The 56,653-nt window shown below is 64.4% G+C and carries 52 protein-coding genes and 1 tRNA gene (2 of these 53 running past the window's edge); 36 read left to right on the forward strand and 17 right to left on the reverse strand.

The genetic code is table 11. The annotated features are described in order from the left end of the window. The 3 genes in view from iscX to ACY34H_RS14505 are tightly spaced (each overlapping or abutting the next) and all read left to right on the forward strand, a layout consistent with a single transcriptional unit that may run on beyond the window. Positions 1-166: the 3' portion of a Fe-S cluster assembly protein IscX gene (iscX, locus tag ACY34H_RS14495; RefSeq protein ID WP_137313976.1), read on the forward strand. It extends 29 nt beyond the left edge of the window; the window shows 166 of its 195 coding nt (coding positions 30-195); the start codon falls outside the window, past its left edge; the stop codon is at positions 164-166. After that, positions 153-1,040, forward strand: a complete 888-nt coding sequence (locus tag ACY34H_RS14500) for a class I SAM-dependent methyltransferase (RefSeq protein WP_464978182.1) — start codon at positions 153-155, stop codon at positions 1,038-1,040. The genes iscX and ACY34H_RS14500 overlap by 14 nt, the downstream gene beginning before the upstream one ends. Continuing rightward, complete coding sequence (locus ACY34H_RS14505) at positions 1,033-1,710, forward strand: RNA pseudouridine synthase (protein ID WP_464978183.1); 678 nt, start codon at positions 1,033-1,035, stop codon at positions 1,708-1,710. Before ACY34H_RS14500 ends, ACY34H_RS14505 begins: the two co-directional genes overlap by 8 nt. Positions 1,711-1,788: 78 nt before the next feature. On the opposite strand, the gene ACY34H_RS14510 is transcribed toward ACY34H_RS14505, so the two are convergent. Genes ACY34H_RS14510 through ACY34H_RS14530 form a run of 5 tightly spaced genes read right to left on the reverse strand, consistent with a single transcriptional unit; the run spans position 1,789 to position 4,493 of the window. Continuing rightward, on the reverse strand, positions 1,789-2,100 hold the full coding sequence (locus ACY34H_RS14510; protein ID WP_464978184.1) for a hypothetical protein: 312 nt from the start codon (positions 2,098-2,100) through the stop codon (positions 1,789-1,791). A gap of 36 nt (positions 2,101-2,136) precedes the next feature. Further along, positions 2,137-2,664, reverse strand: a complete 528-nt coding sequence (locus tag ACY34H_RS14515) for an RDD family protein (RefSeq protein WP_464978185.1) — start codon at positions 2,662-2,664, stop codon at positions 2,137-2,139. Beyond that, the gene (locus ACY34H_RS14520; protein WP_464978186.1) at positions 2,651-3,505 is read right to left on the reverse strand and encodes a DUF3106 domain-containing protein; all 855 of its coding nucleotides are present in this window, start codon (positions 3,503-3,505) and stop codon (positions 2,651-2,653) included. The genes ACY34H_RS14515 and ACY34H_RS14520 overlap by 14 nt, the downstream gene beginning before the upstream one ends. Before the next feature lie 14 nt (positions 3,506-3,519). Continuing rightward, positions 3,520-3,927 carry a DUF3619 family protein gene (locus ACY34H_RS14525; protein WP_464978187.1) on the reverse strand — a complete coding sequence of 136 codons (408 nt, stop codon included), beginning with the start codon at positions 3,925-3,927 and terminating at the stop codon, positions 3,520-3,522. Further along, on the reverse strand, positions 3,924-4,493 hold the full coding sequence (locus ACY34H_RS14530) for an RNA polymerase sigma factor (protein ID WP_464978188.1): 570 nt from the start codon (positions 4,491-4,493) through the stop codon (positions 3,924-3,926). Before ACY34H_RS14530 ends, ACY34H_RS14525 begins: the two co-directional genes overlap by 4 nt. 492 nt (positions 4,494-4,985) lie before the next feature. Between ACY34H_RS14530 and ACY34H_RS14535 the strand changes: the two genes are divergently transcribed. The 3 genes from ACY34H_RS14535 (at position 4,986) to ilvC (ending at position 8,290) form a co-directional block, all read left to right on the forward strand. Then, complete coding sequence (locus ACY34H_RS14535; RefSeq protein WP_464978189.1) at positions 4,986-6,707, forward strand: acetolactate synthase 3 catalytic subunit; 1,722 nt, start codon at positions 4,986-4,988, stop codon at positions 6,705-6,707. A gap of 1 nt (position 6,708) precedes the next feature. After that, entirely contained in the window at positions 6,709-7,200 is a 492-nt protein-coding gene (gene ilvN, locus ACY34H_RS14540) for an acetolactate synthase small subunit (RefSeq protein WP_131144674.1), read from the forward strand. 73 nt (positions 7,201-7,273) lie between these two features. Next, the gene (gene ilvC, locus ACY34H_RS14545) at positions 7,274-8,290 is read left to right on the forward strand and encodes a ketol-acid reductoisomerase (protein ID WP_131144675.1); all 1,017 of its coding nucleotides are present in this window, start codon (positions 7,274-7,276) and stop codon (positions 8,288-8,290) included. Between the two features lie 52 nt (positions 8,291-8,342). On the opposite strand, the gene ACY34H_RS14550 is transcribed toward ilvC, so the two are convergent. The 3 genes from ACY34H_RS14550 to ACY34H_RS14560 are packed head-to-tail and all read right to left on the reverse strand — an operon-like array spanning position 8,343 to position 10,714. Beyond that, positions 8,343-9,089: a LytR/AlgR family response regulator transcription factor gene (locus ACY34H_RS14550; protein ID WP_464978190.1), complete on the reverse strand. Its 747-nt coding sequence runs from the start codon at positions 9,087-9,089 to the stop codon at positions 8,343-8,345. Continuing rightward, complete coding sequence (locus tag ACY34H_RS14555) at positions 9,086-10,198, reverse strand: sensor histidine kinase (protein ID WP_464978191.1); 1,113 nt, start codon at positions 10,196-10,198, stop codon at positions 9,086-9,088. Before ACY34H_RS14555 ends, ACY34H_RS14550 begins: the two co-directional genes overlap by 4 nt. Before the next feature lie 30 nt (positions 10,199-10,228). After that, positions 10,229-10,714, reverse strand: coding sequence for a nuclear transport factor 2 family protein (locus ACY34H_RS14560; protein WP_464978192.1), 486 nt, complete (start codon positions 10,712-10,714; stop codon positions 10,229-10,231). Between the two features lie 182 nt (positions 10,715-10,896). Between ACY34H_RS14560 and ACY34H_RS14565 the strand changes: the two genes are divergently transcribed. Continuing rightward, a complete protein-coding gene (locus ACY34H_RS14565) occupies positions 10,897-13,113 on the forward strand; it encodes a hybrid sensor histidine kinase/response regulator (protein WP_464978193.1) in 2,217 nt (738 codons plus the stop codon). A gap of 6 nt (positions 13,114-13,119) precedes the next feature. Here the strand turns inward: ACY34H_RS14565 and ACY34H_RS14570 are convergent, their stop codons facing one another. Next, on the reverse strand, positions 13,120-14,754 hold the full coding sequence (locus ACY34H_RS14570) for an alkaline phosphatase family protein (protein ID WP_464978194.1): 1,635 nt from the start codon (positions 14,752-14,754) through the stop codon (positions 13,120-13,122). A 149-nt stretch (positions 14,755-14,903) separates the two neighbouring features. Here ACY34H_RS14570 and ACY34H_RS14575 point away from each other — a divergent pair, with 149 nt between their 5' ends. The 3 genes from ACY34H_RS14575 (at position 14,904) to ACY34H_RS14585 (ending at position 18,327) form a co-directional block, all read left to right on the forward strand. Next, on the forward strand, positions 14,904-15,683 hold the full coding sequence (locus ACY34H_RS14575) for an SIMPL domain-containing protein (protein WP_464978195.1): 780 nt from the start codon (positions 14,904-14,906) through the stop codon (positions 15,681-15,683). Positions 15,684-15,870: 187 nt separating this feature from the next. After that, positions 15,871-16,740 carry a CDP-diacylglycerol--serine O-phosphatidyltransferase gene (pssA, locus tag ACY34H_RS14580; RefSeq protein ID WP_464978196.1) on the forward strand — a complete coding sequence of 290 codons (870 nt, stop codon included), beginning with the start codon at positions 15,871-15,873 and terminating at the stop codon, positions 16,738-16,740. A 33-nt stretch (positions 16,741-16,773) separates the two neighbouring features. Then, positions 16,774-18,327, forward strand: coding sequence for a 2-isopropylmalate synthase (locus ACY34H_RS14585; RefSeq protein WP_464978197.1), 1,554 nt, complete (start codon positions 16,774-16,776; stop codon positions 18,325-18,327). A 63-nt stretch (positions 18,328-18,390) separates the two neighbouring features. Here ACY34H_RS14585 and ACY34H_RS14590 read toward each other — a convergent pair whose 3' ends face one another. Further along, positions 18,391-18,885 (reverse strand): hypothetical protein, encoded by a 495-nt coding sequence (locus ACY34H_RS14590; protein WP_464978198.1) that lies wholly within the window; start codon positions 18,883-18,885, stop codon positions 18,391-18,393. 164 nt (positions 18,886-19,049) lie between these two features. On the opposite strand from ACY34H_RS14590, the gene rpsO reads away from it, so the two are divergent. The 3 genes from rpsO to ACY34H_RS14605 all read left to right on the forward strand — a co-directional run bounded on the left by rpsO (position 19,050) and on the right by ACY34H_RS14605 (position 22,866). Next, on the forward strand, positions 19,050-19,319 hold the full coding sequence (gene rpsO, locus ACY34H_RS14595) for a 30S ribosomal protein S15 (protein WP_464978199.1): 270 nt from the start codon (positions 19,050-19,052) through the stop codon (positions 19,317-19,319). Between the two features lie 231 nt (positions 19,320-19,550). Continuing rightward, positions 19,551-21,668 (forward strand): polyribonucleotide nucleotidyltransferase, encoded by a 2,118-nt coding sequence (gene pnp / locus ACY34H_RS14600; protein WP_464978200.1) that lies wholly within the window; start codon positions 19,551-19,553, stop codon positions 21,666-21,668. Between the two features lie 151 nt (positions 21,669-21,819). Then, positions 21,820-22,866 (forward strand): serine endopeptidase, encoded by a 1,047-nt coding sequence (locus ACY34H_RS14605; RefSeq protein WP_464978201.1) that lies wholly within the window; start codon positions 21,820-21,822, stop codon positions 22,864-22,866. A 104-nt stretch (positions 22,867-22,970) separates the two neighbouring features. Here ACY34H_RS14605 and ACY34H_RS14610 read toward each other — a convergent pair whose 3' ends face one another. From ACY34H_RS14610 to ACY34H_RS14630, 5 genes are all read right to left on the reverse strand, one after another. Further along, the gene (locus ACY34H_RS14610) at positions 22,971-24,590 is read right to left on the reverse strand and encodes a methyl-accepting chemotaxis protein (RefSeq protein ID WP_464978202.1); all 1,620 of its coding nucleotides are present in this window, start codon (positions 24,588-24,590) and stop codon (positions 22,971-22,973) included. Positions 24,591-24,876: 286 nt separating this feature from the next. Next, the gene (locus tag ACY34H_RS14615; RefSeq protein ID WP_464978203.1) at positions 24,877-26,292 is read right to left on the reverse strand and encodes a PQQ-dependent sugar dehydrogenase; all 1,416 of its coding nucleotides are present in this window, start codon (positions 26,290-26,292) and stop codon (positions 24,877-24,879) included. Between the two features lie 40 nt (positions 26,293-26,332). Further along, the gene (locus ACY34H_RS14620; protein ID WP_464978204.1) at positions 26,333-27,253 is read right to left on the reverse strand and encodes a carbohydrate kinase family protein; all 921 of its coding nucleotides are present in this window, start codon (positions 27,251-27,253) and stop codon (positions 26,333-26,335) included. Then, positions 27,250-28,452: an AGE family epimerase/isomerase gene (locus tag ACY34H_RS14625; RefSeq protein WP_464978205.1), complete on the reverse strand. Its 1,203-nt coding sequence runs from the start codon at positions 28,450-28,452 to the stop codon at positions 27,250-27,252. Before ACY34H_RS14625 ends, ACY34H_RS14620 begins: the two co-directional genes overlap by 4 nt. 336 nt (positions 28,453-28,788) lie before the next feature. After that, positions 28,789-29,793 (reverse strand): LacI family DNA-binding transcriptional regulator, encoded by a 1,005-nt coding sequence (locus ACY34H_RS14630; RefSeq protein ID WP_464978206.1) that lies wholly within the window; start codon positions 29,791-29,793, stop codon positions 28,789-28,791. 357 nt (positions 29,794-30,150) lie between these two features. Between ACY34H_RS14630 and ACY34H_RS14635 the strand changes: the two genes are divergently transcribed. From ACY34H_RS14635 to axe2C, 5 genes are all read left to right on the forward strand, one after another. Continuing rightward, positions 30,151-31,431, forward strand: a complete 1,281-nt coding sequence (locus tag ACY34H_RS14635) for a sugar MFS transporter (protein WP_464978348.1) — start codon at positions 30,151-30,153, stop codon at positions 31,429-31,431. A 16-nt stretch (positions 31,432-31,447) separates the two neighbouring features. After that, a complete protein-coding gene (locus ACY34H_RS14640) occupies positions 31,448-33,682 on the forward strand; it encodes a beta-glucosidase (protein ID WP_464978207.1) in 2,235 nt (744 codons plus the stop codon). Between the two features lie 2 nt (positions 33,683-33,684). Beyond that, positions 33,685-34,989 carry a glycoside hydrolase 5 family protein gene (locus ACY34H_RS14645; protein ID WP_464978208.1) on the forward strand — a complete coding sequence of 435 codons (1,305 nt, stop codon included), beginning with the start codon at positions 33,685-33,687 and terminating at the stop codon, positions 34,987-34,989. Positions 34,990-35,318: 329 nt separating this feature from the next. Then, positions 35,319-36,062: a GDSL-type esterase/lipase family protein gene (locus tag ACY34H_RS14650; RefSeq protein ID WP_464978209.1), complete on the forward strand. Its 744-nt coding sequence runs from the start codon at positions 35,319-35,321 to the stop codon at positions 36,060-36,062. Continuing rightward, a complete protein-coding gene (gene axe2C, locus ACY34H_RS14655) occupies positions 36,062-37,123 on the forward strand; it encodes a bifunctional acetylxylan esterase/glucomannan deacetylase AxeC2 (RefSeq protein WP_464978210.1) in 1,062 nt (353 codons plus the stop codon). The genes ACY34H_RS14650 and axe2C overlap by 1 nt, the downstream gene beginning before the upstream one ends. An 80-nt stretch (positions 37,124-37,203) precedes the next feature. Here axe2C and ACY34H_RS14660 read toward each other — a convergent pair whose 3' ends face one another. Next, positions 37,204-37,857 (reverse strand): transposase, encoded by a 654-nt coding sequence (locus ACY34H_RS14660; protein WP_464978211.1) that lies wholly within the window; start codon positions 37,855-37,857, stop codon positions 37,204-37,206. A gap of 210 nt (positions 37,858-38,067) precedes the next feature. Next, complete coding sequence (locus ACY34H_RS14665) at positions 38,068-40,776, reverse strand: TonB-dependent receptor (protein WP_464978212.1); 2,709 nt, start codon at positions 40,774-40,776, stop codon at positions 38,068-38,070. A gap of 419 nt (positions 40,777-41,195) precedes the next feature. On the opposite strand from ACY34H_RS14665, the gene ACY34H_RS14670 reads away from it, so the two are divergent. The 18 genes from ACY34H_RS14670 to nuoL form a co-directional block, all read left to right on the forward strand. Next, the gene (locus tag ACY34H_RS14670) at positions 41,196-41,957 is read left to right on the forward strand and encodes a GIN domain-containing protein (RefSeq protein ID WP_464978213.1); all 762 of its coding nucleotides are present in this window, start codon (positions 41,196-41,198) and stop codon (positions 41,955-41,957) included. 108 nt (positions 41,958-42,065) lie between these two features. After that, positions 42,066-42,674 (forward strand): tetratricopeptide repeat protein, encoded by a 609-nt coding sequence (locus ACY34H_RS14675; protein ID WP_464978214.1) that lies wholly within the window; start codon positions 42,066-42,068, stop codon positions 42,672-42,674. 138 nt (positions 42,675-42,812) lie between these two features. Beyond that, positions 42,813-43,793: an NAD(P)H-quinone oxidoreductase gene (locus ACY34H_RS14680; RefSeq protein WP_464978215.1), complete on the forward strand. Its 981-nt coding sequence runs from the start codon at positions 42,813-42,815 to the stop codon at positions 43,791-43,793. 177 nt (positions 43,794-43,970) lie between these two features. Beyond that, complete coding sequence (gene tpiA / locus ACY34H_RS14685) at positions 43,971-44,720, forward strand: triose-phosphate isomerase (RefSeq protein WP_464978216.1); 750 nt, start codon at positions 43,971-43,973, stop codon at positions 44,718-44,720. Between the two features lie 289 nt (positions 44,721-45,009). Beyond that, positions 45,010-45,444, forward strand: coding sequence for a preprotein translocase subunit SecG (secG, locus tag ACY34H_RS14690; protein ID WP_464978217.1), 435 nt, complete (start codon positions 45,010-45,012; stop codon positions 45,442-45,444). A gap of 96 nt (positions 45,445-45,540) precedes the next feature. After that, a tRNA-Leu gene (locus tag ACY34H_RS14695) sits at positions 45,541-45,625 on the forward strand. Between the two features lie 182 nt (positions 45,626-45,807). Beyond that, complete coding sequence (locus tag ACY34H_RS14700; RefSeq protein ID WP_130188313.1) at positions 45,808-46,167, forward strand: NADH-quinone oxidoreductase subunit A; 360 nt, start codon at positions 45,808-45,810, stop codon at positions 46,165-46,167. A gap of 3 nt (positions 46,168-46,170) precedes the next feature. Beyond that, positions 46,171-46,647, forward strand: coding sequence for a NuoB/complex I 20 kDa subunit family protein (locus ACY34H_RS14705; RefSeq protein WP_130188314.1), 477 nt, complete (start codon positions 46,171-46,173; stop codon positions 46,645-46,647). Between the two features lie 18 nt (positions 46,648-46,665). Continuing rightward, positions 46,666-47,259: an NADH-quinone oxidoreductase subunit C gene (locus ACY34H_RS14710; RefSeq protein ID WP_464978218.1), complete on the forward strand. Its 594-nt coding sequence runs from the start codon at positions 46,666-46,668 to the stop codon at positions 47,257-47,259. Continuing rightward, positions 47,259-48,512 (forward strand): NADH-quinone oxidoreductase subunit D, encoded by a 1,254-nt coding sequence (locus ACY34H_RS14715; RefSeq protein ID WP_464978219.1) that lies wholly within the window; start codon positions 47,259-47,261, stop codon positions 48,510-48,512. Before ACY34H_RS14710 ends, ACY34H_RS14715 begins: the two co-directional genes overlap by 1 nt. A 17-nt stretch (positions 48,513-48,529) precedes the next feature. Further along, positions 48,530-49,006: an NADH-quinone oxidoreductase subunit NuoE gene (gene nuoE / locus ACY34H_RS14720; RefSeq protein WP_464978220.1), complete on the forward strand. Its 477-nt coding sequence runs from the start codon at positions 48,530-48,532 to the stop codon at positions 49,004-49,006. Next, positions 49,003-50,301, forward strand: coding sequence for an NADH-quinone oxidoreductase subunit NuoF (gene nuoF, locus ACY34H_RS14725; RefSeq protein ID WP_130188318.1), 1,299 nt, complete (start codon positions 49,003-49,005; stop codon positions 50,299-50,301). The genes nuoE and nuoF overlap by 4 nt, the downstream gene beginning before the upstream one ends. Positions 50,302-50,311: 10 nt before the next feature. Continuing rightward, positions 50,312-52,651: an NADH-quinone oxidoreductase subunit NuoG gene (gene nuoG / locus ACY34H_RS14730; RefSeq protein ID WP_464978221.1), complete on the forward strand. Its 2,340-nt coding sequence runs from the start codon at positions 50,312-50,314 to the stop codon at positions 52,649-52,651. Next, positions 52,651-53,730 (forward strand): NADH-quinone oxidoreductase subunit NuoH, encoded by a 1,080-nt coding sequence (gene nuoH / locus ACY34H_RS14735; protein ID WP_137313938.1) that lies wholly within the window; start codon positions 52,651-52,653, stop codon positions 53,728-53,730. The genes nuoG and nuoH overlap by 1 nt, the downstream gene beginning before the upstream one ends. A 13-nt stretch (positions 53,731-53,743) precedes the next feature. Continuing rightward, positions 53,744-54,232, forward strand: coding sequence for an NADH-quinone oxidoreductase subunit NuoI (gene nuoI, locus ACY34H_RS14740; protein WP_130188321.1), 489 nt, complete (start codon positions 53,744-53,746; stop codon positions 54,230-54,232). 18 nt (positions 54,233-54,250) lie between these two features. Further along, positions 54,251-54,880 (forward strand): NADH-quinone oxidoreductase subunit J, encoded by a 630-nt coding sequence (locus tag ACY34H_RS14745; protein WP_464978222.1) that lies wholly within the window; start codon positions 54,251-54,253, stop codon positions 54,878-54,880. Beyond that, on the forward strand, positions 54,877-55,185 hold the full coding sequence (gene nuoK, locus ACY34H_RS14750) for an NADH-quinone oxidoreductase subunit NuoK (protein ID WP_131144713.1): 309 nt from the start codon (positions 54,877-54,879) through the stop codon (positions 55,183-55,185). Before ACY34H_RS14745 ends, nuoK begins: the two co-directional genes overlap by 4 nt. Positions 55,186-55,221: 36 nt before the next feature. Continuing rightward, positions 55,222-56,653, forward strand: partial view of an NADH-quinone oxidoreductase subunit L gene (nuoL, locus tag ACY34H_RS14755; protein WP_464978223.1) — the 5' portion only. 677 nt of this gene lie beyond the right edge of the window; the window shows 1,432 of its 2,109 coding nt (coding positions 1-1,432); it begins with the start codon at positions 55,222-55,224; its stop codon lies off the right edge, out of view.

A 56,653-nucleotide genomic window follows, 5' to 3' on the forward strand; every position in this document is an offset into this window, starting at 1 on the left:
GGAAGCGCTGTATGACAAATATCCGCACCTGGACCCGACGCAGATCCGCTTCACGGACCTGCACCACTGGGTGGTGACGCTGGAAGGATTCGACGACGATCACAAGCGTGGCGGCGAGAAGATCCTGGAAGCGATCCAGCAGGCGTGGATCGATGAAGCGCAATAAGGCGGACAAGGCGCCCCTGCCAACCACGGTGACGGACATCCCGGAGGTGAAGCCGGGGCAGTCCGTCGCGCTGCTGCAGGAACTGCACATCCTCACGCGTGACGGCAAGCTGAACCAGGATAGCCGGCGCAAGCTCAAGCAGGTGTATCACCTGTACCAGTTCATCGAGCCGCTGCTGAACGACGTGGTGCAGGACAAGGGCGCCGTGTCGCTGGTCGACCATGGCGCCGGCAAGTCCTACCTCGGCTTCATCCTCTACGACCTGTTCTTCAAGGCGCTGCAAGGCGATTCGCATATCTACGGCATCGAAACGCGCGACGAGCTGGTGCAGCGCTCGCGCGAACTGGCCGCGAAGTTCGGATTTGCGGGCATGTCGTTCCTGCCGTTGTCGGTGGCCGAATCGACCACCTCGTCCGACCTGCCGGAGACCATCGACATCGTCACCGCGCTCCACGCGTGCAACACGGCAACGGACGACGCGATCGATTTCGCGTTGAAGAAACATGCAAGGCATATCGTGCTGGTGCCGTGCTGCCAGGCCGAAGTGGCCTCGGTGCTGAAGAAGAACAAGGGCCAGTCGCTCGGCAAGAGCGCGCTCACGGAAATCTGGCGCCACCCGATCCACACCCGGGAGTTCGGCAGCCAGATCACCAACGTGCTGCGCTGCCTGCAACTGGAAGCGCACGGCTACCAGGTCAACGTGACGGAACTGGTGGGCTGGGAGCATTCGATGAAGAACGAGCTGATCATCGCTACCTACAAGAACCTGCCGCGCAAGCGTCCCGCCGAGCGCTTGAAGGAAGTGCTCGATACCGTCGGGCTGCAGGAAATGGGCCATCGTTTCTATACCGGGGCGGAGGCTGCGCATGAGTGACGAGTCGATCCGCCTGTCCAAGCGGGTAATGGACGAGAAGGGCTGTTCGCGGCGCGAGGCGGAACTGTACATCGAGGGCGGCTTCGTGCTCGTCGATGGTGCCGTCGTCGAAGAGCCGGGCGCCCGCGTCGCCCCGGCACAGGCGGTATCGCTGGCGCCGGACGCCACGCTGCTCGAGATCGTGCCGGTCACGATCCTGCTGAACAAGCCGGCCGGCGCCGATGCGCTGCGCTGCCTGCTGCCGGAAGCACGCAGCGAGCACGCGGCAAAGGAGCGCTTCCTGAAACGGCACCTGCACAATCTCACGCCGGTGCTGCCGCTCGACCCGTCGGCCAGCGGCCTGTTCGTGTTTACACAGGATTACCGCGTCATCCGCAAGCTGGTGGACGAGCCGGGTTCGGTGGAGCAGGAACTGATCGTCGACGTCGACGGCACGATCGCCGACAATGGCCTCGCCCAACTGAACCAGGGCGCCACGAAAGTCAGCTGGCAGAACGAACGGCGGCTGCGCTTCGCCGTCAAGGGACCGAAACCGAGCCAGGTCGAGCGGATGTGCGGCGCCGTCGGACTCACCCCCACCGCCATCCGGCGGCTGCGGATCGGCCGACTCTCGATGGGCAGCCTGCAGGTCGGGCAATGGCGCTACCTGCTCGGCTACGAACGCTTCTAACCCGCAAAACTGGGGACGGACCCTGGTTTCAAGGCAATTTTCCTGAAAACAGGGGTCCGTCCCCAGTTTTTCGGGGTATCACTTTCGCTTCTTGCTGTTCGCCGTCGCAGTGCTCGTGTAGAACTCCGGCGGCTTGCGTGCCACCCAGTCGATGAACGTACGGATGTCCTCGTTCTCGCGCAGTTTCTCCCAGGTGTGATACGTCCGGAACAGTTCCTTCTCGGTGAAGACCGAATGGATTTTCCGGTGGCAGATCTTATGGATGGGGAACTGCGCCCGGCCCTTGAACGTCTTCGGCACGAGGTGGTGCCGGTCGATGTTGGCCGTGCCGAGCGGGCGGCCGCATAGTGGGCACAGCGGTTCGGTGAGGGAGTCGTCGTCCGGGATCATCCGGCACAGGTGAGGGCGGCAGCCGTCCCTGCAAGGTCAGGCCGTCTGCGCGGCGGCCTTCTTCGCCGGCTTCGGCAGTTGCACGAGGCGCGTGCCGGCGATGCGGTCGTGCAGGAACTGGCGCTCGCGGTCGAGCAGGGCGGTCAGCGACCACGCAGCGATGCCGATGGCGATGGCACCCAGCGCATGCCAGTGCGCGAGCCCGAACGCCCAGCTGGCGACCAGGGCCGGCAGCACCCACATCCAGGCCAGCAAGTACCGCAACGCAGCCCGCTTCGGCGGTACCGGCGCGCCATCGGGCAAGGTCAGGCGCAGGCGCCAGGTCTGCATCGCCAGCGTCTGGCCGTTGCGGCTCCATTGATGAATGAAATACGCCCCCAGCACGAGGAAAGCAAGTGCCTGGCGGCCATGCTCGACCGCGGCTGCATGGCTGGCATCGACAACGAATTCAAATACCAGGAAAGGCAGGAACAGGGCGGCGAATGCCAGCAGCAGCTCATACACCATCGACACGAGGCGGCGCCTGATCGAAGGTGTCGATACAGCCGCGTTATTTGGCTGCATGGGGTGCGGCGGATGACGCGGCGGGAGCTGGCGCGGCTGCCGGAGCGGCGGCGGCCGGGGTTGCCGGCAATGCTGGAGCGGGCACCGGCACCGGCACTGGCACTGGCACTGGCACTGGCGCCGGCGCTGGTGCCGGTGGATTCTGCTGCAACATGACGGCCGGCGTGGCGGCGCCCTCGAGCGGATACACGAGTTCCTGCACCGGCTGGGGCGGCGGTGGGGGCGGCGGCGCCACGGGCACAGGGGGCGGTGTCGCGGCAATCACGGGCGGGGGAGCGGCCGGCCCATGCGGCTTGGCCGGCTGCGGGGTTTTTGCCAGGCTCTGTGCCGGCGTGGGCGGCTTCGCCACCTGCTGTTTCTTCGTGGTGCCGGCCTTGGCCAGCTTGCGTTTTTCTTCGTCCGACAGCTGCTGGTATTCTTCCCACTGGGCCGCTTTCTTGCCGCCGACGGCGCGCTGCGCACGCGCATAATTCTCGCGTACGGCCTTGCGTTCTTCGGGGGACATTTCGGTCCAGGCGCGCATGCGTTCAAGCATGCGTTTTTTCTCCGCGGGTTTCATCGTCGCGTAGCGGCTGGCGATATCCAGCCACTTTTGCTTGCGCACGGGGCCCAGGTCGTCCCAGCCCGCCTTGAGCGGGCCAAGCGCTTCTTTCTGCGCGGGCGTGAGATCCTGCCAGCGCAATTCATTGACGGAAGGGGACAGCAGTGCCGATGCGGAGGCCGCGGGTGATGGCGCAGCGTCCGGACGGCCATGGCGCAAGACGGCAACACCGGCGGCGATCGCGACGATCAGCGCTGCGGCACCACCGAACATCCATGCGCGGCCGTTCTTTTGCGCCATCCTACGCGCCATCCCTAACGCCCGCGGGTTTCAAGATAGGCGTTGAAACCGTTATCCAGGTAGGCCTGCAGCGGCAATTCGTCCGTCAGCAAAGCCGCATCCAGTTCGGCCAGTTCGGCGATCGACTGCTGCTGCTCGTACTGGTAGACACCGACCATGCCGCCCATGACGAGCAGAAGCGGCAAGACCACGGAGACGCGGCCGATCCAGCCGAACGGTGCCGAGAAGAAGCCATTGCCGCCGGCGGTGGCGGCCACCGTCGCGGTACGGGTCACGCGCACTTCCACGTGTGGCTTCTTGCGGGCCAGGGCGGCCTGGCGGGCGGCGGCAAGGCGGTCGGTAGTCGAGGCCGGCAAATCGTCCAGCTTCTCGTTGAGCGCATGGCGCACGCGGTAAGCGAAATTGATTTCTTCGGTATTCATAGTTTGATTCCCTTGGCTTTGAGTGCTTCGGCGAGAGTGTGATTTGCTCTTGAGCAATGTGTTTTCACGCTCCCTTCGGAACATCCCATCGCTGCGGCCGTCTCTGCTACATCCATATCCTGCCAGTAACGCATAAGGAACGCTTCGCGTTGACGCGTCGGGAGCTTTTGCACTTCATCTTCAATGAGTTGCAGAACCTGCATGCGTTCGACCTGGTCAGCGCTCGATTCGGCGGCCTGGGTGCCCTGTTCGGCCTCGTAGGATTCGAGTATATCAAAATCCTCATGTTCCTCCTGGGAATTCCCCAGTCCGGAAAACAGGCTGACCCAGGTATTTCGCACCTTTTCGCGGCGAAAGTAATCGAGGATGGTGGTTTGCAGGATCCGCTGGAACAGCAGCGGCAGTTCGGCGGCCGGCTTGTCGCCGTATTTTTCCGCCAGCTTGATCATTGCATCCTGGACGATATCCAGTGCCGCCTCATCCTTGCGCACTGCATAGACCGCCTGCTTGAAGGCACGTCGTTCGACGTTTTCCAGAAAGTCTGAAAGTTCTTTATCTGTTGCCATCAGGAGGGGAGTGCGTGCCGTTGAGGTCTTCTGAGTTGTGCATCCTAGCAAATATCACGTTATTCCGCATTTTTTTGGCGCTTTTCGCCACGCTTATCCATTTTGCATGCACCGAACAGGAGCATAAGGTCGAAAAATCATAATATTCCTTGACCAGCGATGGTGCAACGCAGTAACGTATGGAACGCTTCGCACACCACGAGGCTCCCAGATCGCGCGCCGCTGCACACAAGGCCGCCGTGCCCGATCCGCTTTCATATGTCAGCAGTTTGCTCCAGCCCGTGCCAAAAGCGCGAGAGGTCGGCCGAACAGCTGCAGAAACTCCAGCGGAAATAATTGCGTTACAGCGTCCGTCTCGCACCCCACTACGGTTGGGGGAACAGCCGGCGTGACCGCAAATGCAAGTACGCTCGAGGGAGCTGTGGCGATAGGCTAACTTCGACAGGCAAGAGCATCCGTTCAATCTCCTATGGACCTTGAAAGGAATGTTTCATGAACACCGAAGCAGCCATCACTGGCGCCGAGATACTCGTGCGCTGCCTGGCCGAAGAGGGCGTCGAACACGTCTTCGGCTATCCGGGAGGAGCAGTCCTCTACATCTACGACGCCATCTTCAAGCAGGACAAATTCCAGCATATCCTGGTTCGCCATGAGCAGGCTGCCATCCATGCGGCGGACGCGTATTCGCGCAGCTCGCAGAAGGTCGGCGTTGCCCTCGTCACGTCCGGTCCGGGCGTCACCAATGCGGTGACCGGCCTGTCGACCGCGTACATGGATTCCGTGCCGATGGTCGTCATTTCCGGCCAGGTGCCGAGCCATGCGATCGGCCAGGATGCATTCCAGGAATGCGACACGGTCGGCATTACGCGTCCCGTCGTCAAGCACAATTTCCTCGTCAAGGATGTGAAGGACCTGGCCGAAACGGTCAAGAAAGCCTTCTATATCGCCCGCACCGGCCGTCCCGGCCCTGTGCTGGTCGACATCCCGAAGGACATCTCGATGCACAAGCACGTGTTCTCCTATCCGAAGGAGATCGAGATGCGCTCGTACCGGCCGGTCGACAAGGGCCACTCCGGCCAGATCCGCAAGGCGGTGCAACTGCTGCTGGCGGCCGAACGCCCGATGATCTACACGGGCGGCGGCGTGATCCTGGCCAATGCGGCGAACGAATTGAACAAGCTCGTCGAACGCCTCGGCTTCCCCGTCACGAACACGCTGATGGGCCTGGGCGGCTCGCGTTCGTCGAGTGACCAGTGGGTGGGCATGCCCGGCATGCACGGCACCTACGAAGCGAACATGGCGATGCAGAATTGCGATGTGCTGATCGCCATCGGCGCACGCTTCGACGACCGCGTGATCGGCAACCCGAAGCACTTCGCCTCGAACCCGCGCAAGATCATCCACGTGGACATCGATCCGTCGTCGATCTCCAAGCGCGTGAAGGTGGACATTCCCATCGTCGGCAACGTCAAGGACGTGCTGATCGAATTCCTGGCGCAGCTCGACGCAGCCGACCACAAGCCGAATCCGGCCCAGCTGTCGAAGTGGTGGAACCAGATCACTGAATGGCGCAACCGCCAGTGCCTGCGGTACCCGACGTCGGACACGATCATCAAGCCGCAATCGGTCGTCGAGAAAGTCTACGAGATCACCCGTGGCGACGCGTTCATCACGTCGGACGTCGGCCAGCACCAGATGTGGGCCGCGCAGTACTACAAGTTCGACAAGCCGCGCCGCTGGATCAATTCCGGCGGCCTGGGCACGATGGGTGTCGGCCTGCCGTACGCCATGGGCGTGCAGATGGCGAACCCGGATGCCACGGTCGCCTGCATCACCGGCGAAGGCTCGATCCAGATGAACATCCAGGAACTGGCCACGTGCAAGCAGTATCACCTGACGCCGAAGATCATCCTGCTGAACAACCGCTTCCTTGGCATGGTGCGCCAGTGGCAGGAACTCGACTACGGTTCGCGCTATTCCGAGTCGTACATGGACTCGCTGCCGGACTTTGAAAAGCTGGCCGAGGCCTATGGCCACGTCGGCATGCGTATCGAGAAGCCGGGCGACGTCGACGGCGCGCTGCGCGAAGCGTTCGGCATGAAGGACCGCCTGGTGTTCATGAACTTCATCACCGACCAGAGCGAAAACGTGTGGCCGATGGTCCAGGCGGGCAAGGGCCTGTCCGAAATGCTGCTCGGTTCGGAGGACCTCTGATATGCGACACATCATTTCTGTTTTGCTGGAAAACGAGGCGGGCGCGCTGTCCCGCGTCGTCGGCCTGTTCTCGGCGCGCGGCTACAACATCGAGACGCTGACCGTGGCGCCGACCGAAGATTCCACGCTGTCGCGGATGACGATCGTCACCAGCGGCTCGGATGACATCATCGAGCAGATCACCAAGCACCTGAACCGGCTGATCGAGGTGGTCAAGGTGGTCGACCTGACCGAAGGCCAGCACATCGAGCGCGAGCTCATGCTGATCAAGGTGAGGGCGGTGGGCAAGGAGCGCGAGGAAATGAAGCGCACCGCCGACATCTTCCGCGGCCGCATCATCGACGTGACCGAGAAGACCTACACGATCGAACTGACCGGCGCGAAGAGCAAGCTCGACGCCTTCATCGACGCGATCGACCGCACCTCGATCCTGGAAACCGTCCGCACGGGCGGCTCCGGCATCGGCCGCGGCGAACGCATCCTGAAGCTCTGAGTCGAACCCCGCTCCGATCTTCGCCCAGCTGTAAATTATCTATACGATTCACACAAAATACTTAGGAATGACCATGAAAGTTTTCTACGACAAAGACGCTGACCTCTCCCTGATCAAGGGCAAAAACGTTGCCATCATCGGCTACGGCTCGCAGGGTCACGCGCACGCACAGAACCTGACCGAATCCGGCGTGAACGTCACCGTCGGCCTGCGCAAGGGTGGCGCGTCGTGGCAGAAGGTCGAAGCGGCCGGCATCAAGGTTGCCGAAGTCAACGACGCAGTGAAGGCGGCCGATGTCGTCATGATCCTGCTGCCGGACGAGAACATCGCCCAGGTCTACAACGAAAACGTGGCACCGAACATCAAGCAGGGCGCCGTGCTGGCCTTTGCCCACGGCTTCAACGTGCACTACGGCCAGGTCGTGCCGCGTGAAGACCTCGACGTGATCATGGTCGCACCGAAGGCCCCGGGCCACACCGTGCGCAACACGTACAAGCAGGGTGGCGGCGTGCCGCACCTGATCGCCGTGTACCAGGACAAGTCCGGCACCGCCCGCGACATCGCCCTGTCGTACGCATCCGCCAACGGCGGCGGCAAGGCCGGCATCATCGAAACCAACTTCCGCGAAGAGACCGAGACCGACCTGTTCGGTGAACAGGCCGTGCTGTGCGGCGGTACCGTGGAACTGATCAAGGCCGGCTTCGAAACGCTGGTGGAAGCGGGCTACGCGCCGGAAATGGCGTACTTCGAGTGCCTGCACGAACTGAAACTGATCGTCGACCTGATCTACGAAGGCGGCATCGCCAACATGAACTACTCGATCTCGAACAACGCCGAATACGGCGAGTACGTGACCGGCCCGCGCGTCGTCACCGCCGAGACCAAGGAAGCCATGCGCCAGTGCCTGAAGGACATCCAGACCGGCGAATACGCCAAGTCCTTCATCCTGGAAAATAAGGCCGGCGCACCGACGCTGATCTCGCGCCGCCGCCTGACGGCCGAGCACCAGATCGAAGAAGTGGGTGCGAAACTGCGCGCGATGATGCCGTGGATCGCCGCCAACAAGATGGTCGACAAGTCCAAGAACTAAGCGGCTTTCGCCTCACGAAAAACGGCCCTGACGGGCCGTTTTTTTTTGCCCGTCAGGCTGCTCTCCGCTGCCGTTCCAGCGCCGCCAGCAGTGCATCGATATAGGTGCGGCTGGCGCGCAGCGGCGTGCCGTCGCGCAGCCGCAACAGGGCGTCGCGGTTGCCCAGCGTGCGCAGTTCGGCCACGCGGTCCAGGCGCACGATGGCCGAGCGGTGCACCCGGACGAACGCCGCCGGGTCGAGCGATTCGGTCAGCCTGTGCAGCGGCGTGCGCACCAGGTATTCGCGGCCAGCCGCGTGCAGCGTGGCGTAATCGCCCGCCGCGTCGATCCAGTCCACGTCGCCGGCATCGACGAACACCAGGCGGCTGCCGTAGCGCACGGTGAAACGCGACAGGTAGCCGGCATGCCGCTCGGTGCTGACCGGCGCGTGTTGCCGGAAGCGCCAGGCCTGCCGGGCCCGGATTACCGCTTCCGCAAAGCGCTCATCTTCCACGGGCTTCAACAGGTAATCGACGACGTCCAGTGCGAACGCCTGCACGGCGAACTGCTCGTATGCCGTCAGCAGAACGGCCAGCGGCCGCTCCGCCGGCGGCAGCGCGGCCAGCACGTCCAGCCCGTTCAGGCCGGGCATGTCCACGTCGAGGAACACCAGGTCGGGCCGCGCGTCGCGGATGCCGGCCAGCGCGGCGGGCCCGTCGCCGTATTCCGCCACGACGCCGATATCCGGGCATTGCCGCAGCCGGGCCAGTACGCCGGCACGTGCCAGCGGTTCGTCATCGATGACAAGCGCGCGCATCATGCCGCGCGGACCCAGGATGCGCCGGCGCCGGCCTCGCGCCGCAGCGGCAGTTCGATCGCCACTTCGAACCGGCTGCCGGCAAGGTGACGGGCCGTGAAACGGTACGTGCCGCCGTACAGCTTGCGCAGCCGCTCGGCCACGTTGCGCATGCCCACGCCCAGCGAATCGCCCTCGGCACCCGCGACGCGCGCATCGTTGACGACCACGATGTGCAGCATGCCGTCGCCCGCGGCGATCGTCAGCGCCAGTGCGCCGCCGGCGGGATCGGGCGCGATGCCGTGCCGCACGGCGTTCTCGACCAGCGGCTGCAGCAGCAGGCACGGCACCTGCGCATCGAGCAGTCCGGGGCCGATGTCGATGCCGATGCGCAGCCGGTCGCCCAGCCGGGCCTTCTCGATCTCCAGGTAGTTTTCGGTCAGCGCGAGCTCGTCGGCCAGCGAGTGCTCATGCGCGTGCTCATGCGCGTGCTCATGTGCGTGATTCGTGGCCAGCGTGGCCCGCAGCAGGTCCGCCAGCTGGGCGATCATGCGGTTGGCATCGCGGTCGCGGCCCGTGGCCACCAGCGCGGAAACGGCATTGAGCGTATTGAACAGGAAGTGCGGCTGCAACTGGTAGCGCAGCGCGCGCAATTCGGCATCGCGCGCCAGCAGCAGGGCCTCGGCCGCGCGCGAGCGCTCGGCGCCCAGCGCGCTGTTGTAGGCCACCACTGCATGGGTGGTGCAGAATGCGATCAGAGGCAGCCAGCAACCGTCCAGGCCCGCGAAGAGCATGTCCCAGCGGTAGCTCTCGCGCAAGCCGAGGCGGATGCCCACCGTCTGTCCCAGGGCGCTGTTCGCGACCGACATCGCGTAGGTGGCCGCCAGCAGTGCCAGCGCCACGACCCACCAGTGCAGGCCGCGCCGCCACAGCTGGCGCTGCAGCCACGCGGTGGGCGCGATCCACGCCAGGTAGGTGCACAGGTACAGCGTGCGGAAGATCAGAGGGCGTTCGTGGCCGAAGTCCGGCACGGCCATGATCGCGATGCACGCGGAGATCGGCAGCGCCGCCAGCAAGGCGTGATGAAAGGGGGGATCGGCCAGGCGGGCCGTGTCGAACGAGCGCGGGGACATCGAGCGATTGTAGCCGCAATTCCGGCAATATCAGCCGAGTGAAAATACCATCGAACTGATCTTCCAGCCGCCTTCCGTTTTCACCATATGCCAGGATTCGGCGCCCTTGTTCGTGACCTTGCCGTTTTCGACGAAATCGAAATCGAAGTACACCGTGCCGATGCTGCCGTTGCTGTGGATGCGCACATTGTGGAAGCGTTCTTCGACGGGTACCTTGCTGTTGCCGATCGATTCGGCGAACTGCCGGTAGGAGGATGGCCGCACGCGCGGCTGGCCCGGTTTCAGCCTGGCCGGATCGCTGGCCACCATCAGCCAGCTGTTATCGGCCGGCAGGAACATCGCTTCCAGCGCCGCGCGGTCTTTCGCGATGATCGCGGCCTGGAAGGCCTTGACGATGATATCGATCTCCGCCACGGCGACTGCATCGTCGCCGGCCGGTTCCGCGTGGGCGGCCGGGACGAACACGGGCAGCAGCATGGAAGACAGCAGCAGGGTGGTTGCCAGCAGCTTTTTCATCGGGGTTCTCCGGTCATGGCGATCCACGCAATGTAAGACGGCGGCCAGGCCGAGGGAAACCTTTTGCGGCGAACCGTTCGTTGCGCGCGACGAAGCGTGCACGACGTTGTGTTGCTTGCTCGGATAGAATCGATGTTGCTGTTTCGTTATTGCTGCTTCATGATCGCCATTCGCCCTCACCCATGCCTATCAGAACCCGCCTGCTGCTGCTGATCCTGTCGATCCTGTTCCCCGCCGTGGTGGTGGCATCGGTGGCGGTATGGTACGTGTACCAGGAACAGCGCAAGGCCGAGGTGGCCGGTACGCGCGAGGCGGTGCGCGCACTGTCGCTGCTGGCCGACCGCGAACTGCTGGCGATGGAAGCCGTCCTGCGCACGCTGGCCGCGTCGCCGGTACTGCGGCATGGGGACCTGCGGACATTCCGCGAGCAGGCTCGCCTCGTGGCACCGCCCAGCCATTCAACGGTCGTATTGATGGACCTGGAGGGGCGCCAGCTGCTCAACACGCGCCACCCTTTCGGCGGGCCGCCGGCGCAAGGCAGATCGAATCTGATGGCGCTGCGGCGCGCGCAAGGGCCGCAAGGTACCGTGGTTTCCGACCTGTTCATCGCGCCGGTCGGCAAGCGTCCGGATATCGCGGTGCAGATCCCTGTGCGGGTCGACGGCCAGTTGCGTCATTACCTGGCGATGGGCATGGCGGCGGAACGGCTGGTGCCGCTGCTGGTCCAGCAAGGGCTGCCGCCGCAGTGGACCGCGTCGCTGGCGGACCGCCAGGGCCGCGTGATCGCGCGCAGCCGCGATGCCCACAAGTACATCGGCATGCACGTGCGCCCTGCGCTGCGCGCGCGCATCCTGGCCGGCGAACGGGCCGGCGTGCACCAGGGTGTCACGCTGTCCGGCACCGATACCATGGCGTTCTTCAGCCGCGCCCCGCTGTCCGGCTGGACCGTGATCCTCAGCGTGCCGCTCGACGAGATACGCCGGCCGGCGATCTACGCGGCCACCGGCTTTGCCGCGATGATCGTGCTGATGCTGGCACTGTCGATCGCCGGCGCGCACTGGTATGCCCGGCGCACCGCGGCGCCCATCGAGCGTTTGCGGCGCAGTGCCGAGGCGCTGGGTGCCGGCGAACCCGTGGCGGCACTGGTCTCCGGAATGGCCGAGGCGGACGCCGTCAGCCGGGCGCTGGCCGATGCCGGCGCCCGGATCCGCGACAACGAAGCGGAGCTGGAGCGCAAGGTGGCCGAGGCGGTGGCCGCGGCCGAGCGCGCCCAGCGCGCGCTGCTGCAGGGCCAGAAACTGGAGGCGCTGGGCCGGCTCACGGCCGGCATCGCCCACGATTTCAACAACGTGCTGCAAACCCTGTCCGGCGCCCTGCAGCTGATTCCGCTGACGCAGGACCGCGCGCGGGTCCAGGCGCTGGCCGATACCTGCCAGCGCGCCATCGCGCGCGCCACCACGCTGACCGGCCAGATGCGCTCGTTCGGCACCGTGCAGGACGCGCGGCTGGCCACCGTCGACCCGGCATCGGCCGTGCGCAATGTATTGCCGATGTTGAAGAATGCGCTGCCGGACAACGTGGAACTGGTGCTCGACCTGCAGGAGTCGCCGGAACGCCCGTGGCCCGTCACCATCGATCCGCTGCAGATGGAGCTGGCCTTGCTGAACCTCGTCATCAACGCGCGCGATGCGATGCCGGGGGGCGGCAAGGTAGGCGTCGCGCTGCGCAACGAGGCATTGGCGGATGCGGTACAGGGGCAGGCAGCGGGCCTGGCGCCGGGCGACTACCTGCGCCTGTCGGTGACCGATACCGGCACCGGCATGAGCCAGGATACGCTGGCGCACGCGCTGGAACCGTTCTACACGACGAAGGGAGTGGACAAGGGCACCGGTCTCGGCCTGCCGCAGGCGTATGGTTTCGCCATCCAGTCGAACGGCAAGCTGGTGTTGGACAGCTCCCCCGGCGCCGGAACCACGGTGACGATCTGGCTGCCGCGCGCCGCCGGCGCGGCAGACTCCGCCGGCGATGACGCCAGGCCTGCGCCGCCCGCGCTGCAAGCGGCCGACGGGCTGGTGCTGTTCGTCGAGGACGACCCGCTGGTACGCGAAACGATGCTGGCCGCCCTGGTCACGGCCGGCTTCGAGGTGCACGCCGCGGCCAGCGGCGACGAAGCGCTTGCCGTGCTGGAGTCCGGTGCGCCGGTGCGCCAGGTATTTTCAGATATCGTGATGCCCGGCGCGATCGGCGGCGTCGAACTGGCGCGCATCGTGCTGACGCGCTATCCGCATGTGCGGATCGTGCTGGCCACCGGCTATACGGACAGCCGGGTCAACCTGCCCGGCGTGCGGCTGCTGGCCAAGCCTTACGATATCGCGGAGCTTTACCAGGCGTTGGGCTGACCGGTATTACCGCTTGCGCAGGATCTCCGTCAGCACGCGCCCCTCGGCGCCCGCCGGGGCCCGCACCTGCAGCAGCGCGGCCAGCGTCGGCGCGATGTCGACCACCTCGGCATACTGCGTGTAATTGCCCGGCGCGATCCAGCGCTTGCCCATCATGACCAGGGGCACGCTGGTGTCGTAGCGGTACGGCGTGCCATGCGTGGCACCGCTGGTGCCCGAACCGAATGCCCAGTAGGCGCGCGGTACCACGACCAGGTCGCCGGACTCATGGCGGTGCCAGCCGCGGCGCATCAGCAAGTCCTGGCGGGTGCCGCTGGCGCCGCTTTCCTCGAAGCGCGTGCGGGTGTAGACGTCGGCGACGCCGGCCTGCGCCAGCAGCCATTTGCTGGCGGCGGATTCGATGTCCGCGCGCTTCAGGCCTGCCTTGTCGATGGCGTTGCCGTCGAAATAAATGTTCGGCAGCACGGCATTGGCGATCGGCTTCACGCCGCCGAAGGCGGCGGCCAGGTGCTGGTCCAGTCCGGCCAGCAGCTTCTTGCCGTCGATGCGGCCGGCATCGATGCGCTGGCGCTGCGAGAACTCGGCGCTGTTGGCAAAGCCGTGGTCGGCCGTCAGCACGATCATCCACTCGTCCGCCCCCACGCGCTTGTCGAGGTAGGAGAAGAAACCGGCCAGCATCCGGTCCAGCCGCTGCAGGTGGTCGTGCGACATCTTGCTTTCCGGGCCGTGGCGATGGTTTACGTAGTCGTGGCCGGAAAGGCTCACGCCCAGCAGGTCCGGCACGCCGGCCGGGTTGGCGCCCAGCGCTTCGCCGTCGATGGCTGCGCGGGCGAAGTCCAGCGTCAGCTCGTCGACGGCGGGGCCTTCCTTCAGGCGCTTGTAATAGCCGGCATCCGGCTGGCCGCTCTCGCTGTAGTACGGGAAGTCGAACAGCGGACCTTCCGCGTCGCCGGCATAGGCGCTGTCGGCCAGCAGCGGGCGCCACTTCTGGCCGTAGTAGCGGTCCTGCGGCTTGCCGGACAGGTAGCGCTGCACCCATTGCGGATGCTGCTGCATGTACCAGGTGCTGCTGGCGAAATTGCCGCTGCGCTCCATGTACATGTATGCCGTGCCGCCCTTGCCGGCCAACAGGATCGCGCCGCGGTCCTTGCCGGAAACGGCGATCACCCTGGCGCGGTTTCCGGTCGCGTAGCGAAGCTGGTCGCCCAGCGTATCGACGCGCAGCCTTGCCGGCGACGTGCCGTCGTCCGGCGCGGTTTCCTCGCCGATGTACTGGTGATTGCGGTCCTCGGTGCAGTAGACCTGCTTGCCGGTGGCGCGGTCGACCCAGTGATTGGCGACGATGCCGTGCTGGTTCGGGTAGGCACCCGACAGGATGGCGGCATGGCCGACCGCCGTGACGGTCGTGCCGTGTGCCTGGTGCGCGTCGGTAAACCAGGCGCCGCCGTCGAGCAGGCGCCGGAAACCACCGTTGCCGAACTGGTCGCGATAGCGCACCAGTTGTTCCTGCGGCAGGCCGTCGACGGCCATGACGACGACGAGTTTCGGGGCGGGATTCGGTTTCGCGGGTGCGGCCGCGGCAAGGCTGGACAGCGCCAGGGTCAGCGGCAAGGCCAGCGGCAGGAAGATCGTTGTTTTCATGTTCAAAAAGTAAAACGGTCAGTCTTCCATGATGACAGATCCCCGTGTCGCCGCAATGACATGATTGTTACAATCGTTCACCAACTGTTCCCGGCCGTGCCTGGCGGATCGGTTAAAGTGCGCTGACCATTTCAACCGAGGAGAAGCGCATGACCCTGATGAAAACCGTGGCCCCCGCCGCACTCGTAGTGACGCTTTTGCTTGGCTCGGCGCATGCCGGCGCCCAGGCGCCCGCGCAGGCCGGGGCGCAGGCGGGCGGCACCACCGTCATCATTCCCGCCTATGGCGAGGTAAAGGCGCCGAACGACCAGGCCACCGCCGTGCTGGCGATCGAGGAGCAGGACAAGGACAAGGCCGCCGCCGCTTCGCGCGTCAACCAGAAGATGAAGCAGGGCCTCGAGATCCTGAAGCGCGCCGACCCGCAGGCCAGCCTGAAGACGATGAACTACTACACGTACCCGGTGTATCCGGAAGACCGCCCGGTGCAGCCGATGGCGGCCAGCAAGCCGCGCGTGCCGACCGCCTGGCGCGTCGGGCATTACGTGGAAGTGAAGACCACCAACCTGGCCGGCCTGCCGAAGACCGTGGCCGCGGCGCAGAAAATACTGACGCTGAACGCCATCAACTTCGGACTCACGCCGGAGGCGACGAAGAAGCTGGACGACCAGCGCATTGCCGCTACCTACAAGAACCTGAACGAACGCATCGCCTCGGTGGCCTCGGCGATGGGCCGGCCGGTGGCCGATGCAGTGCTCGATACCGTGGACTTCGAAGGCTCCGGCAACTACGCCGGCAATGAGGCGGCCCCCGCACCGATGATGATGGCCATGCGCAAGAGCATGGATACCGCCGAGGTGGCCGAGCCGTCGTTCGAGCCGGGCGAAACCACGTTGCAGATGCGCCTGGTGGGCAAGGTGCGCTTCCGCTGAGCAGGATGGGCGCCGCGCACATTCCGCACATTCGGCGTGTACCGGACATCCCGCACGCCAGCCACCTGACCCGAGTGCTCCGCTATCTGCGTGCTCCTCTATAATAGGGTTCACCCGGCCGGGCTTTCCCCGGCCGGAACAGAACAATAGCGCAGCGCTCACGCAGCAATAACGCACCAGGTACTCAATGGCTAAATTCCCCCGCCGCCGGCCCAAGCCCGGCGCCGCTCCCAATGGCAAGCCGCCGCGCCGCAGCGCGTTCAGCAGGTTCGCCCGCAAATACAACGAACGCGGCGAGCTCCGGCCGCGCCGCGGCATCTACCTGCTGCCGAACGCGTTCACGACCGGGGCGCTGTTCTGCGGCTTCTACGCGATCGTGATGGCGATGAACCAGCGCTTCGAGCACGCGGCCTGGGCCATCTTCGTGGCGATGCTGCTCGACGGGCTCGATGGCCGCGTGGCCCGCCTTACCAACACGCAGAGCGAATTCGGCGCCCAGTACGACAGTCTGTCCGACATGGTGTCGTTCGGCGCAGCGCCCGCACTCGTCATTTACGAATGGTCGCTGCGCGGCCTGGGCAAGCTGGGCTGGATCGCCGCGTTCGTCTATTGCGCGGGCGCAGCGCTGCGCCTTGCCCGCTTCAACACCAACATCACCGTCGTCGACAAGCGCTACTTCCAGGGCATGCCGAGCCCGTCGGCGGCGGCGCTGATCGCCGGCTTCGTGCTGGTGATGGTCGACATGGGCGAGCACGGCGTGTACTACCCGTGGGCGTCGTGGGCGCTGGCGCTGTTCGCCGGCCTGACGATGGTCACCAATGTGCCGTACTACAGTTTCAAGGACGTCAACTTCAGGAAATCGGTACCGTTCATCACCGTCTTCCTGATCGCGCTGGCATTCACGCTGGTGTCGCTCGATCCGCCGAAGGTGATGTTCCTGCTGTTCGTGCTGTACGGGCTGTCCGGCTATGTGGTGTTTGCCGTGCGGCTGGCGAAAGGCAAGCCGGTGTCGATCGTGCAGGTCGACGAGGAACCCGAGGAAAGCGACCGCCGCTGACTCCCTGGTCGGCGGCCAATCGAGGAGCAATTCATGAGCAACCGCCTGATCATTTTCGATACCACGCTGCGCGACGGCGAGCAATCGCCCGGCGCGTCGATGACCAAGGAAGAAAAGATCCGCATCGCGCGCCAGCTGGAAAAGCTGCGCGTGGATGTGATCGAAGCCGGCTTCGCTGCCGCCTCTCCCGGCGACTTCGACGCCATCCGCGCCATCGCCGCCACCATCAAGGATTCCACGGTCTGCTCGCTGTCGCGCGCCAACGACCGCGACATCTCCCGCGCCGCCGAGGCGCTCGAGCCGGCCGCCAGGAAGCGCATCCACACCTTCATCGCCACGTCGCCGCTGCACATGAAGATGAAGCTGCGCATGGAGCCCGAACAGGTGCTGGAGCAGGCCACGCAGGCCATCCGCTTTGCCCGCCGCTTCACCGATGACATCGAGTTTTCGCCTGAGGACGGCAGCCGCTCCGAGGAAGATTTCCTGTGCCGCGTGCTGGAAACCGTGATCGCCGAAGGCGCCACGACGATCAATTTTCCGGATACCGTCGGCTATGCGGTGCCCGAGCTGTTCGGCGAGACGATCCGCCGGCTGCGCGAACGCATCCCCAATTCCGACAAGGCCGTCTGGTCGGTGCATTGCCACAACGACCTTGGCCTGGCGGTGGCCAATTCGCTGGCTGGCGTGATGATCGGCGGCGCGCGCCAGATCGAATGCACGATCAACGGCCTGGGCGAACGGGCCGGCAATACCGCGCTGGAAGAAGTGGTGATGGCGCTGCGCACGCGCGGCGGCTACTACAACCTGGAATGCGGCATCGATGCCACGCAGATCGTGGCGGCGTCGAAGATGGTGTCGCAGATTACCGGCTTCGCCGTGCAGCCGAACAAGGCAGTGGTCGGCGCCAACGCGTTCGCGCACGCCTCGGGCATCCACCAGGACGGCATCCTGAAGGCGCGCGAAACCTACGAGATCATGCGCGCCGAGGACGTGGGCTGGACCGCCAACAGGATCGTGCTCGGCAAGCTGTCCGGCCGCAACGCCTTCAAGGCGCGGCTGCAGGAACTGGGCATCGAGCTCGATTCGGAAGGCGACGTCAATGCCGCCTTTGCCCGCTTCAAGGACCTGGCCGACCGCAAGGCCGAGATCTTCGACGAAGACATCATGGCGCTGGTCTCCACCGAGGAGCGGGAGGAGGGCGAGCACTACCGGTTGGTATCGCTGGCGCAGCGCAGCGAAACGGGGGAGTTGCCGCACGCGCGCGTGGTGTTCGCGATGGGCGAGCGGGAAGTGCTGTGCGAAGGCAGCGGCGACGGGCCGGTGGATGCGATCGTCAACGCCATCGAGAGCCAAGCGAAGAGCGGCGCGGAACTGGTGCTGTTCTCGATCGCCGCGATCAGCCCCAGCTCGCAGTCGCAGGGCGAGGTCACGATGCGCCTGTCGCAAGCGGGGCGCATCGTCAACGGCGTGGGCGCCGATCCGGACATCGTGGTCGCCTCCGCCAAGGCCTACTTGGCCGCGCTGAACAAGCTGCACGCGAAGGAGCGGGTCAATCCGCAGACGGCGCAGGAAACGGGAATCCAGTAATTCCGCCGCAAAAATATTGCCCGAAAAATGGGGGCGTACCCCAGTTTCCGGGCAATTAATTGCTTAGAAAAAACCTTCTTTCGCCTCCCGCATCGGATCCGGCCCGGCCATCATCTCGCGCACCTTGCCATCCCGGCTGAAATGGATGTGCATCATCGCATCCCACACACCCGACTGCTTGTAGCGGTAGCTCCACACTTCCAGGTCGCGCCGCGACAGGTACATCGTCTCGGCCGGATGGCCGAACGTGTGCAGGATCGAGGTCTTGTCATCCGTGCCCAGCTTCACGCCGGCGAATTTCTCGTCAGTGAGCACCTGCTCGTACGAGCGCAGCCGGCCGTCGGCGCCATAGCGCGCCATGTAGGTGAACTGGCCGAACGCGCCGGCGCCGTACTCATGGATCGTTTCGCCGCCGCTGGCAAAGCGGGCGCTGGGCGTGCCGAGGCGGGATTCGACCGCCGCCATCGGCTCGCCCGGCTGCGGCGGCGGGCCCAGGGCGCAGCCGCACAGCAGGACGGCAAGTGCCCCGGCCATTGCTGGAATGATCACTTTTTTCATGTTCGGCTCCCGGCTTGTTGAACGATTGTAGTCAGAAGTTGGTACACCCCGCGCGAATTCCGTTATACTTGCGGGCCTGTCCGAACGGGCAGGCTTTATTTGTTCAACGTAATCACGATGCGCAGGGTCCCGTTACTCCGTGCATCGCATGTGAAAGGTTCATCATGACTGTAGAAAACATCAACAAGTCCGCGATCATCGCCGACAACGCACGTGGCCAGAACGATACCGGCTCCCCTGAAGTGCAGGTTGCACTGCTGACCGCTCGCATCAACGAGCTGAACGGCCACTTCAAGGAACACAGCAAGGATCACCACTCCCGCCGTGGCCTGATCAAGATGGTCAACCGCCGCAAGAGCCTGCTGTCCTACCTGAAGAACAAGGACGCAACCCGCTACCGCGACCTGATCTCGAAGCTCGGCCTGCGTAAGTAATTTTTGCATTCCCGGTTTCAAAAGATGCCTGCGCCAGTTCGCTGACGCGGGCATTTTGTCATTTGTAGTGTTAAAAAATTGCCAACTGGAATTCACGATTGGTGAAGTAGTACGAAACGCGTAAGACAAAGCACGATAGTACGGAAAGCAGTACGGCGGCCGGTGCGGCCGCCCGCGGTGAGGTGAACGACAGCCCCTGAAAATCTGTCGGCAAATAGAAAGGGATTACCCATGTTTAACAAAGTTACGAAAACCTTCCAGTACGGCCAACATACCGTGACCCTGGAAACCGGCGAGATCGCTCGCCAGGCATCCGGTGCGGTCATGGTGTCGGTGGACGACACCGTCGTGCTGGCGACCGTGGTGGCGCGCAAGGATGCCAAGCCCGGCCAGGATTTCTTCCCGCTGACGGTCGACTACATCGAGAAGACCTATGCAGCCGGCAAGATCCCGGGCGGCTTCTTCAAGCGCGAAGGCCGTCCGTCGGAGAAGGAGACGCTGACGTCCCGCCTGATCGACCGCCCGATCCGCCCGCTGTTCCCGGAAGGTTACATGAACGAGGTGCAGGTCATCATCCACGTTCTGTCGGTCAATCCCGAAATCGACCCTGACATCGCCTCGATGATCGGTGCCTCCGCCGCCCTGTGCGTGGCCGGCGTGCCGTTCAACGGCCCGATCGGCGCAGCCCGTGTGGGTTACGCCAATGGCCAGTACATCCTGAACCCGACCACCAGCCAGCTGAAGACGTCCGAGATGGACCTGGTGGTGGCCGGTACCGAAACCGCCGTGCTGATGGTGGAATCGGAAGCCAAGCAACTGTCCGAAGAAGTGATGCTGGGCGGCGTGGTCTTCGGCCACGAGCAGATGAAGGCCGTGATCGACGCGATCCACGCGCTGGTGGAAGAAGGCGGCAAGCCGGAAATCGAATGGACCGCGCCGGCGAAGAACGAAGCGCTGATCGCCAAGGTCGCGCAATTCGCCGAAACGAAGATCAACGAAGCGTACCAGACCAAGAACAAGCAGGCCCGCCAGCAGGCCCTGCGCTCGATGCAGAGCGAAGTGATCGCCGACCTGGCCGCGCAAGCCGCAGCCGAAGGTACCGACGCGCCGGATTCCGTCGAAGTGGGCAATATCCTGTTCGACATGGAAGCCAAGGTCGTGCGCTCGCAGATCCTGAACGGCGAGCCGCGTATCGACGGCCGCGACACCCGCACCGTGCGTCCGATCGCGATCCGCACGTCGGTGCTGCCGCGTACCCACGGTTCTGCGCTGTTCACCCGTGGCGAAACCCAGGCGCTGGTCGTGGCCACGCTGGGCACCGCGCGCGATTCGCAGAAGATCGATGCGCTGATGGGCGAGTACACCGACGACTTCATGCTGCACTACAACATGCCTCCGTTCGCCACCGGCGAAACGGGCCGCGTGGGCACGCCGAAGCGCCGCGAAGTGGGCCACGGCCGCCTGGCCAAGCGCGCACTGGTTGCCGCGCTGCCGACGCCGGAAGAGTTCAGCTACTCCGTGCGCCTGGTGTCCGAGATCACCGAATCGAACGGTTCCTCGTCGATGGCTTCCGTCTGCGGCGGCTGCCTGGCGCTGATGGATGCCGGCGTGCCGATGAAGGCACACGTTGCCGGTATCGCGATGGGCCTGATCAAGGAAGGCGGCAAGTTCGCCGTGCTGTCCGACATCCTGGGTGACGAAGACCACCTGGGCGACATGGACTTCAAGGTCGCCGGCACCGCCAAGGGCATCACGGCGCTGCAGATGGACATCAAGATCCAGGGCATCACCAAGGAAATCATGCAGGTGGCGCTGGCGCAGGCCAAGGAAGGCCGTGAGCACATCCTGGGTGAAATGCAGAAGGCCGTGCCGCACGTGAAGACGGAGCTGTCCGACTTCGCGCCGCGCCTGATCACCATCAAGATCAATCCGGAAAAGATCCGCGACGTGATCGGCAAGGGTGGCGCGGTGATTCGCGCGCTGACCGAAGAAACCGGCACGCAGATCGACATCAGCGACGAAGGCGTGGTGACGATCGCTTCCGTGGATGCCGCCGCCGGCCAGGAAGCCAAGCGCCGCATCGAAGAGCTGACCGCATCGGTCGAAGTGGGCAAGACCTACGACGGCACCGTGCTCAAGCTGCTGGACTTCGGCGCGATCGTGCAAGTCATGCCGGGCAAGGATGGCCTGCTGCACATCTCGCAGATCGCCAACGAGCGCGTCAACGCCGTGGCCGATTACCTGAAAGAAGGCCAGCAGGTGCGCGTGAAAGTCCTGGAAACGGACGATCGCGGCCGCCTGAAGCTGTCGATGAAGGCTGCCGCCGAAGAAGGCGCCGCTGCCAAGTAATCATTCTTCGCGAATGGTCGAAAACCGCCGGTGCGTGAGCCCGGCGGTTTTTTTTATGGGTGATCCAGCCGTTCATTAGAGGATTGCCACAGCATCGAGCCGGCGAAAGCCGCTATGCTCCGTTCCGGTCCAACTAAGCTGGAGCATCACGATGAGCAAAGCCCTTCGCCTCTCCGAAAAATGGTTCCAGCGCGGTTTGTGGCTGGTGGCCTTCCTGTTTGCATGGTTCCTGATCGGGCTGGGCGGGAAGATCGTCGACAACCTGAACCTGGTCGAGGACCCGCTCGTGCTGGAGCAGTTCACCGATCCGCAGCAGTACCCCGCCGCGCGCGCCGCACTGCGGGAAGCGGAAAAGATCCATGGCGAGGCGCAGGCCGCACTCGAACAGGCGCAGCAGAAGCACAAGGTGGCAACGTCGAACACCGGTGCCGCCAGCGAGACCTTCAACAACTGGCTCGCCACGCGCCAGGCCACGGCGCGGCCGGAGCAGGATACCGAGCTGATCGCACGTACCCGCCAGCTCGATGCGCTGAAGGCCCAGGAGCGCCAGGCATTGACGGCCGTTCAGCAGGAAGAGCAGCGCCGGCTCGATGCCGCGCAGGCGCAGGATCGCGCCCATGCACGCATCAACGGTCTGATCGATGATGCCCGCGGCCGTTTCGACAAGGCCCGGCAACTGCGCGAGCTGCGCGTGTTTGCCTATCGCCTGGCATTGACGCTGCCGCTGCTGCTGGCCGCCGGCTGGCTGTGGAAGCGGAAGCGCAAGAGCACCTGGTGGCCGTTCGTGTGGGGCTTCATCTTCTTCGCGCTGTTCGCGTTCTTCGTCGAACTCGTGCCCTACCTGCCCAGCTACGGCGGCTATGTACGCTACCTGGTCGGCATCCTGCTGACGGTGATCGTCGGCCGGCAAGCCATCCTCGGCCTGCAGCGCTACCTGGAGCGGCAGCGCGCCGCGGAAGCCCTGCCGGACGCGCAGCGCCGCGAACACCTGGGATACGACATCGCGCTGGCGCGGATGGGGAAGGGGGTGTGCCCCGGCTGCGAACGGGGCGTGGACCTGAAGGATCCGAAGATGGACTTCTGCCCGCACTGCGGCATCGGCCTGTTCAACCGCTGCACCGCATGCGAAGCGCGCAAGAACGCCTTCACGCGCTTCTGCTACGCCTGCGGCACCCAGGCCGCCGCGAACAAGGCGTAAATTCTGCCAAGAATAAACAAGTTGCCAAAAACCGGGGTCAGACCCCGGTTTTTGGCAATATTTCCTGAAACTGGGGTCTGACCCCCGGTTCAATCCTGAATATGCTACTGCCAGGCCAGTTGGGCGGCCGGACGGGCAGCGGAGCGCGAGGCCGCAGCAGCGGCGCGTGCCGGCGCTTGCTGGTCCAGCTGGAACACGGCCACGGTCTGCTCCAGCGTGGCGGCCTGTTCCTGCAGCGAGCCGGCTGCGGCGGCAGCTTCCTCGACGAGGGCGGCGTTCTGCTGCGTTACCTGGTCCATCTGCGTGACGGCCTCGTTGATCAGGTCGATGCCGGTGCTTTGTTCCGACGTGGCCGACATGATCTCGGCCATGATGTCGGCCACGCGGGCGATGCCCGTCACGATCTCGTCCATCGTGGTGCCGGCCTGGCCCACCAGGGTCGATCCTGCTTCGACGCTGGCCACCGAGTCGTCGATCAGTTCCTTGATTTCCTTGGCGGCGGCGGCCGAGCGCTGGGCCAGCGTGCGCACTTCGCTGGCCACCACGGCAAAGCCGCGGCCCTGCTCGCCGGCGCGGGCCGCTTCCACGGCGGCATTCAGCGCCAGGATATTGGTCTGGAACGCGATGCTGTCGATGACGGAAATGATGTCCTCGATCTTCTTCGACGACGTGGTGATGGCGCCCATCGTGTCGATCACCTTGGCCACGATCTGGCCGCCCTGCTGGGCCACCTGCGAAGCCGAGACGGCCATGCTGTTGGCCTGGCGGGCGTTGTCGGCATTCTGGCGCACGGTCGACGTCAGCTCTTCCAGCGACGACGCGGTCTCTTCCAGGCTGGCGGCCTGCTGCTCGGTGCGGCGCGACAGGTCCAGGTTGCCGTCGGCGATTTCATTGCTGGCTACGGCGATCGAGCCGCTGCCTTCGCGCACGACGCGCACGGTGTCGGCGAGCTTTTGCTGCATGCTGGCCAGGCCTTGCATCAGCTTGCCCATCTCGTCGTGCCGCGCGATATCGACGCGGCGCGACAGGTCGCCAGCCGCCATCGCATCGAAGTGCTCCAGCGCTTCGCGCAGCGGGTTCATGATGGCGCGCAGCAGTGCGACGCAGGCCAGCACGATCAGCAGGATGCCGGTGACGATGGCGCCGATCGACAGCGCCGTCACCGTGCCAAACAGGCGCTGGCTGTCATCGAAGCCTTGCTTCGCGGTCAGCATCTGGTAGTCGTCGAGCTTGTCGGAGGCATCGCTGTAGGCGGAGAACAGCTTTTGCATGTCCTTCATCGCAATGTGGTCGATGCGCGCTGCGTCGCCGTCGCGCAGCGCCTGCGCGAGCGCGCGCAGGCCATTGTCGATCATGTCCCTGCGTGCCGCCGCCACCTTGTCGGACAGCACTTTTTCTTCCCCATCCTGTTCCAGCGCCAGGTAGCGCTGCCAGGCCACGTCCGACTTGGCCACGAAGTCTTCGGCGCGCTGAAGCAATGCCGGCAGTTCCGGGGTGTCGGGATGGAACACGGCGCGGTCCTGTACCAGGCGGGCCCGCATCAGCAGGGTCTTCGCGTCGGCGGTGGCCTGCGATGACGTCAGCTGGTTGCTGTAGGTCTCTTCGAGTGCCGCGTTGACGGAGCGGACGCCGTAGATGCCCACCGCGCCGGTAGCGGCGATCAGCAGGCCAAGGATGGCCATCGTGGCAATCAGGCGGGTACGAATGGTAAGGCGCTTGAACATGGATTTTTCCGTGTAAGAAGCTGGGCGCTTGGCCCGGCGAAAACAGGTCGCCAAGATGCTTGGCGGGCGAATGCGCAGGGACGTGGCGCGGTGCTGCCGGAATTCCGTTCGAAGCGGGGCGGGGAGACAGACGTCAGGTTGGGGCCGTCTCGTTCCGGGAGCGAAGACCCCAACCTTAACATGCTTGTTGATGCAGCGCAACATTTTCGGTCATACGATGTCGCACGAGTGTTGCGTTTATGCCTGAAAGTTACTCGTTACATAAAGATGGCCGTGACGATACCGGTCACTTGGCCGTATAGGTAACCCGATAGATCCTGCCCGCATGGTCGTCCGAGATCAGCATCGCGCCATCCGCGGCAATGGCGATGTCCACCGGACGGCCGCTCACGTCCTCGCCCTGCAGGAACCCGTCGATGAAGGTCGTCGTCGACACTTCCTGGTTGCCCTGCAAGGTGACGAGGCTGACCTTGTAGCCGATTTTCTGCGTGCGGTTCCACGAGCCATGTTCGGCCACGAACACCTGGTTGCGGTACTGCGACGGGAACTGCGTGCCCGTGTAGAACGCCAGGCCGAGCGGCGCAACGTGCGGGCCGAGCTTGGCCACCGGCGGCGTGAATTGCGCGCAGCTGCGGCCGGCGCCGAATTTCGGATCGGGCACCACGCCGCCATGGCAGTACGGGAAGCCGAAATGCATGCCCGCTTTCGGCGCAACGTTCAGTTCGCACGACGGATTGTTGTCGCCCATTTCGTCCGGGCCGTTATCGGTGAACCACAGGTCTTTCGTTACCGGATGCCAGGCGAAGCCGACGGTGTTGCGGATGCCGTTGGCCACCATTTCCCATCCCGAACCGTCCGGGTTCATGCGCCAGATCTTCGAGTACACCTCGTCGTCCCGGTCGCAGGTATTGCAGGGCGAGCCGACCGGGATGTACAGCTTGCCGTCCGGGCCAGCCTTGATGATCTTCTCGCCATGCCATTTGTCGTCCGGCAGGTCGTCCTTGACCACCTTGTAGGCCGGCTTGTTCGCGTATGTCGTGTCGATCGCGTCGAAGCGGATCACGCGCCCGATCTCGGCCACGTACAGCGCGCCGTTCAGCAGGGTCACGCCGATCGGGTTGTCCAGGCCGGAGGCGATCGTGATCACCTTGTCGGCCTTCTTGTCGCCGTTCTCGTCGACCACCGCGTACACCTTGCCGGCCTTGCGCGAGCCGACGTAGACGATGCCGCCCGGCGAAACGGCCATGGAGCGGGCGGTATCCACGCCCTCCGCGTAGACCGAGATCGAGAAGCCTTTCGGCAGCGTCAGGCGCGCCAGGCCATCGTCGGCCGCCGGCTGCGGCGACGGTGCGGCAGCCTTGGTGGCGCCAGCGTTCTTCCGCCCGCCCGGTGCCACGTAATCGGCCAGCGCAGCGATCTGCGTCTTGTCCAGCGTGCCTTCCCAGCCCGGCATGCCCTTCTCGGGCAGGCCCCTGGCGATGATCCTGGACAGATTGGCGCGGGTAGGGGCGCCGTGCACCCACTGGCTGTCGGCCAGGCTGGGAGCCGTCGCGCCTTCCAGTTTCACGCCGTGGCATGACGCGCAGTTGTTCTGGTAGAGGCGCGCGGCGTCCGGCAGTCGGGCCTGTGCCGGCGCGGCATGGACGGCGGCGGCCGCGGTCATTCCAACGCCCAGCAGGGCGAAGGGAAGGGCAAACTTCATTCAATACTCCGGTCGGGTTGGCAATCCCGCCATCATAAACTCAAGCGTCGCCCATCTCCATCACCAGCCGTTCGATGTCGCCCAGGCCAGGCGGGGTGGCGCCGGCACCGATGCAGGCCGCGGCGCCACCCGCGACGGCGAATCGCAGGTGCTGGCGCGGCGAACGCTCCGGCGCAGCCAGCTGGCTGTAGGCGAATGCGGCAATACTGGCGTCGCCGGCACCCACGGTGTCGGCGACCGGCACGGCCACCGCCGGGGCATCCCAGGCGCCATCGCCCACGTGCAGCGAGGCGCCATGCTCGCCCCGCGTGTACAGGTATTGTGCCGCCGGGTTGAAGCCGCGCAGCGTGGCGAACGCACGTTCGATGTCGACGGTGCGAAACAGGCCGGCCAGGTCTTCATCGGAGACTTTCACCACGTCGGCAAGTTCCGTCATCGCGCGCAGCGTGGCGTCGTAGCGCTCGTCCATCAGCAGCCGCCAGTTCGGGTCGTAGCTGATGCGGATACCCGCGCGTTTCGCTTCCCGTGCCAGTTCCACCAGCCTGGCGGCGAGCGGCTGGCGTGCCAGGCTGATACCGCCAAAGTGCATCCAGCGGCAGTGCGTGCGCCACTGATCCGGCAGCGCGCGCGGATCGAAGTGGAGGTCGGCACTGTCGTCGCCGACGAAGAAATAGCTGGGTGGCGAGAGCTGGTGCACGATAGCCAGCAGCGGCGATTTGTCCAGCCGCTGCAAGAAGCGGGCATCGAGGCGCGACGCCATCGAGGCTTCCCACAGTGCGTCGCCGAATACGTCGCGGCTGATCGCTCCGGCAAAGGCGCTGGGTACGCCCAGCTTCGCCATCGCCCGCGCCACGTTCCATGTCGAGCCGCCGGTGCGCGCGGTCCAATGCGTGCGCGCCGCGTCGGCCACGATCAGGTCGGTCAATGCCTCGCCGGCGGAGATGAATACCGGTTCGGTCATCGGAGCACCGTCAGCACTTCGTAGCAGGCCCCCATCGTGTGGTAATCGGTCTTGCCGGCCGGGCTCTTTTCATCGGTCAGCTTGGCATTGTCCGGGCCCAGGATGCGATACCAGGCGCCGTGTACGTGGTCGACGAAATGCTCCCAGCTGTATTGCCAGATGCGGTCGTACCAGTCCCAGTAGCGCTGTTCTCCGGTGCGCGCGGCCAGCAGCGCAGCGGCGGCGAAGCTCTCGGCCTGTACCCAGAAGTATTTATGGCCGTCGCAGATCGAACCGTCAGGCGCGAAGCCGTAGTGGATGCCGCCATGCTTGCCGTCCCATGCCTTGGCCAGCGCGGTGTCGAAGAAATGGACGGCACGCGGCAGCAGCCAGTCCGCGGGACCCGCCAGCTGGTCGGCGTGGCGCTCCAGGATCAGCAACAGCTTGGCCCACTCGGTGAGATGACCCGGCTGGTAACCCCAGGGGCGGAAGATGTTGGTGCTGTCGTGGCGGTTGTAGTCGGCATCGACCGACCAGTCCTGCCGGTAGTGTTCCCATACCAGGTCGTCCGCGCGCTGCGCCTGCCGCACGGCGATGTTGCGCGCCAGCGTTTCGGCGCGGTGCAGGTAGCGTAGATCGCCCGTCGCATCGAACGCGGCGAGCATCGCCTCGCAGGAATGCATATTGGCGTTCTGGCCCCGGTACGGCATGACTTCCCAGCCGGCCGATGCCTCGTCCGCGTACAGGCCGTGTTCCGGCTCCCAGAAGCGCTGCTCCATCAGGTCGAAGGTTTCCGCCAGCCAGCCGCGCGCCTCTTCCACGCCGGCTTGCAGCGCGTGGGCGTAAGCCAGCACCACGAAGGCCAGGCCGTAGCAATGGTTGGTGGCGTCGGAGACGGTTTTCACGCCGTCGCGCCAGTCCAGTTGCCACGCATAGCCGCCGGTGTCCGGGTCGCGGTGCACGTCGCGCAGGAAGGCCAGGCCGTGGCGCACGCGCTGCAGGTCCGCCGCGTCGTGGAAGTGGCGGTAGGCCATCGCGTAGTTGAAGACGAAGCGCGTGCTGCTGACCAGGTGGCGGGTGTGCGGGTCGTAGACCGTGCCGTCATCCTTGTAGAAATGGAAAAAGCCGCCGCTGGGGTCGACCGAGCGGGGATCGTAGAAATTGCGGGTGTCGCGGATATGCCGCAACAGCGTTTCGCGGGAATGAAAATCTGGTAACATCGATCATCCGTTTCAAGAAGTTTTCGCCGTGCCGGCGTTCATCGCGAAGCCCATCTTCGGGTGGCGGCCAGGTCAGCGACAATCGTTTATCCATATCGTTTGCAGCGCTTGCATTTGTTTTGCATTGCTTTGCATTGCTTTGCTTTGCTTTGCATCGTTCGCATCGCTTGCATCGTTCATGCGGGTTCCCCCGCCGCCATTCGCGCGGCAAGCAACGCAGCTTCATACACCGTTGCGTTTTTCAGGCGAACAGCCGCCCCACGCGGCCAGCGTGGCCGCGGCGGTACTGCGTGCAGGGGGCAGGTTCGAGTGGTGAAATCCTCCTGGCAGCTCAGCTCAGCACACGGTGCTGGCGCGTACCACCAGCTCGACCGGCGCGACCTTCTCCACCACGTCGTCGGCGCGGCCGTTCAGCAGCAGCTCCACGCCCAGCGCCCCCAGTTCCTTCTTGTTGATGCGCAGCGTCGTCAGCGGACGGTGGCCCAGCACGGCGGTCGAGATGTCGTCGAAGCCCACGATCGCCACGTCATGCGGTACCTTCAACCCTTTCGCCAGGCAGCAGCGCATCGCCACCAGGGCGGCGCTGTCGTTGTAGCAGAACACTGCGTCCGGCGGTTTCGGCAGCGCGAGCAGCGCTTCCATCGCTTCCCACGCGCCCTGTTCCAGTTCCACGCCATCCGGCAGTGGCGCTTCCAGCCGCGGATCGGCCAGGATGCAGGCATCGAACAGCGCCTGCCGGTAGCCGCGTGCCCGCTCGCGGATGCTGTAGTGCGACAGCGAACCGCAAATGAAACCCACGCGCTCGCGGCCCCGCTCGATCAGGTGCCGGGTGGCCAGGTAGCCTCCCATCATGTTGTCCGGGTTCACCGAGCTGTAGCCACGCAGCTTCATGTCGATCAGCACGATCGGCTTGCCGGTGCCACGCAGCGCCGTGAGCAGCTCGGGTTCGAAAAAGCCGGCGCAGACGATCGCGTCGGGCGCATGCATCCGCAACTGGTCCACCAGGCCATCGGCCGGGCCGACCGCCATGAACGACAGCACGATGCCCTGCTTGCGGCAGGCTTCCTCGGCGCCGTGCAGCACCGGTGAATAAAACGGGCTGCTGGCCGCCGTGTTGTGCTGGCGATGCAGCAGGAAGGTCAGGCGGCGCAGCCGTTTCGGCCTCAGCTTGCAGAAGTCGTAGCCCAGGTCGCGGGCCGTTTCCAGTACCATCTGGCGCGTGACCTCGGTCAGCCCCGGCTCGTTCTTCAGGGCGCGGGAGATGGTGCCGGCCGAAACGCCGGCAGCCCGCGCGATGTCGCGGATCGTCACGCCGCCCTGCGCTGCGCTGGCGGCCCTCATGGACGGCCGCCCGCTGGAAATATGCTCATGGATCGCCTCCGTTGTGGTTGAGCGGCTGCCAGCATCGGCTGCCCCACGCCGCTCTTTATGGATACAGTCTTGCACAGCCCCGCGCGCATGGTCAAACGGCCGATGGCCCGGGCGCGGCAGTTTAGTCGCATTTACTAAACAAGGTGGACCGCCACGCAACGATGCTGCGGCGCGCCATGGAACAGGTTGGACATGGCTGTTTAGTGAACGCCGCTAAACTGGCACCGTTTCGTCGATCGTATTTGACCCGCCGTGAACGCTTATGGAGAATCGTTGCCATAACTACACCCGGCCCGGCCGGATACCAGGAGACGATCGATGGCACAGATGTCACCCGCGGCGCTCACGCCGCAGGGCAGCGCTCCCGCGCAGCCGCAGCAAACCTTCCCCCTTGTCGTGATCACGGTGCTGTTTTTCATGTGGGGCCTGCTCACGTCGCTGAACGACGTGCTGATTCCCCACCTGAAGTCGGTCTATACGCTGAACTACGTGCAGGCCATGCTGGTGCAGTTCTGCTTCTTCGGCGCATATTTCATCGTGTCGCTGCCGGCCGGCGCGCTGATCCGCCGGATCGGCTACAAGCGCGGCGCCGTCGCCGGATTGATGGTCGCGGCGCTGGGTTGCGCGCTGTTCTATCCGGCGGCAACCAGCGGCTACGCATTGTTCCTGTTCGCCTTCTTCGTGCTGGCGGCCGGCATCACGGTGCTGCAGGTGGCGGCCAATCCGTTCGTCACAGTACTGGGGCCGCCGGCCACGGCATCGAGCCGGCTGACCTTGACACAGGCATTCAACTCACTGGGCACGACGATCGCGCCGGCCCTCGGCGGCATGCTGATCCTGGGCGGCGTGGCGGCCGAATTCGACGTCGGGCAACTGTCCGGCGAGGCCCTGGCACGCTACCGGCTGGCGGAAGCGGCGGCGGTACAGGGGCCCTACCTGGCGCTGGCCGGTGCGCTGCTGGTTCTTGCCGTGCTGTTCGCCCTGGTCAGGCTGCCGGCCATCACCCATGCCGACGATACGCCGCGGGCGGCAGGCGGTTCGGTGCTGGCGCACCGCCACCTGGTGCTGGGCGCGATCGGCATCTTCCTGTACGTCGGCGGCGAGGTGGCGATCGGCAGCTTCCTGATCAACTTCATCGGCGAGCCGCAGATCGCCGGCCTGGATCATGGCGCGGCGGCGCACTATGTCAGCTATTACTGGGGCGGGGCAATGATCGGCCGCTTCATCGGCTTCGCCGTCATGCAGCGCGTGAGTCCCGGCAAGGCCCTGGCCTTCAATGCCGCGGCCAGCATCGCGCTGCTGCTGGTGGCGATCTTCGGCACCGGTGCCGTGGCGATGTGGGCGGTGATCGGCGTGGGCCTGTTCAATTCGATCATGTTCCCGACGATCTTCAGCATGGCGCTGCACCGGCTGGGCGCGCAGACCGGGCAGGGTTCCGGCATCCTGTGCATGGCCATCGTGGGCGGCGCCATCGTGCCGTTCGTGCAGGGTGCGCTGGCCGATGCGATCGGCCTGCAATGGTCGTTCTTCGTGCCGGCAGCCTGCTACGTCTTCATCCTGTACTTCGGCATCCGTTATGCCCGCATGTACGTGGAACCACAACAATAAAAGAGCGAGGAGATCCATGAACCACAACGCAGCAATCCTGCTGGCGCTGGCTGCATTGCCATGCCTGGCCGCGGGCGCCGATGCCGCCAGGCCCTGGCTCGACCCCAGCCTGGACCCCGACCGGCGCGCCGCGCTGGTCCTGAAAGAGATGACGCAGAAGGAAAAGCTGAAGTGGGTATCGAGCCACTTCGGCGCGGACCATGCCGGCAACAAGACCAAGAAGGTGCCCGAAGCGATCCCGTTTTCGGCCGGCTACGTGCCGCCGCTGCCGCGCCTGGGCCTGCCCGCGCTGTTCCTGACCGATGCCGGCATCGGCGTGGCCACGCAGAACACGACCACGCCGCGCGAGCGCACCGCGCTACCTTCCGGCATCGCCACGGCGGCCACCTGGAACCGCAAGCTGGCCTACGAAGGCGGGCGCATGATCGGCTTCGAGGCGCGCGCTTCCGGTTTCAACGTGATGCTGGCCGGCGGCATGAACCTGATGCGAGAACCGCGCAACGGCCGCAACTTCGAATATGGCGGCGAAGATCCGCTGCTGGCCGGCGTGATGGTGGCCGAACAGGTGCGCGGCATCGAATCGAACCATGTGATCGCCACGATCAAGCATTACGCGCTGAACGACCAGGAAACCGGCCGCTTCGAACTGGATGCCCGCATCGACCCGGCGGCGCTGCGCATGTCCGACCTGTTCGCATTCCAGGTGGCGCTGGAGATGACGGACGCCGGCTCGTTCATGTGCGCCTACAACCGCATCAACGGGCCGTATGGCTGCGAGCATCCGTGGCTGCTGAACGGCGTACTGAAGGGCGACTGGGGATACAAGGGCTTCGTGATGTCCGACTGGGGCGCCACGCACAGCACGGTGGAGGCGGCCAACGCAGGGCTGGACCAGCAGTCCGGCTTCGAGTTCGACCGTTCCCATTACTTCGGCGGTGCGCTGGAAGAAGCGGTGGAAAGCGGCTTCGTGCCGCAGAAGCGGCTCGACGACATGGCGTTCCGGGTGCTGCGCGCGATGTTTGCCAAGGGCGTGGTCGATCACCCGGTACAACAGGATGGCGCGATCGACTACGAGGCGCATGGCCGCATCAGCCAGGCCGATGCGGAAGAGGGCATCGTGCTGCTGAAGAACGCGGGCGGCCTGCTGCCGCTGGCGAAGAACGTGAAGAAGATCGTCGTCATCGGCGGCCATGCGGACAAGGGCGTGCTGGCCGGCGGCGGCTCGTCGCTGGTCTATCCGCGCGGCGGCAATGCCGTGCCGGGCCTGCTGCCGGCCACCTGGCCCGGCCCCATCATGTATTACCCGTCGTCGCCATTGAAGGCGATCCAGGCGCGCGTGCCTGGCGCGCAGCTGGTATTCGACAGCGGCACCGACCCGGCGAAAGCCGCGGCCGCGGCGGCCGGAGCGGATGTCGTATTGGTCTTCGCCACGCAATGGGTCGGCGAGGCGCTGGACGCGACGTCACTGGCGCTGCCCGACAACCAGGATGCGCTGATCGCCGCCGTGGCGGCGGCGAACCCGAAAACGGCCGTGGTGCTGGAAAACAGCGGCCCGGTGCTGATGCCGTGGGTGGACCGGGTAGCCGGCATCGTCGAGGCGTGGTACCCGGGCACCAACGGCGGCGAGGCCATCGCCCGGGTGCTGTTCGGCGAGGTCAATCCGTCCGGCCGCCTGCCGGCCACCTTCCCGGCCTCCGAGCAGCAGTTACCGCGGCCGAAGCTCGATGGCGACCCGGCGAAGCCCGACGAACGCTTCACGGTGGACTACCACGAAGGCGCCGCCGTCGGCTACAAGTGGTTCGACCTGAAGGGCCACAAGCCGCTGTTCCCGTTCGGCCACGGCCTGTCGTACACGCAGTTCGGCTACCGGGACCTGAAGGCGCAGCTGGTCGACGGCAAGGTACAGGTGCGCTTCACCGTCACCAACACCGGCGGCGTGGCAGGCAAGGACGTGCCGCAGGTGTACGTCTCGCCGCTGTCCGCGAAATGGGAGGCTCCCAAGCGCCTGGCCGGCTGGGACAAGGTGGACCTGGCGCCGGGCGCCAGCTCGAACGTGACGCTGACCATCGACCCGCGCCTGTTCGGCATGGTGAAGGGCAGCGCCAATACCTGGCACGTGGCCGGCGGGCGCTACCAGGTAAAACTGGCGCGCCATGCACTGGATGACACTGCACAAACCGTAACGATTCAACTGCCTGCCCAGGTGCTGGACGTGGCAGGCCGCCCCATGACAAAGAAAACGAAAGGATGACGATGAAAAAGATGATCGCACTGGCAGCCTCGCTGCTGATGATGGGCGTGGTACCCGTTGCTTCGGCCGCGGCGCCGGAGTTCGTGGCCGTGAAGAAAACGCAGTTCACCCGCAACGGCAACCCGTACTACATTGCCGGCGCCAACTTCTGGTATGGCGCGTATCTCGGCGCCAACGACCGTCCGCGCCTGCTCAAGGAGCTTGATACGCTGAAAGCCATGGGCATCAACAACCTGCGCGTGCTGGCCGTTTCGGAAAAGACGGACATGAAGAGTGCAGTGCGCCCTGCCACCACCAGCGCGCCGGGCAAGTACGACGAACGCCTGCTGGCCGGCATGGACTACCTGCTGGCCGAAATGGCCAAGCGCGACATGACGGCCGTGATCTACCTGAACAACTTCTGGCAATGGTCGGGCGGCATGACGCAGTACCTGAACTGGTTTGCCGGCACGCCGGCGCTCGACCCGAACGTGACGAAGGATTACGAGACCTACATGCGCGAGACGGCGCGCTTCTATACCAACGAGAAGGCGCAGGCCGAGTACCGCAACGTGATCCGCACGTTCATCAACCGGAAGAATACCGTGACGGGCAAGCCGTACGCCGGCGATCCGGTGATCATGTCGTGGCAGCTGGCCAACGAGCCGCGTCCGGGCAATGCCTCGTCGACGCCGGAGGAAAAGGCGATCTACGTGAAATGGATCGCCGACACGACCGCCTATATCCGTGGCCTCGACAGAAACCACCTGATCAGCACCGGCAGCGAGGGGCTGGCCGGTTCGGCGCACGATGCCGCGCTGTTCGAAAAGGCCCATGCGTCGAAGGATGTCGACTACCTGACCTACCACCTGTGGCCGAAGAACTGGGGCTGGATCGATTCGAAGCGTGTCGACGCCACGTGGAACGGCGCGCTGGAGAAGAGCAGCCATTACCTGAACGTGCACATCGACTACGCGAAGAAGATGGGCAAGCCGATCGTGCTGGAAGAATTCGGCATGGACCGCGACGGCGCCTCGTTCGACATCAACTCGCCGACCACGGTACGCGACCGCTTCTACAAGGTCGTGTTCGACGTCGTCGTCGACCGTGCAGAGAAGGGCGACCCGATCGCCGGCTTCAACTTCTGGGCCTGGGGGGGCGCCGGTCGTGCGGCCAATGCCGACTACTGGTGGAAGGAAGGCAACGACCTGATGGGCGATCCGCCGCAGGAAGAGCAGGGCCTGTACTCGGTATTCGATACCGACAAGTCGACCATTGCGCTGATCCGCGGTTATGCCGACCGGCTGCACGCGCTGGAGCGCAAATGAAGGAGACCGCCGCGGCCGCCGCTGGAGCATATCCTCCCCGGCCGCGCTGAAGATGCTGGCCAGCCGCGACGCTGCCACCGTCAACCACGACGGGCCGGGCGCGCGGGCCTGGCGTCGTTCCGCCGGGCCGACCTGTGGCAACCGGGCAGCGGCGGCAGGTCGACGGCGCTCGGCGTGAAGCTGGCGCCGCACGGTGCGATGATGCCGCGGCTGGAGGCGCCCGGACGCCGCAGGCGGGATCTCTTCGTTGCCGCAGGCGGGGATATCTTCCTCGCCGATGCCGGGTTATCATCCTTGCCATCCGTTCACGTACAAGACAGGAGATGAAGTTGAAGAAGAAGGCAATGCTGCTGGCGGCCCTGGCCGCGCTGGGGTTTGCGGGATCGGCGTCGGCCGAAGGGCGTTCCTGCGCACTGAATGTCGAACCGCGCACGGTGGAATACCCGTGGATGTCGATCGCGCGCTGGCACGAGATGAACGATGGCCTGAAGGCGCGCGCCGGGCAGGGCGATGTGGACGTGCTGTTCCTCGGCGATTCGATCACCGAGATGTGGGACAAGAAGGCGTGGGACAGCCGTTTCGGCAAGTACCGCGCGGCGAACTTCGGCATCGGCGGCGACCATACCGGCAATGTACTGTGGCGGTTGAAGAATGACGGCATGGACAAGCTGCGGCCAAAGGTCGTGGTGCTGCTGATCGGCGTGAACAATTTCGGGCTGTGCAATGAGGGGCCGGAGCAAGTGACCGGCGGCGTGAAGGCTGTCGTCGCCCAGTTGCGCACGCTGTACCCGGATGCGAGGATCCTTCTCAACGGCATCCTGCCGAACGGACAGAAGGCGCAGGATGAGCGGCGCGCAAAGGCCAAGGCCGTGAACCGCGAGATCGCCACGCTGGACGATGGCCGTCACGTGTTCTATCGCGACTACGGTGCGCGCTTCCTGGAACCGAACGGCGATATCGCGGCCGAAACGATGCCGGATTTCCTGCACCTGACCCCAAAGGCTTACGTGACCTGGGCTGATGCGATGGCTCCGGACATCGCGAAGCTGATGGGCGAAAAGCCGGCCCGCTGATGGCTTGCAGGCGATGGCTTGCCGCCGGTGCCAGCCTGGCCGCGCTGTGCGTCCATGTCGGCGCCATTGCGGCCGAGACGGTGCTGGCGGGTGGCGACAGCATCGCGCGCATGGGGCGGATGGCCGATGCGCCCGATGGCGCGGTGCGCTTTGCCTACCCGGGGGTGTCGTCGATCATTCGCGTCGAAGGGCGCCGGCTGGTGCTGGACGCTTCCACGACGGGAGGCAGGAGCTACCTGGACGTGATCGTCGATGGCGCCTACACGCGGACCATTCACCTGTCCCCGTCCCGTTCGACCTACCGGCTGGCGGAAGACATGGCGCCGGGGCCGCATGTCGTGCAGGTGCTGCATCGGTCCGAAACGTGGCACGGCATCGTCACGCTGCACGGCTTTGCGACCGATGGCCGCGTGCTCGCGGCACCTTCGCTGCCGTCGCGCCGGGTGCTGTTCCTGGGGGACTCCGTCACCTGCGGCGAAGCGCTCGAGCGCACGCCTCCCGGAGAAAAGCAGCCGGTATGGTGGAATCCCCGGCTGTCGTACGGCATGCTGGCCGGCGCCGCACTGGAGGCTCAGGTGCAGCTGGTGTGCCACGGCGGCCGCGGCCTGGTACGCAGCTGGAACGGCCGCACCGATGAATTCAATCTCGACCGTTTCTATGGACTCGCCATTGCTTCGCCCGACGCGCCGGAGCCATGGGACCAGCGGCGCTACGCGCCGGACCTGATCGTCAGCGCGATCGGCACCAACGACTTCAACCAGGGCATTCCCGACCGCACGCAGTACGTGGAAGCCTACACCGCCTTCGTCCGCACGCTGCTGCGCGACCATCCCCAGGCCCGGATCGTGCTGACCGAAGGCGCCATCCTGGACGGCGACAAGAAGGCCGCGCTGACCACGTACATCGCCGACACCATCTCCCGCACCGGCAGCCCGCGCGTGCACTACATCCCCTCCCGCCACTACCCCGGCGACACCCAGGACGCCCACCCCACCCGCGACCAGCACCGGCAAATGGCCAACGACCTGGCACCCGCCCTGCGACAACTGATGGGCTGGTAATTTCCCGATACCGGGGTCAGACCCCGATTTCAGGAAATATTACTCAGCACCGGGGTCAGACCCCGATTTTTGGCAACTTTTTACGCTTCCTGTGCAAGCATTCTTCTGGTCACGCGAGGTTCGGGAGGTTTGCCAATCGGATGATTGCCAGCGATTGCTTTCCTTATGGCATCTATCTGAAGAGGCAGAATCGAAGTGGAGAACAGGCCCCGATATACGGCATGACGCCTATCGGTCTGCGCCGCAAGTGCCATGTAAAGTGGATGCGGTGTCAGCAGTGCATCGGTTCGCATCCCCGAGTTGCCAGCATAGCTCGACCATTGATAATGTTCTGCGGAGTCGACCATGCAGGCGCGGACTGGATTTAATTCAATATAGCGCTGGCAAATAAAGAAATACTCTTCGACGGGAACGGGGCTGGATCGGAATCTGCCTTCCCACCAAGTGCCTTTTCGTTCGAATCGACGATTGAGATATTGGGCATATCTTTGCGATACCCCCTTCATCATTGCGGAAATTTGCGCGATCTCGTCGGCTGTGGCAAGGATGTGCACGTGATTCGTCATCAGGATATATGCATGAATTGCCACGCCATTGAAACGCGCATATTCGCGCAACCACTCGAGATAGATGTTGTAATCCGACCATCCAAAGAAACAGCGCTCGCGAAGGTGGCCGCGCTGGATGATGTGAAGAGGACAGCCTGGTAACAATAATCGAGCACGGCGGGCCATTGGGTAGCTCCTTGGTCGGGCGATAACTGTGGCATGCGGGGCTACGGTGTCGACTGACTCAGCTCAACGTAAATGCGGCATCGGAAAGTTTCCCAAGATCGGGGTCTGACCCCAGCCTCGGGAAATATTTCCTGGTCTTGGGGTCAGACCCCGGTTTTTGGAAACAAAAAAGCCGCGACGAGCGCGGCTGTGAGGGACACCAGAGAGTGATCAGTATTCGGCGCCGAGCCGCACCCCGAACATGCGCGGTTCGACGAAGTTGGCTTTCATGAAGCCGCCATTGACGGAGTCGCGGTTCTTCGCGGCGTGGCTGTTGGCGACGTTACGCACGTACAGTTCCGCGTACCACTTGTCGTTCGGCGCGTCGAGGCGGGCGGAGACGTCGCCCATCGCGTAAGCCTTCTGGTAGCGGCCGATATGGGCGAACTCGGAGTTGCGCAGGTCGAAGTAGGCCTTGTCGCGCCAGTTCACCTTCACGTACGGCGTGACACGGTAGCCGCCGGCGAGCGCGAACTCCTGCGAGAAGTTGAGGTTGACCTGGAACTTCGGCGTGTTCGGCAGGTGGTTGCCGTCGACGTTGTACAGTCGCCGGCCGATCAGCGCCTTGTCCGTGCCGGCGTACGCGGTCGGGCAGGGCTCGATACCCAGTTCGACGCGCACGTCGCACTGGTAGTCGTCGGAGAATTCGCGGAAATCGTGCACGTCTGTGTTGATGAACGCGAAGCCGCCACCGAAGCGCGCGCCGCGCCATGGCCGGTAATCCCATTCGATCTCCAGGCCGGGGATGTCGACCTTGCCGACGTTGATCGTGCGCCAGCCTTCGTACACGTCGCACTTCGGCTGGTCGGACGGGCAGGGCAGCCCGGCGGCCGGAATGATCTGGTTGATGAAGTAGGTGCCGGTGAGCTGCATGTCCTTGTACTTCATGAAGAAGGCGGTGGCCGACAGCGACAGCCGGTTGTCGAGGAACTTGCCCTTGTAGCCCAGCTCGAAGTTGGTCACCGTCTCCGGGCCGTACGGCAGGAACGTCACGACGCCCGGCGTGCCGTCAGCGCACATCTGGTAGTTGCAGCTGTCGGTCTTGTCGGCGAAGCCGCCGGCCTTGTAGCCGGTCGACACGGAGGCATAGCCCATCTGGTTCGGCGTGAACTGCTTTTGCAGGCCGACGCGCCAGGTCACCTTGCTCCAGGTTTCCTTGTGATCGTTCGAGACCGGCGTGCCATACAGGTGGTACGCGCCCACGCTGCCGCCCATCGCCGGCGTCAGGTCGGTGCCGTCGTGGACGTGGAAGCCCGGCGTACCCGGCGTGCCCTGGCTGTACAGGCCATTGTAGTAATTGCTGCTGCCGATCCAGTTCGCGCCATACACCTTGCCGCCCTTGTCTTCCTTGCTGTCGCGGCTGTAGCGGGCGCCCAGCGTGCCGGTCCAGCCGGGAGCGAACTTCCAGTCCGCCTGGGCGAATGCCGCCTTGGCATCGACCTGCCGGTTCGGCTGGTGATACAGCACCGAGCCGACGTCGCCGAACGGCTTCTGGATGGTTTCCGTCATTTCGTAGTCGATGCTGTTCCGCTCGTGCATCCAGAACAGGCCTGCCACGTACTGCAAGGGGCCGAAGGTCTGCTTCAGCTGCGCTTCATGCACGGTGGAGAGGTAGCGCGAATCGAGGGTGCGGTGGAACACATCCTTGATCGGCCAGGTGCCCCAGTTGCCGGTGGCCGTGTTCGGGTACATACCGTTGACCTGGAACGGCGCGGCGTGCTGCATGCCGCGGTCGTCGTCGGTGATCTCCGAACGCTTCTGGTCGGCCACCTGGAACGTGTAGTCGAACGTGGTGTCCGGCGTGATCGTCCACGACAGGCCGGTGCGCAGCGTGCGGATCTGCATGTCGACGGCGCCGGGCACGTTGATCAGCAGGTCCCACTTGCCGGTGCCCGGCGCGCAGGTGTAGCGGGTGCCCACGGTGGCCGCGCAATCGCGGAAGTCGGCGCCGCCGGCGCCGTTGTCCTGGAAGTGCTCGTAGGCCGCCTTCAGCGTCAGGTCCTCGTTGACCTTGTACAGCGCCGAGAGGCGCGCCGCCCACTGGTCCTGGTTGGTGTAGAACTTGTCCTTGCCGATCTCGGCGTTGAAGCGCTGGTCGACGTCCGGCTTGCCGTTCGGGACCCAGCCATAGGCGGGCGCGTTGGCTTCGGACATGTCGCGCATCTGGTTCGCATAGCCGTCGCGCCGCACGATCATGAAGGTGCCGCGCAGCGCCAGCTTGTCGTTGACGGCGATGTTCTGCACCGCCGAGACCTGTTTCTTGCGGTAGTTGCCGATATCGACGTTTGCCTTGCCGTACGTGCCCGAAAGGTCCGGCTTGGCCGAGATGACGTTGATGCTGCCGCCGGTCGAGTTGCGGCCGAACAGCGTGCCCTGCGGGCCGCGCAGCACCTCCACCTGGTCGATGTCGAACATCAGCGCCTGCGCGCCCTGGGGCCGCGGCGAATACATGCCGTCGACATGGAAGCCCACGGCGGGGTCGCCGGTCTCGGTGAAGTTGGTGGACGTGATGCCGCGGATCGTCACCTGCACGGCCGAATCCAGGCTGCCGCTCTCGATCACCACGTTGGGGATCTCGTTGGCCAGGTCGCGGAGGCTGGTCGCGCCCTTGCGTGTCAGCTGCTCCTGGCTGAATGCCGATACGGCCAGCGGGGTGCGCAGCAGCGACGTCGAATAGCGCGTCGCCGTCACCTTCACTTCGGGAATCTGGTCGCCGCCGTTGGTCGGCCCCAGCGTGGGCGCCTCGGCCGGCGGGTTGCTGTTCGGGTCGGCCGCGGCCGCGCCGGCCTGGGCATGCGCGGATAGCGGTGTCACTGCGGCCGCCAGGCCGCAGGCGCTGGCCACGGCCAGGCTCATCAAAGTTCGCTTGGTGGATCGCATCTCGTCTCCTTGGAATATCGGCCGGGGGCGGCCTTTTTGTCGAGACGAGTATTAATTTTAAAAAAAGCAATATCAAGCGATTCCCAAAATGCCGTTGCTGTTTAATCCAATTTACTAAACAGTGGTGGCATGGCCTCCGGCGCGCTTGGCAGGCCAGATAATGCCGGCCGCGGTTGTTGCGTGAAGGACGGCGGCGGCGCAGCCTGGCGCACGATTCTGTCGCCTGGGCCGCGAATTCTGCATTTCGTCGCAGCCGGCGAGCCATCGCGCAATGCACGGGTTAACATGCCACCATCGACCCAATATCCCCGGAAGGAGCACAACGATGATGACCGCACCAACGATTTGTCACGCCTTCCGGGTCCAGCCGGCATACGCCGCCCGCTGAGCATTCAACCCGAGAACAGCAAGGAAGCACCATGCACAAACCATTCAGCTTTGCCCTCCTGATGACGACCCTGTGGCTGATGCTCGGCGCCGCCGCTGCCGCCGAGGAAGCCACCGCCACCAGGACCATCGACGCCAGGGTGGTGCGCGTCAAGCTGGACGGGGTGATCAACCTGAAGCTCACGCAGGGTGCCGAGCCGTCGCTGCAGATCATCGGCGACCGGCGTTTCGTCGACAAGGTGATCGCGGTGCAGACCGGCGACACGCTGCAGCTCGACAGCGACACCAATGGCGCCAGGATCAGCCGTGCGGCGCTACGGGCCGAGCTGGTGCTGCCGCAGTTGCGCGAACTGGTGTCCGAAGGCGTGGGCATGACCGAAGTGGCCGGCTTTTCCGGCGACGACCTCGACATCACGCTCGACGGCGCCGGCAGCATGAAGATCGTCAGCGCGTTCAAGCGGCTGAACGCGACCTTGTGTGGCCTGGGCAGCATGCACCTGTGGGTTGCGGACAGCGAAAACGTCGAACTCGACCTGCGTGGCGCAGGCTACGTGACGCTCGGCGGCAGCAGCAGGCAGTTGCGCGCGTCGCTGGGCGGCCTGGGCGGCCTGAATGCGCAGCAGTTCCAGGCCGATTCGGTGGATATCGACCTGTCCGGCCTGGGCAATGCCACGGTGAATGCGCGGACGAATGCGAACCTGCACCTGTCCGGCCTCGGCTCGGTGACCGTGTATGGCAAGCCGCTGAACCGCAACGTCAGCGTCGATGGCCTGGGCAAGGTCAGTTGGAAGTAGCGGCACGGAACAACGCGACCGGGCACCAGTGACCCATCGAGCCCGGACGAGACGGAAACAAGTAGAAGAACGAATCCCATTCTCGCAATGAAAAAAACTGGACGATTCATGATGGCGCTCGCTGCCTCCACGCTGATCGCGCTGGCCCTGCAGGGCAGCGCGATCGCCGGCTTTGCCGAGGGCGCGACCGCGTACAACAACCGCAACTACGGGCTCGCCTACAAGGAAATCCTGCCGCTGGCACGGGCCGGCAGCGCGGATGCGGAACACCTGCTCGGCCTGATGTACTACATGGGCCGCGGCGTACAGCAGGACTACAAGCAGGCGCTGATGTGGCACCGCCGCGCCGCCATGCAGGGCAAGGCCGACGCGCAGTATGTCGTCGGCGCCATGTACTACACCGGCAATGCCGTGATCCAGGACCACCGGCAGGCCGTCACGTGGTTCCGCAAGGCGGCCGAGCAGGGCCACGCCGATGCGCAGCAGGTGCTGGGCCTGATGTACCGGTACCACATCGGCGGCATGCCGCAGGATAACGTGATCGCCTACATGCTGTGGAACCTTGCCGCCGCCGGCGGCAACGCCAACGCCGTCGAGCAGCGCGCCGCCGTCGTCAAGAAAATGACGCCGGAGCAGGTCGAGGAAGGCCAGGCGCTGTCGGCCGCCTGGCGGCCCGGCAAGCCGCTGCCGCGGACGTCGAGGACCGGTGGTGGATAAGCAGAAGTTGCCGGAAAAATGGGGACGTACCCCGTTTTCCAGGAAACATTGCTCGACAATTGGGGTACGTCCCCATTTTTAGGGAAACATTGCTTTTCGCCGCTGCGCTAGAATCTTCCTTTCCCTGAAAGGACGACCATGCGCGCAATCGAGATCACCAAGGCCGGCCCACCGGACGTACTGCGGCTGTGCTACCGCGACAAGCCCACGCCCGGTCCGGGCGAACTGCTGATCCGCGTGCACGCGGCCGGCGTCAACCGGCCGGACGTGTTCCAGCGCCTCGGCAGCTATGCGCCGCCGCCGGGCGCTTCCGACCTGCCGGGTCTCGAGGTCGCCGGCGAAGTGGTGGAAGGCGATTTCGCCGCCAGCGGGTTCAAGGCGGGCGACCTGGTCTGCGCGCTGGTGCAGGGTGGCGGCTATGCCGAATATGCGGTCGCGCCGATCGAACAGTGCCTGCCGGTGCCGCAGGGCCTGTCGCTGATCGAAGCGGCCTCGCTGCCGGAAACGTATTTCACCGTGTGGAGCAATGTGTTCGACCGCGCCCGGCTCGGTCCCGGCGAGTCGCTGCTGGTGCAGGGCGGTACGTCCGGCATCGGCGTCACGGCGATCCAGCTGGCCAGCACGCTGGGCCACCGCGTATTCGCCACGGCGGGCAGCGACGAGAAGGCGCGCGCCTGCGAACAGCTCGGCGCCGAACGCGGCATCAATTACAGGCGCGAGGATTTCGCCGCCTGCGTCAAGCAGCTCACCGGCGACAACGGCGTCGATGTGATCCTCGACATGGTCGGCGGCGACTACCTGCCGCGCGAGATCAGCTGCCTGGCAGACGACGGCCGCATCGTCATCATCGCGCTGCTCGGCGGTGCCAAGGGCACGCTGGACATGGGCCAGGTGCTGCGCCGCCGCCTCACCGTCACCGGCTCCACGCTGCGGCCACGCTCGGTTGCCTTCAAGGCCGCGATCGCGCGACAGCTGCGCGACAAGGTGTGGCCCCTGCTGGAATCGAAACAGATCCGCCCTGTGATCTATGAGAGCTTCCCGCTCGAGCAGGCGGTGGAGGCACACAAGCTGATGGAAAGCAGCACGCACGTCGGCAAGATCATGCTGCAGGTGACGTGAGCGCCACGCGGGGACGACGCGACGACGCTGCCGCGGCGACGTCGCAGGGCCGTCATGGCGGCGGGCTATATTGCACTCGAAGCATGCTCACCAAATTGACGACTGCGGGTTTGACCCTGTATTGCCGAGCACGTTACAATCCCGGGTTACCTTACAACTCAAACAACTCGGACAGCCATGCGTCGCAAACTCGTCATCGGAAACTGGAAGATGAACGGCAGCCTTGCCGGCAATTCTGTATTATTACGCGGGATCGTTGAAGGCCATGCCGCCGGCGGCGCCGATCTGGCGGTATGCGTCCCCGCGCCCTACCTGGCGCAGTGCCAGGCGGAGCTGTCCGGAACGCCGGTAGCGTGGGGGGCACAGGATGTGTCGGCTTATGCCGCCGGTGCGTACACGGGCGAGATGGCGGCGTCCATGCTGCAGGAATTCGGATGCCGCTACGTCATCGTCGGCCACTCCGAGCGCCGCGCGTATCACCACGAAAGCAATGAACTGGTGGCGCAAAAGGCGCACGCCGCACTGAATGCCGGGTTGACTCCAGTCGTCTGTGTTGGCGAAACGCTGGAAGAGCGCGAGGCCGGGCGCACCAATGTCGTGGTATGCGCGCAACTGCAGGCGGTGCTCGACGTGCTGGAAAATCCGGCGCTGGACAAGATCGTGCTGGCTTACGAGCCGGTGTGGGCGATCGGCACCGGCAAGACGGCCACGCCGGCGCTGGCGCAGGAAGTGCACGCGGCACTGCGCAAGCAGGTGGCGGTGCGCAGCGCGGACGCGGCGGCAAAGGTGCAGATCCTGTACGGCGGCAGCATGAAGCCGGAAAATGCCAGGGACCTGATGGCCCAGCTGGATATTGATGGCGGCCTGATCGGTGGCGCATCGTTGAAAGCGCAGGATTTCCTTGCCATTGCAAAAGCTGGCAACTGAGCCGGCAATTGAGCCGGCAGCGGCGCGGGTGCCTGGGCGGGCAGTCGATATTGTCCGGCGGGTGGTAATGCCGGGATAGTAAGGCCGAGGTAGTAAAGCCGAGGTGGTAAGGCCGAGGTAGTAAAACCGAGGTATTAACGCTGGCGAATCCCGGCCCATGCCGGATTGGCAAGCGCGTCATGAATTATTAACTGAGCGGCCCGCGCGGCCGCCAGGTCTGAAACATCCCGGTAACGGGTGGGGTAGGCGGGCCGCAAGCCCGCGCATTTAAAATCGAGAATGGAATAGCATGAGCACCTTGTTCAATCTGGTCGTGGTAGTACAGGTTTTATCGGCACTGGCCATCATCGCCCTCGTGCTGATGCAGCACGGTAAAGGCGCTGACATGGGCGCCGCGTTTGGTTCGGGTTCGTCCGGCAGCCTGTTCGGTGCCAGCGGTTCGTCGAACTTCCTGTCGAAGTCGACGGCGCTGGCGGCGGCGATTTTCTTCGGTGCGACACTCGGCCTCGCGGTGATGTCCAATGGGCGCACCGCCAGCAGCGGCGGTGGCGTGCTGCAGAACGTGACCGTGCCGGTCAAGGGTTCGGCGGCGATTCCCGCCGCGGCGCCGGCTGCTCCGGCGGCCGACGCAAGCGTGCCGCCGGCAAGCAACGAAGGCGTGCCGCCGGCAGTGAATGGAAGTGCGGCGCCGGGCGTCGCACCTGCGCCGGCAGCGCCGAAGTAAAACCAATAATTTTGAAGTTTTTGCCGTTTTTCTCCTTGATATCGCGCAATTGACATTAACAAACGGCGCAAAGAAGAGTAGAATAGCGGCCTTAATGCCGACGTGGTGAAATTGGTAGACACGCTATCTTGAGGGGGTAGTGGCGCAAGCTGTACGAGTTCGAGTCTCGTCGTCGGCACCAGAAATTTGAGAAGCCAGCAAAAGGCCCAAGGAGTTTGTCCTCACAGCCTCTAGCTGGTTTTTTTACGAGGATGTGTCGTTCGGTCCCCGTCTCAGCGTTTGATCGGGATCGAGCGTTCAAGTCGCACCGCAATGGTGTGGCACCTCGCCAACCGGTCGTTCAACAACAGCTGTGACCCTATCGTGAACCTCGAAACTTATTTCCCCGTTCTTTTATTCATCCTGGTGGGCATCGGTGTCGGTGTCGCTCCCCAGATCCTGGGCCGCCTGCTCGGCCCGTATCGCCCGGATGCGGCGAAACTCTCCCCCTACGAGTGCGGCTTCGAAGCCTTCGAAGATGCGCGCATGAAATTCGACGTGCGTTACTACCTCGTCGCAATCCTCTTCATCCTGTTCGACCTGGAAACGGCTTTCTTCTTCCCGTGGGGCGTCTCCATGCGCGAACTGGGCTGGCAGGGCTACGTGACGATGATGGTGTTCATCGCTGAATTCGTCGTCGGTTTTTGGTATATCTGGAAGAAAGGTGCCCTTGATTGGGAATAAGCCATGGCTATTGAAGGCGTATTAAACGAAGGTTTCATCACCACCTCGGCCGACAAGCTGATCAACTGGGCACGCACCGGGTCGATGTTCCCGATGACGTTCGGCCTGGCGTGCTGCGCGGTTGAAATGATGCACGTGGGCGCTGCCCGTTACGACATGGACCGCTTCGGCGTCGTGTTCCGTCCGTCGCCGCGTCACTCCGACGTGATGATCGTGGCCGGCACGCTGTGCAACAAGATGGCACCGGCGCTGCGCAAGGTGTACGACCAGATGCCGGAGCCGCGCTGGGTCATTTCGATGGGTTCCTGCGCCAATGGCGGCGGTTACTATCACTACTCCTACTCCGTCGTGCGCGGCTGCGATCGCATCGTGCCCGTCGACGTCTACGTGCCGGGCTGCCCGCCGACCGCGGAAGCGCTGTTGTACGGCATCATGCAGTTGCAAAACAAGATCAAGCGCACCAATACGATCGCACGTTAAACGGGGCGCGCAAGAACTATGACAACAAAACTGGAAGCTTTGCAAGGCGCCCTGGCCAGCGCCCTGGGCGAGCGCGTCACGACATCCGTGGCCCTCGGTGAAATCACCCTGGTCGTCAAGGCCGACGACTACCACGCAGTGATGCAGACGCTGCGCGACCATGCCGCACTCGGATTCGATACCTTCATCGACCTGTGCGGCATCGACTATTCCGCCTACGGCGAAGGCACGTGGGAAGGCCCGCGCTTCGCGGCCGTCACGCACCTGCTGTCGGTGAAGAACAACTGGCGCGTCCGCGTGCGCGTGTTCTGCCCGGACGACGAGATGCCGCTGGTGCAGTCGATCACCGACATCTGGCGTGCCGCCAACTGGTACGAGCGCGAAGCGTTCGACCTGTACGGCATCCTGTTCGAAGGTCACAGCGACCTGCGCCGCATCTTGACCGACTACGGTTTCATCGGCCACCCGTTCCGCAAGGACTTCCCGGTCGCCGGCTACGTGGAAATGCGCTACGACGCCGACCAGGGCCGCGTGATCTACCAGCCCGTGACGATCGAGCCGCGCGAAAACGTGCCGCGCGTGATCCGGGAAGAAAAATACGGGATGAAATAATGGCTGAGATTAAGAATTACACCCTGAACTTTGGTCCGCAGCACCCGGCAGCGCACGGCGTGCTGCGTTTGGTGCTTGAGCTGGACGGCGAAGTCATCCAGCGCGCCGACCCGCACATCGGCCTGCTGCACCGCGCCACCGAGAAGCTGGCCGAGCAGAAGACCTACCTGCAGTCGGTGCCGTACATGGACCGCCTCGACTACGTGTCGATGATGTGCAACGAGCACGGCTACGTGCTGGCCATCGAGAAGCTGCTGGGCATCGAGGTGCCGCTGCGCGCGCAGTACATCCGCGTCATGTTCGACGAGATCACCCGCATCCTGAACCACCTGATGTGGCTGGGCGCGCACGCGCTGGACGTCGGTGCGATGGGCCCGTTCCTGTACTGCTTCCGCGACCGCGAAGACCTGTTCGACTGCTACGAAGCGGTATCCGGCGCGCGCATGCACGCGGCCTACTACCGCCCGGGCGGCGTGTACCGCGACCTGCCGGACGCGATGCCGAAGCACCGGCCGTCGTCGATCCGCAGCCAGAAGGAAATCGACCGCCTGAACGAACACCGCCAGGGTTCGCTGCTGGACTTCCTGGAAGCGTTCACGAACCGCTTCCCCGGCTATGTCGACGAATACGAGACCCTGCTGACCGATAACCGTATCTGGAAGCAGCGTACCGTCGGCATCGGCGTGGTATCGCCGGAAGATGCGCTGGCCATGGGCTTCACCGGCGCCATGCTGCGCGGCTCAGGCGTGCAGTGGGACCTGCGCAAGAAGCAGCCGTACGAAGTGTACGACCTGATGGACTTCGACATCCCCATCGGTACCAACGGCGACTGCTACGACCGCTACCTGGTGCGCGTGGAAGAGCTGCGCCAGTCGAACCGCATCATCAAGCAGTGCATCGAGTGGCTGCGCAACAACCCGGGCCCGGTCATGACGGACAACCGCAAGGTCGCTCCGCCGTCGCGCGTGGACATGAAGTCCAACATGGAATCGCTGATCCACCACTTCAAGCTGTTCCAGGAAGGCTTCCACGTACCGCCGGGCGAGGTCTACACGGCCATCGAACACCCGAAGGGCGAATTCGGCATCTACATCGTTTCCGACGGTGCCAACAAGCCGTACCGCCTGAAGATCCGTACGCCGGACTACACCCACCTGCAAGCGCTCGACGAAATGGCGCGCGGTCACATGATCGCCGACGCCGTCACCATCATCGGCACGCAGGACATCGTGTTCGGCAGTATCGACCGCTAACGAGGCAGGAAAAGATTATGTTATCCGAGCAGTGCTATAAAAAAATCGACCGCGAGTTGGCCAAATACCCGGCCGACCAGCGCCAGTCGGCCGTGATGGCCTCGCTGGCTCATGCCCAGGTCGAACTGGGCTGGCTGTCGCCTGAAACGATGAAGGAAATCGCCGACTATATCGGCATGCCGGCCATCGCCGTGCAGGAAGTCGCGACCTTCTACAACATGTACAACCTGAAGCCGATCGGCAAGCACAAGATCACCGTGTGCACCAACCTGCCGTGCGCATTGAGCGGCGGCGTGAAGGCCGGCGAGCACCTGAAGCAGAAGCTGGGCATCGACTACCGCGACACCACCGACGACGGCGAGTTCACCTTGCTGGAAGGCGAATGCATGGGTGCCTGCGGCGACGCGCCGGTGCTGCTGGTGAACAACCATCGCATGTGCAGCTTCATGAACAACGAAAAACTCGACGCGCTGGTGGAGGAACTGAAGAAATGACTTCGCTGCACGACCGTCACATCAATCCGCTGATCCTGAAGGATTTGAACGGCGACAACTGGCACCTGGCCGACTACGTGAAGCGTGGCGGCTATTCGGCGCTGCGCCGCATCCTCGAGGAAAAGATCCCGCCCGAGCAGATCATCGCCGAACTGAAGACGTCGGGCCTGCGCGGCCGCGGCGGCGCGGGTTTCCCGACCGGCCTGAAGTGGAGCTTCATGCCGCGCCAGTTCCCGGGCCAGAAATACCTCGTCTGCAACACCGATGAAGGCGAACCTGGCACGTTCAAGGACCGCGACATCATCCGCTACAACCCGCATTCGCTGATCGAGGGCATGGCCATCGGCGCGTATGCGATGGGCATCACCGTGGGCTACAACTACATCCACGGCGAGATCTTCCAGGACTACCTGCGCTTCGAGGAAGCGCTGGAAGAAGCACGCGCGGAAGGCTTCCTGGGCGACCGCATCATGGGTTCCGAGTTCAGCTTCCAGCTGCACGCGCACCATGGCTATGGCGCCTACATCTGCGGCGAGGAAACCGCGCTGCTGGAATCGCTGGAAGGCAAGAAAGGCCAGCCGCGCTTCAAGCCGCCGTTCCCGGCATCGTTCGGCCTGTATGGCAAGCCGACCACGATCAACAACACGGAAACCTTCGCGGCCGTGCCGTTCATCCTGAACATCGGCGCCGAGAACTACCTGGGCCTGGGCAAGCCGAACAACGGCGGCACGAAGATCTTCTCGATCTCCGGCGACGTCGAGCGTCCGGGCAACTACGAGGTTCCACTGGGCACGCCGTTCGCGAAGCTGATGGAACTGGCCGGCGGCATGCGCGGCGGCAAGAAGATCAAGGCCGTGATTCCCGGCGGTTCGTCCGCACCGGTGGTGCGCGGCGAGATCATGATGCAGACCGACCTGGACTACGACTCGATCGCGAAAGCGGGCTCGATGCTGGGTTCCGGCGCCGTGATCGTGATGGACGAGACGCGCTGCATGGTCAAGGCACTGGAACGCCTGTCGTACTTCTACTACGAGGAATCGTGCGGCCAGTGCACGCCATGCCGCGAAGGCACCGGCTGGATGTACCGGATGATCCACCGCATCGAGCACGGCCAGGGCCGCCAGACCGACCTGGACATGCTGAACTCGATCGCCGACAACATCCAGGGCCGCACCATCTGCGCACTGGGCGATGCCGCGGCGATGCCGGTGCGCGCGTTCATCAAGCAATTCCGCGAAGAATTCGAATATCACGTCGAGCACAAGCACTGCCTGGTGCCTGTGTCGGCCTTCTAAAGCGTTGATCATGGTTGAAATCGAAATTGACGGCAAAAAGGTAGAAGTCCCACCAGGTTCAATGGTGATGGACGCTGCCAACAAACTGGGAACCTACATCCCGCACTTCTGCTATCACAAGAAACTGTCGATCGCAGCGAACTGCCGCATGTGCCTCGTCGAGGTGGAGAAGGCGCCGAAGCCGCTGCCGGCCTGCGCCACTCCTGTCTCGGCGGGCATGATCGTGCGCTCGCACAGCGAGAAGGCCGTTCAGGCGCAGAAGTCGGTGATGGAATTCCTGCTGATTAACCACCCGCTGGATTGCCCGATCTGCGACCAGGGCGGCGAGTGCCAGCTGCAGGATCTGGCCGTGGGCTACGGCAAGAACAACTCCCGCTACGAGGAAGAAAAGCGCGTCGTCGTGCCGAAAGAGGCCGGCCCGCTGGTCTCGATGAAGGAGATGAGCCGCTGCATCCACTGCACCCGTTGCGTGCGTTTCGGCCAGGAAGTGGCCGGCGTGATGGAACTGGGCATGCTGGGCCGCGGCGAACACGCCGAGATCACCACCTTCGTCGGCGAAGCCGTCAGCTCCGAGCTGTCCGGCAACATGATCGACCTGTGCCCGGTCGGCGCGCTGACGTCGAAGCCGTTCCGCTACAGCGCCCGTACGTGGGAACTGTCGCGCCGCAAATCCGTGTCGCCGCACGATGGCCTGGGTGCCAACCTGATCGTCCAGGTCAAGCAGGGCAAGGTCAAGCGCGTGCTGCCGCTGGAGAACGAAGCGATCAACGAGTGCTGGATTTCCGACAAGGACCGCTTCTCGTACGAAGCCCTGGATTCCGCCGAACGCCTGACCCAGCCGATGCTGAAGCAGGGCGGCGAGTGGAAGGAAGTCGACTGGCAGACTGCGCTGGAATATGTCGCGCACGGCTTGAAGAATATCCGTCACGAACATGGCGCCGAGGCGATCGCCGCCTACGCCACCGCGCACTCCACGCTGGAAGAGCTGGCACTGCTGAAGAAGCTGGCATCCGGCATCGGTTCGGACAACATCGATTTCCGCCTGCGCCAGACCGACTTCGCGCTGGACGGCCAGGTCACGCCATGGTTGGGCATGTCGATTGCCGACGTGTCGAACCTGCAGCGTGCACTGGTCATCGGTTCGTTCCTGCGCAAGGATCACCCGCTGCTGGCATCGCGCCTGCGCGCCGCCGTGAAGAACGGCGGCCAGCTGACGCTGGTCCACGCCACCCGCGACGACAGCCTGATCACGGTGGCCAACAACATCGTGGCAGCGCCGTCCGACTGGCTGGCCGTGCTGTCGGGCATCGTGTCCGCCGTCGCATCGGCCAAGGGCGAAGCGGCGCCAGGCGGCTTCGCCACCGAGTTCAATGACGCCGCCAAGGCCGCCGCAGCAAGCCTGCTGTCCGGCGAACAGAAGGCCGTCTTCCTCGGCAACGCCGCCGTGCACCACCCGCAGGCATCCGCGATCGCGGCCGCCGCGCAGTGGATCGCCAACGCGACCGGCGCGAAGTTCGGCTACCTGACCGAAGCGGCCAACACCGTCGGCGGCTACATCGCCGGCGCGTTCTCGCAGAAAGCCGAAGCCGCATTCGCGACGCCGAAAAAAGCGTACGTGCTGCTGAACGCCGAACCGGAACTCGACGCCGCCAACCCGGCGCAAGCCGTGGCCGCGCTGAAGGGCGCCGAGATGGTCGTGGTGATGTCCGCCTTCAAGCACGGCGCCGAATACGCCGACGTGCTGCTGCCGGTTGCGCCGTTCGCCGAAACGTCCGGTACCTTCGTGAACTGCGAAGGCCGCGCGCAAAGCTTCAACGGCACCGTGAAACCGCTGGGCGACGCACGTCCGGCCTGGAAAGTGCTGCGCGTGCTGGGCAACATCCTGGGCCTGCCGGGCTTCGACTACGAAACTTCGGAATCGATCCGCGACGAAGTGCTGGGCGCAGGCGTTTCCGACGTCTCGTCGAAGCTGTCGAACGTCTCGAACGTGGCGCCGCAGGCTGCCTCGTTCGGCGCCGGCGACAAGCTCGAGCGCATCGCCGACGTGCCGATCTACTTCGCCGACGCGCTGGTGCGCCGTTCGGCACCGCTGCAGGCCACCGTCGACGCGCAGGCGCCGAAGGCCGTCATCTCGGCCGCGCTGGCCGAACAGATCGCCGTGAAGTCGGGCGACCTGGTGCAGGTGCTGCAAGGCAGCGGTTCGGCGATCCTGGAAGCGCGTGTCGATGCCGGCCTGCCGGCCAACGTGGTGCGCGTCTCCGCGGCCCACGCTTCGACCGCGACGCTGGGCGACATGTTCGGTCCGATCTCGGTAGCTAAAGCTGCAACTGCCGCAGGGGAGGGCAAATAATGGCGCTGGAATTCGTCAATACCATCAATACCGCCGGCGCCGACGCGCTGGGCGCGGCCTGGCCGTTCGTCTGGACGATGATCAAGCTGCTGTGCGTGCTGATGCCGCTGCTCGGCATGGTGGCCTACGCCACGCTGTGGGAGCGCAAGCTGATCGGCTTCATCCAGATCCGTATCGGCCCGAACCGCGTGGGTCCGATGGGCCTGCTGCAACCGATGGCCGACGGCATCAAGATGCTGCTGAAGGAAATCGTCATCCCGACCAAGGCCGCGAAAGGCCTGTTCGTGATCGGCCCCGTGATGACCATCATGCCGGCGCTGGCTGCCTGGGCGGTGGTGCCGTTCGGCCCGGAAGCCGTGCTGGCCAACGTCAACGCCGGCCTGCTGGTGCTGCTGGCGATCACGTCGATGGAAGTCTACGGCATCATCATCGCCGGCTGGTCCTCGAACTCGAAGTACTCGTTCATGGGCGCGATGCGTGCATCGGCGCAGATGATCTCGTACGAGATCCCGATGGGCTTCGCGCTGGTCGTGATCCTGATGGTGTCCGGCTCGCTGAACTTCATCGACATCGTGACCAGCCAGCAGGTCGGCCGCTTCGCCGACATGGGCGTCAACTTCATGTCGTGGAACTGGCTGCCGCTGCTGCCGCTGTTCGTGGTCTACCTGACCTCCGGCCTGGCCGAAGCGAACCGCGCACCGTTCGACGTCGTCGAGGGTGAATCGGAAATCGTCGCCGGCCACATGGTGGAGTACTCCGGCATGTCGTACGCGATGTTCATGCTGGCCGAATACGCCAACATCATCCTCGTCGGCGCACTGGCATCGATCATGTTCCTGGGCGGCTGGTCCGCACCGTTCGCGTTCCTCGAATTCGGCGGCGGTTTCGGCGGCTTCTTCTGGCTGTTCCTGAAGACGTTCCTGATCGTGTCGCTGTTCATCTGGGTGCGTGGTACCTTCCCGCGTTACCGCTACGACCAGATCATGCGTCTGGGCTGGAAGGTCTTCATTCCCCTCACGCTGTTCTGGCTCGTGCTCGTCGCGACCTGGATGCAGACGCCGTGGAACATCTGGAAGTAAGGAAGCGCACAAAATGACTCGAGTAAAAGATTTTATCGGCAGCATGATGCTGACCGAACTGATCAAGGGGCTTGCGCTGACCGGCAAGTACATGTTCTCGCGCAAGATCACCGTGCAGTACCCGGAAGAGAAGACGCCGATGTCGCCGCGCTTCCGCGGCCTGCACGCGCTGCGCCGCTATCCGAACGGCGAAGAACGCTGCATCGCCTGCAAGCTGTGCGAAGCGGTCTGCCCGGCAATGGCCATCACGATCGAATCCGACGAACGCGATGACGGCACGCGCCGCACCACGCGCTACGACATCGACCTGACCAAGTGCATCTTCTGCGGTTTCTGCGAAGAGTCGTGCCCGGTCGATTCGATCGTCGAAACGCACGTGCTGGAATACCACGGTGAAAAGCGGGGCGACCTGTACTACACCAAGGAGATGCTGCTGGCTGTCGGCGACCGCTACGAGGCGGACATCGCCGCCAACCGCGCCGCGGATGCCGCGTATCGCTGATCTGAATCGGACTTACACATGACTTTTACAACCGTTTTGTTCTACGTGTTCGCGGCCATCATGGTGGTTTCCGCGGCACGCGTGATCACGGCGCGCAACCCCGTGACGGCGGCACTGTTCCTGGTGCTGGCCTTCTTCCAGGCAGCCGGCATCTGGATGCTGCTGAAAGCCGAGTTCCTCGCCGTGGTGCTGGTGCTCGTCTACGTGGGCGCCGTGATGGTGCTGTTCCTGTTCGTCGTGATGATGGTCGACATCGACCAGACCGAGTTGCGCAAGAACTTCTGGAGCTACCTGCCGGTGGCCTCGATCGTCGGCGGCATCATCGTGCTGGAGATGGCTTCGGTGCTGTGGCGCAGCTTCGGCATGGAAACGCCGGTGCCTGAAGCGGCCAACACCATCGGTACCACGAAGGCGCTGGGCATGCTGATCTACACCCAGTACATCTACGCGTTCGAAGTGGCCGCCGTGGTGCTGCTGCTGGCCATCGTCGCCGCCGTTGCGCTGACGCTGCGCCGCCGCAAGGACATCAAGTACTTCGATCCGGGCGAAGCCGTGCGCGTCAAGCGCAACGACCGCCTGAAGATCGTCAAGATGGACGCCGTCAAGAAAGAAGTGGCGTCGACCGAAGCAACCAAGGAGGCACCATGACCCTGTCACTGGCACATTACCTGGTCCTGGGCGCGATCCTGTTCGCGATCGCGATCGTCGGTATTTTCCTGAACCGCAAGAACGTCATCGTGCTGCTGATGGCGATCGAACTGATGCTGCTGGCGGTGAACACCAACTTCATCGCGTTCTCCCACTTCCTGGGCGACGCGGCGGGGCAGATCTTCGTGTTCTTCATCCTGACGGTGGCGGCGGCGGAAGCTGCGATCGGCCTCGCGATCCTCGTGCTGATGTTCCGTAACCTGGACACCATCAACGTCGAAGACCTGGACAGCCTCAAAGGCTAGTTTTTAACCCTCGAATAATAAACAGATAGGTTCATCATGACGGGGCTTAACCCTAACCTTCTCCTCGCTGTTCCCCTCGCGCCGCTGGCGGGGTCCGCGATCGCGGGCCTGCTGGGCACGAAGTTCTTCGGCAACGTGGTCAACCGCAAGGTGGCCACGGCCGCCACGATCCTGGGCGTGCTGGTCGCGTTCCTGATTTCCTTCCAGACCTTCCTGCAGGTGCTGGACGGCGCGACCTACAACGATACGGTGTATCGCTGGATGACCGTGGCCGGCATCAACCTGGAAGTGGGCTTCCAGATCGACTCGCTGACCGCGATGATGATGTGCGTCGTGACCTTCGTGTCGCTGATGGTGCACATCTACACGATTGGATATATGGCTGAGGACGAGGGATACAACCGCTTCTTCTCGTATATCTCGCTGTTCACCTTCTCGATGCTGATGCTGGTGATGTCCAACAACTTCCTGCAGCTGTTCTTCGGCTGGGAAGCGGTGGGCCTGGTGTCGTACCTGCTGATCGGCTTCTGGTACAAGCGTCCGACCGCGATCTTCGCCAACATGAAGGCGTTCCTCGTGAACCGTGTTGGCGACTTCGGCTTCATCCTCGGCATCGGCCTGATCCTGGCCTACACCGGCACGATGGATTACCAGGAAGCGTTCGCCAGGAAGGACCTGCTGGTCAACGCGACGCTGCCGGGTACCGACTGGATGGTCATCACCGTGGCCTGCATCTGCCTGTTCATCGGCGCCATGGGCAAATCGGCCCAGTTCCCGCTGCACGTGTGGCTGCCGGACTCGATGGAAGGCCCGACCCCGATCTCGGCACTGATCCACGCCGCGACGATGGTTACCGCCGGCATCTTCATGGTGTCGCGCATGTCGCCGCTGTTCGAGCTGTCCGACGTGGCACTGTCCTTCATCCTGATCATCGGCTCGATCACCGCGCTGTTCATGGGCTTCCTGGGCATCATCCAGAACGACATCAAGCGCGTGGTGGCTTACTCGACGCTGTCGCAGCTGGGCTACATGACCGTCGCGCTGGGCGCGTCCGCCTACTCGGTGGCCGTGTTCCACCTGATGACGCACGCGTTCTTCAAGGCGCTGCTGTTCCTCGGCGCGGGCTCCGTCATCATCGGCATGCACCACGACCAGGACATCCGCAACATGGGCGGCCTGCGCAAGTACATGCCGATCACGTGGATCACGTCGCTGCTGGGTTCCCTGGCACTGATCGGCACGCCGTTCTTCTCGGGCTTCTACTCGAAGGATTCGATCATCGAGGCGGTGCACGCCACGAACCTGCCGGGCGCCGGCTTCGCGAACTTCGCGGTGCTGGCCGGCGTGTTCATCACGGCGTTCTACTCGTTCCGCATGTACTTCCGCGTGTTCCACGGTCCGGAAAACTTCGGCAAGGCACATGCGCATGACGATCACCATGATCACAAGCATGATGCCAAGGCGGCCC

It is taken from the genome of Pseudoduganella sp. jia 9 (assembly GCF_055502615.1).

Coding starts and splice junctions, on each gene's coding strand:
- nuoK (WP_131144713.1), top strand. CDS start 54,877: ATGACCCTGTCACTGGCACATTACCTGGTCCTGGGCGCGATCCTGTTC.
- ACY34H_RS14630 (WP_464978206.1), bottom strand. CDS start 29,793: ATGAGGGCCGCCAGCGCAGCGCAGGGCGGCGTGACGATCCGCGACATC.
- ACY34H_RS14680 (WP_464978215.1), top strand. CDS start 42,813: ATGCGCGCAATCGAGATCACCAAGGCCGGCCCACCGGACGTACTGCGG.
- nuoE (WP_464978220.1), top strand. CDS start 48,530: ATGTTATCCGAGCAGTGCTATAAAAAAATCGACCGCGAGTTGGCCAAA.
- ACY34H_RS14530 (WP_464978188.1), bottom strand. CDS start 4,493: ATGGCAACAGATAAAGAACTTTCAGACTTTCTGGAAAACGTCGAACGA.
- ACY34H_RS14560 (WP_464978192.1), bottom strand. CDS start 10,714: ATGAAAAAGCTGCTGGCAACCACCCTGCTGCTGTCTTCCATGCTGCTG.
- ACY34H_RS14660 (WP_464978211.1), bottom strand. CDS start 37,857: ATGGCCCGCCGTGCTCGATTATTGTTACCAGGCTGTCCTCTTCACATC.
- ACY34H_RS14500 (WP_464978182.1), top strand. CDS start 153: ATGAAGCGCAATAAGGCGGACAAGGCGCCCCTGCCAACCACGGTGACG.
- ACY34H_RS14610 (WP_464978202.1), bottom strand. CDS start 24,590: ATGTTCAAGCGCCTTACCATTCGTACCCGCCTGATTGCCACGATGGCC.
- ACY34H_RS14520 (WP_464978186.1), bottom strand. CDS start 3,505: ATGGCGCAAAAGAACGGCCGCGCATGGATGTTCGGTGGTGCCGCAGCG.
- ACY34H_RS14570 (WP_464978194.1), bottom strand. CDS start 14,754: ATGAAAACAACGATCTTCCTGCCGCTGGCCTTGCCGCTGACCCTGGCG.
- ACY34H_RS14585 (WP_464978197.1), top strand. CDS start 16,774: ATGAGCAACCGCCTGATCATTTTCGATACCACGCTGCGCGACGGCGAG.
- secG (WP_464978217.1), top strand. CDS start 45,010: ATGAGCACCTTGTTCAATCTGGTCGTGGTAGTACAGGTTTTATCGGCA.
- ACY34H_RS14715 (WP_464978219.1), top strand. CDS start 47,259: ATGGCTGAGATTAAGAATTACACCCTGAACTTTGGTCCGCAGCACCCG.
- ACY34H_RS14710 (WP_464978218.1), top strand. CDS start 46,666: ATGACAACAAAACTGGAAGCTTTGCAAGGCGCCCTGGCCAGCGCCCTG.
- ACY34H_RS14555 (WP_464978191.1), bottom strand. CDS start 10,198: ATGTCCCCGCGCTCGTTCGACACGGCCCGCCTGGCCGATCCCCCCTTT.
- ACY34H_RS14575 (WP_464978195.1), top strand. CDS start 14,904: ATGACCCTGATGAAAACCGTGGCCCCCGCCGCACTCGTAGTGACGCTT.
- ACY34H_RS14505 (WP_464978183.1), top strand. CDS start 1,033: ATGAGTGACGAGTCGATCCGCCTGTCCAAGCGGGTAATGGACGAGAAG.
- pnp (WP_464978200.1), top strand. CDS start 19,551: ATGTTTAACAAAGTTACGAAAACCTTCCAGTACGGCCAACATACCGTG.
- ACY34H_RS14510 (WP_464978184.1), bottom strand. CDS start 2,100: ATGATCCCGGACGACGACTCCCTCACCGAACCGCTGTGCCCACTATGC.
- ACY34H_RS14620 (WP_464978204.1), bottom strand. CDS start 27,253: ATGACCGAACCGGTATTCATCTCCGCCGGCGAGGCATTGACCGACCTG.
- nuoI (WP_130188321.1), top strand. CDS start 53,744: ATGACTCGAGTAAAAGATTTTATCGGCAGCATGATGCTGACCGAACTG.
- ACY34H_RS14635 (WP_464978348.1), top strand. CDS start 30,151: ATGTCACCCGCGGCGCTCACGCCGCAGGGCAGCGCTCCCGCGCAGCCG.
- ACY34H_RS14605 (WP_464978201.1), top strand. CDS start 21,820: ATGAGCAAAGCCCTTCGCCTCTCCGAAAAATGGTTCCAGCGCGGTTTG.
- ACY34H_RS14565 (WP_464978193.1), top strand. CDS start 10,897: ATGCCTATCAGAACCCGCCTGCTGCTGCTGATCCTGTCGATCCTGTTC.
- ACY34H_RS14625 (WP_464978205.1), bottom strand. CDS start 28,452: ATGTTACCAGATTTTCATTCCCGCGAAACGCTGTTGCGGCATATCCGC.
- ilvC (WP_131144675.1), top strand. CDS start 7,274: ATGAAAGTTTTCTACGACAAAGACGCTGACCTCTCCCTGATCAAGGGC.
- nuoH (WP_137313938.1), top strand. CDS start 52,651: ATGGCGCTGGAATTCGTCAATACCATCAATACCGCCGGCGCCGACGCG.
- ACY34H_RS14515 (WP_464978185.1), bottom strand. CDS start 2,664: ATGCAGCCAAATAACGCGGCTGTATCGACACCTTCGATCAGGCGCCGC.
- axe2C (WP_464978210.1), top strand. CDS start 36,062: ATGGCTTGCAGGCGATGGCTTGCCGCCGGTGCCAGCCTGGCCGCGCTG.
- ACY34H_RS14745 (WP_464978222.1), top strand. CDS start 54,251: ATGACTTTTACAACCGTTTTGTTCTACGTGTTCGCGGCCATCATGGTG.
- ACY34H_RS14665 (WP_464978212.1), bottom strand. CDS start 40,776: ATGCGATCCACCAAGCGAACTTTGATGAGCCTGGCCGTGGCCAGCGCC.
- tpiA (WP_464978216.1), top strand. CDS start 43,971: ATGCGTCGCAAACTCGTCATCGGAAACTGGAAGATGAACGGCAGCCTT.
- nuoF (WP_130188318.1), top strand. CDS start 49,003: ATGACTTCGCTGCACGACCGTCACATCAATCCGCTGATCCTGAAGGAT.
- ACY34H_RS14675 (WP_464978214.1), top strand. CDS start 42,066: ATGATGGCGCTCGCTGCCTCCACGCTGATCGCGCTGGCCCTGCAGGGC.
- ACY34H_RS14705 (WP_130188314.1), top strand. CDS start 46,171: ATGGCTATTGAAGGCGTATTAAACGAAGGTTTCATCACCACCTCGGCC.
- ilvN (WP_131144674.1), top strand. CDS start 6,709: ATGCGACACATCATTTCTGTTTTGCTGGAAAACGAGGCGGGCGCGCTG.
- rpsO (WP_464978199.1), top strand. CDS start 19,050: ATGACTGTAGAAAACATCAACAAGTCCGCGATCATCGCCGACAACGCA.
- ACY34H_RS14670 (WP_464978213.1), top strand. CDS start 41,196: ATGCACAAACCATTCAGCTTTGCCCTCCTGATGACGACCCTGTGGCTG.
- ACY34H_RS14525 (WP_464978187.1), bottom strand. CDS start 3,927: ATGAATACCGAAGAAATCAATTTCGCTTACCGCGTGCGCCATGCGCTC.
- ACY34H_RS14550 (WP_464978190.1), bottom strand. CDS start 9,089: ATGATGCGCGCGCTTGTCATCGATGACGAACCGCTGGCACGTGCCGGC.
- ACY34H_RS14615 (WP_464978203.1), bottom strand. CDS start 26,292: ATGAAGTTTGCCCTTCCCTTCGCCCTGCTGGGCGTTGGAATGACCGCG.
- nuoG (WP_464978221.1), top strand. CDS start 50,312: ATGGTTGAAATCGAAATTGACGGCAAAAAGGTAGAAGTCCCACCAGGT.
- ACY34H_RS14535 (WP_464978189.1), top strand. CDS start 4,986: ATGAACACCGAAGCAGCCATCACTGGCGCCGAGATACTCGTGCGCTGC.
- ACY34H_RS14645 (WP_464978208.1), top strand. CDS start 33,685: ATGAAAAAGATGATCGCACTGGCAGCCTCGCTGCTGATGATGGGCGTG.
- ACY34H_RS14590 (WP_464978198.1), bottom strand. CDS start 18,885: ATGAAAAAAGTGATCATTCCAGCAATGGCCGGGGCACTTGCCGTCCTG.
- ACY34H_RS14640 (WP_464978207.1), top strand. CDS start 31,448: ATGAACCACAACGCAGCAATCCTGCTGGCGCTGGCTGCATTGCCATGC.
- pssA (WP_464978196.1), top strand. CDS start 15,871: ATGGCTAAATTCCCCCGCCGCCGGCCCAAGCCCGGCGCCGCTCCCAAT.